Annotated in this window: 48 protein-coding genes, 1 pseudogene and 1 riboswitch (2 of these 50 cut by a window edge); of the genes and pseudogenes, 31 read left to right on the top strand and 18 right to left on the bottom strand. The window is 61.4% G+C overall.

The window, feature by feature from the left end:
• Together C3Y91_RS11810 and C3Y91_RS11805 are read left to right on the top strand one after the other, a co-directional pair.
• Positions 1–127: the 3' end of a GNAT family N-acetyltransferase gene (locus C3Y91_RS11810; protein ID WP_024323380.1), read on the top strand. The gene continues 824 nt to the left of window position 1, outside the view; 127 of the gene's 951 nt are visible here — the last part of the coding sequence; its start codon lies beyond the left edge, outside the window; the stop codon is at positions 125–127.
• Between the two features lie 16 nt (positions 128–143).
• A pseudogene (locus C3Y91_RS11805) lies at positions 144–652 on the top strand (GNAT family N-acetyltransferase).
• Here the strand turns inward: C3Y91_RS11805 and C3Y91_RS11800 are convergent.
• The 3 genes from C3Y91_RS11800 to C3Y91_RS11790 are packed head-to-tail and all read right to left on the bottom strand — an operon-like array spanning position 633 to position 4,161.
• A complete protein-coding gene (locus tag C3Y91_RS11800; RefSeq protein WP_024323378.1) occupies positions 633–1,565 on the bottom strand; it encodes a dihydrodipicolinate synthase family protein in 933 nt (310 codons plus the stop codon). The pseudogene C3Y91_RS11805 and the gene C3Y91_RS11800 sit on opposite strands and share 20 nt — an antisense overlap.
• A 14-nt stretch (positions 1,566–1,579) precedes the next feature.
• Entirely contained in the window at positions 1,580–2,452 is an 873-nt protein-coding gene (locus C3Y91_RS11795) for an amidohydrolase family protein (protein WP_018069054.1), read from the bottom strand.
• The gene (locus C3Y91_RS11790; protein WP_168575324.1) at positions 2,449–4,161 is read right to left on the bottom strand and encodes an IlvD/Edd family dehydratase; all 1,713 of its coding nucleotides are present in this window, start codon (positions 4,159–4,161) and stop codon (positions 2,449–2,451) included. Before C3Y91_RS11790 ends, C3Y91_RS11795 begins: the two co-directional genes overlap by 4 nt.
• Positions 4,162–4,401: 240 nt before the next feature.
• On the opposite strand from C3Y91_RS11790, the gene C3Y91_RS11785 reads away from it, so the two are divergent.
• Together C3Y91_RS11785 and C3Y91_RS11780 are read left to right on the top strand one after the other, a co-directional pair.
• A complete protein-coding gene (locus tag C3Y91_RS11785) occupies positions 4,402–5,427 on the top strand; it encodes a Gfo/Idh/MocA family protein (RefSeq protein ID WP_024323376.1) in 1,026 nt (341 codons plus the stop codon).
• Between the two features lie 30 nt (positions 5,428–5,457).
• Positions 5,458–6,129 (top strand): GntR family transcriptional regulator, encoded by a 672-nt coding sequence (locus C3Y91_RS11780; RefSeq protein WP_024323375.1) that lies wholly within the window; start codon positions 5,458–5,460, stop codon positions 6,127–6,129.
• A 58-nt stretch (positions 6,130–6,187) separates the two neighbouring features.
• On the opposite strand, the gene C3Y91_RS11775 is transcribed toward C3Y91_RS11780, so the two are convergent.
• A complete protein-coding gene (locus C3Y91_RS11775; RefSeq protein ID WP_024323374.1) occupies positions 6,188–7,816 on the bottom strand; it encodes a GH39 family glycosyl hydrolase in 1,629 nt (542 codons plus the stop codon).
• Between the two features lie 350 nt (positions 7,817–8,166).
• Here C3Y91_RS11775 and C3Y91_RS11770 point away from each other — a divergent pair, with 350 nt between their 5' ends.
• The 13 genes from C3Y91_RS11770 (at position 8,167) to C3Y91_RS11710 (ending at position 22,092) form a co-directional block, all read left to right on the top strand.
• On the top strand, positions 8,167–10,068 hold the full coding sequence (locus tag C3Y91_RS11770) for an ABC transporter substrate-binding protein (protein ID WP_024323373.1): 1,902 nt from the start codon (positions 8,167–8,169) through the stop codon (positions 10,066–10,068).
• A 67-nt stretch (positions 10,069–10,135) separates the two neighbouring features.
• Entirely contained in the window at positions 10,136–11,140 is a 1,005-nt protein-coding gene (locus tag C3Y91_RS11765) for an ABC transporter permease (RefSeq protein WP_018482659.1), read from the top strand.
• A 6-nt stretch (positions 11,141–11,146) separates the two neighbouring features.
• Positions 11,147–12,004: an ABC transporter permease gene (locus tag C3Y91_RS11760; protein WP_024323372.1), complete on the top strand. Its 858-nt coding sequence runs from the start codon at positions 11,147–11,149 to the stop codon at positions 12,002–12,004.
• A 16-nt stretch (positions 12,005–12,020) separates the two neighbouring features.
• Positions 12,021–13,043 carry an ABC transporter ATP-binding protein gene (locus C3Y91_RS11755; protein WP_392397397.1) on the top strand — a complete coding sequence of 341 codons (1,023 nt, stop codon included), beginning with the start codon at positions 12,021–12,023 and terminating at the stop codon, positions 13,041–13,043.
• Positions 13,040–13,930, top strand: coding sequence for an ABC transporter ATP-binding protein (locus C3Y91_RS11750; RefSeq protein WP_024323370.1), 891 nt, complete (start codon positions 13,040–13,042; stop codon positions 13,928–13,930). Before C3Y91_RS11755 ends, C3Y91_RS11750 begins: the two co-directional genes overlap by 4 nt.
• Before the next feature lie 106 nt (positions 13,931–14,036).
• On the top strand, positions 14,037–16,253 hold the full coding sequence (locus C3Y91_RS11745; protein ID WP_024323369.1) for a primosomal protein N': 2,217 nt from the start codon (positions 14,037–14,039) through the stop codon (positions 16,251–16,253).
• A gap of 79 nt (positions 16,254–16,332) precedes the next feature.
• Entirely contained in the window at positions 16,333–16,722 is a 390-nt protein-coding gene (locus C3Y91_RS11740; RefSeq protein WP_011653787.1) for an AGROH133_08824 family phage infection protein, read from the top strand.
• Between the two features lie 255 nt (positions 16,723–16,977).
• A complete protein-coding gene (locus C3Y91_RS11735; RefSeq protein WP_017966273.1) occupies positions 16,978–17,544 on the top strand; it encodes a F0F1 ATP synthase subunit delta in 567 nt (188 codons plus the stop codon).
• Positions 17,544–19,073 (top strand): F0F1 ATP synthase subunit alpha, encoded by a 1,530-nt coding sequence (gene atpA, locus C3Y91_RS11730; protein WP_018069041.1) that lies wholly within the window; start codon positions 17,544–17,546, stop codon positions 19,071–19,073. Before C3Y91_RS11735 ends, atpA begins: the two co-directional genes overlap by 1 nt.
• A gap of 28 nt (positions 19,074–19,101) precedes the next feature.
• A complete protein-coding gene (locus C3Y91_RS11725; RefSeq protein WP_018069040.1) occupies positions 19,102–19,986 on the top strand; it encodes a F0F1 ATP synthase subunit gamma in 885 nt (294 codons plus the stop codon).
• Positions 19,987–20,009: 23 nt separating this feature from the next.
• The gene (atpD, locus tag C3Y91_RS11720) at positions 20,010–21,446 is read left to right on the top strand and encodes a F0F1 ATP synthase subunit beta (protein WP_018069039.1); all 1,437 of its coding nucleotides are present in this window, start codon (positions 20,010–20,012) and stop codon (positions 21,444–21,446) included.
• Positions 21,446–21,685, top strand: a complete 240-nt coding sequence (locus C3Y91_RS11715; RefSeq protein WP_024323368.1) for a hypothetical protein — start codon at positions 21,446–21,448, stop codon at positions 21,683–21,685. Before atpD ends, C3Y91_RS11715 begins: the two co-directional genes overlap by 1 nt.
• Positions 21,685–22,092, top strand: a complete 408-nt coding sequence (locus tag C3Y91_RS11710) for a F0F1 ATP synthase subunit epsilon (RefSeq protein ID WP_018069038.1) — start codon at positions 21,685–21,687, stop codon at positions 22,090–22,092. The genes C3Y91_RS11715 and C3Y91_RS11710 overlap by 1 nt, the downstream gene beginning before the upstream one ends.
• Before the next feature lie 159 nt (positions 22,093–22,251).
• Here C3Y91_RS11710 and C3Y91_RS11705 read toward each other — a convergent pair whose 3' ends face one another.
• The 7 genes from C3Y91_RS11705 to C3Y91_RS11675 all read right to left on the bottom strand — a co-directional run bounded on the left by C3Y91_RS11705 (position 22,252) and on the right by C3Y91_RS11675 (position 28,917).
• Positions 22,252–22,989: a sugar transferase gene (locus tag C3Y91_RS11705; RefSeq protein ID WP_024323367.1), complete on the bottom strand. Its 738-nt coding sequence runs from the start codon at positions 22,987–22,989 to the stop codon at positions 22,252–22,254.
• 167 nt (positions 22,990–23,156) lie between these two features.
• A complete protein-coding gene (locus C3Y91_RS11700) occupies positions 23,157–24,377 on the bottom strand; it encodes an acyltransferase family protein (RefSeq protein ID WP_024323366.1) in 1,221 nt (406 codons plus the stop codon).
• A 181-nt stretch (positions 24,378–24,558) separates the two neighbouring features.
• Positions 24,559–25,569: an ABC transporter substrate-binding protein gene (locus C3Y91_RS11695; protein ID WP_024323365.1), complete on the bottom strand. Its 1,011-nt coding sequence runs from the start codon at positions 25,567–25,569 to the stop codon at positions 24,559–24,561.
• 68 nt (positions 25,570–25,637) lie between these two features.
• Entirely contained in the window at positions 25,638–26,450 is an 813-nt protein-coding gene (locus tag C3Y91_RS11690) for an ABC transporter ATP-binding protein (RefSeq protein ID WP_018069034.1), read from the bottom strand.
• A complete protein-coding gene (locus C3Y91_RS11685) occupies positions 26,447–27,253 on the bottom strand; it encodes an ABC transporter permease (protein ID WP_075225468.1) in 807 nt (268 codons plus the stop codon). The genes C3Y91_RS11690 and C3Y91_RS11685 overlap by 4 nt, the downstream gene beginning before the upstream one ends.
• An 87-nt stretch (positions 27,254–27,340) precedes the next feature.
• A complete protein-coding gene (locus tag C3Y91_RS11680) occupies positions 27,341–27,973 on the bottom strand; it encodes a YkoF family thiamine/hydroxymethylpyrimidine-binding protein (protein WP_168575323.1) in 633 nt (210 codons plus the stop codon).
• Positions 27,964–28,077, bottom strand: a riboswitch (TPP riboswitch). Its footprint overlaps the gene before it by 10 nt.
• 225 nt (positions 28,078–28,302) lie before the next feature.
• Positions 28,303–28,917, bottom strand: coding sequence for an NADPH-dependent FMN reductase (locus tag C3Y91_RS11675; protein ID WP_018069031.1), 615 nt, complete (start codon positions 28,915–28,917; stop codon positions 28,303–28,305).
• Positions 28,918–29,000: 83 nt separating this feature from the next.
• Here C3Y91_RS11675 and soxR point away from each other — a divergent pair, with 83 nt between their 5' ends.
• From soxR to C3Y91_RS11625, 10 genes are all read left to right on the top strand, one after another.
• Positions 29,001–29,465 (top strand): redox-sensitive transcriptional activator SoxR, encoded by a 465-nt coding sequence (gene soxR / locus C3Y91_RS11670; protein ID WP_024323363.1) that lies wholly within the window; start codon positions 29,001–29,003, stop codon positions 29,463–29,465.
• Between the two features lie 111 nt (positions 29,466–29,576).
• Entirely contained in the window at positions 29,577–30,347 is a 771-nt protein-coding gene (locus C3Y91_RS11665) for an SDR family NAD(P)-dependent oxidoreductase (protein ID WP_024323362.1), read from the top strand.
• 103 nt (positions 30,348–30,450) lie between these two features.
• Positions 30,451–30,792, top strand: a complete 342-nt coding sequence (locus C3Y91_RS11660; protein WP_168575326.1) for an ArsR/SmtB family transcription factor — start codon at positions 30,451–30,453, stop codon at positions 30,790–30,792.
• A 78-nt stretch (positions 30,793–30,870) separates the two neighbouring features.
• A complete protein-coding gene (locus tag C3Y91_RS11655; RefSeq protein WP_018069027.1) occupies positions 30,871–31,764 on the top strand; it encodes a LysR family transcriptional regulator in 894 nt (297 codons plus the stop codon).
• Positions 31,765–31,899: 135 nt separating this feature from the next.
• Complete coding sequence (locus C3Y91_RS11650) at positions 31,900–32,379, top strand: formate dehydrogenase subunit gamma (RefSeq protein WP_024323361.1); 480 nt, start codon at positions 31,900–31,902, stop codon at positions 32,377–32,379.
• A complete protein-coding gene (locus C3Y91_RS11645) occupies positions 32,376–33,932 on the top strand; it encodes a formate dehydrogenase beta subunit (RefSeq protein ID WP_024323360.1) in 1,557 nt (518 codons plus the stop codon). Before C3Y91_RS11650 ends, C3Y91_RS11645 begins: the two co-directional genes overlap by 4 nt.
• A 57-nt stretch (positions 33,933–33,989) precedes the next feature.
• On the top strand, positions 33,990–36,869 hold the full coding sequence (fdhF, locus tag C3Y91_RS11640; RefSeq protein WP_024323359.1) for a formate dehydrogenase subunit alpha: 2,880 nt from the start codon (positions 33,990–33,992) through the stop codon (positions 36,867–36,869).
• A gap of 190 nt (positions 36,870–37,059) precedes the next feature.
• Positions 37,060–37,884 carry a formate dehydrogenase accessory sulfurtransferase FdhD gene (gene fdhD / locus C3Y91_RS11635; protein ID WP_024323358.1) on the top strand — a complete coding sequence of 275 codons (825 nt, stop codon included), beginning with the start codon at positions 37,060–37,062 and terminating at the stop codon, positions 37,882–37,884.
• The gene (locus C3Y91_RS11630; protein ID WP_018069022.1) at positions 37,874–38,110 is read left to right on the top strand and encodes a formate dehydrogenase subunit delta; all 237 of its coding nucleotides are present in this window, start codon (positions 37,874–37,876) and stop codon (positions 38,108–38,110) included. The genes fdhD and C3Y91_RS11630 overlap by 11 nt, the downstream gene beginning before the upstream one ends.
• 235 nt (positions 38,111–38,345) lie before the next feature.
• Positions 38,346–40,004, top strand: coding sequence for an OFA family MFS transporter (locus C3Y91_RS11625; protein ID WP_024323357.1), 1,659 nt, complete (start codon positions 38,346–38,348; stop codon positions 40,002–40,004).
• Between the two features lie 121 nt (positions 40,005–40,125).
• Here C3Y91_RS11625 and C3Y91_RS11620 read toward each other — a convergent pair whose 3' ends face one another.
• The 4 genes from C3Y91_RS11620 to rocF form a co-directional block, all read right to left on the bottom strand.
• Positions 40,126–41,886: a methyl-accepting chemotaxis protein gene (locus tag C3Y91_RS11620; protein WP_168575322.1), complete on the bottom strand. Its 1,761-nt coding sequence runs from the start codon at positions 41,884–41,886 to the stop codon at positions 40,126–40,128.
• 312 nt (positions 41,887–42,198) lie between these two features.
• Positions 42,199–42,675, bottom strand: coding sequence for a chemotaxis protein CheW (locus C3Y91_RS11615; RefSeq protein WP_003543427.1), 477 nt, complete (start codon positions 42,673–42,675; stop codon positions 42,199–42,201).
• Positions 42,676–42,971: 296 nt separating this feature from the next.
• Positions 42,972–44,171 (bottom strand): ornithine--oxo-acid transaminase, encoded by a 1,200-nt coding sequence (gene rocD, locus C3Y91_RS11610; protein ID WP_018069019.1) that lies wholly within the window; start codon positions 44,169–44,171, stop codon positions 42,972–42,974.
• 32 nt (positions 44,172–44,203) lie between these two features.
• Positions 44,204–45,139: an arginase gene (gene rocF, locus C3Y91_RS11605; RefSeq protein ID WP_024323355.1), complete on the bottom strand. Its 936-nt coding sequence runs from the start codon at positions 45,137–45,139 to the stop codon at positions 44,204–44,206.
• A gap of 124 nt (positions 45,140–45,263) precedes the next feature.
• On the opposite strand from rocF, the gene C3Y91_RS11600 reads away from it, so the two are divergent.
• The gene (locus C3Y91_RS11600) at positions 45,264–45,701 is read left to right on the top strand and encodes an Lrp/AsnC family transcriptional regulator (protein WP_017966296.1); all 438 of its coding nucleotides are present in this window, start codon (positions 45,264–45,266) and stop codon (positions 45,699–45,701) included.
• A gap of 91 nt (positions 45,702–45,792) precedes the next feature.
• On the opposite strand, the gene C3Y91_RS11595 is transcribed toward C3Y91_RS11600, so the two are convergent.
• The 3 genes from C3Y91_RS11595 to C3Y91_RS11585 form a co-directional block, all read right to left on the bottom strand.
• On the bottom strand, positions 45,793–52,215 hold the full coding sequence (locus C3Y91_RS11595) for a translocation/assembly module TamB domain-containing protein (protein WP_168575325.1): 6,423 nt from the start codon (positions 52,213–52,215) through the stop codon (positions 45,793–45,795).
• Positions 52,216–52,282: 67 nt separating this feature from the next.
• Entirely contained in the window at positions 52,283–54,211 is a 1,929-nt protein-coding gene (locus C3Y91_RS11590; RefSeq protein WP_018067914.1) for an autotransporter assembly complex protein TamA, read from the bottom strand.
• Between the two features lie 169 nt (positions 54,212–54,380).
• Positions 54,381–54,638 carry a YMGG-like glycine zipper-containing protein gene (locus C3Y91_RS11585; protein ID WP_012759223.1) on the bottom strand — a complete coding sequence of 86 codons (258 nt, stop codon included), beginning with the start codon at positions 54,636–54,638 and terminating at the stop codon, positions 54,381–54,383.
• Positions 54,639–54,963: 325 nt separating this feature from the next.
• On the opposite strand from C3Y91_RS11585, the gene hemA reads away from it, so the two are divergent.
• The 3 genes from hemA to C3Y91_RS11570 form a co-directional block, all read left to right on the top strand.
• Complete coding sequence (gene hemA, locus C3Y91_RS11580) at positions 54,964–56,178, top strand: 5-aminolevulinate synthase (RefSeq protein WP_168575321.1); 1,215 nt, start codon at positions 54,964–54,966, stop codon at positions 56,176–56,178.
• Positions 56,179–56,539: 361 nt separating this feature from the next.
• The gene (locus tag C3Y91_RS11575) at positions 56,540–57,517 is read left to right on the top strand and encodes a LacI family DNA-binding transcriptional regulator (RefSeq protein ID WP_024323314.1); all 978 of its coding nucleotides are present in this window, start codon (positions 56,540–56,542) and stop codon (positions 57,515–57,517) included.
• 54 nt (positions 57,518–57,571) lie between these two features.
• Positions 57,572–57,671, top strand: partial view of an ABC transporter substrate-binding protein gene (locus tag C3Y91_RS11570; RefSeq protein WP_024323315.1) — the beginning only. It continues 1,139 nt past the right edge of the window; the window shows 100 of its 1,239 coding nt (coding positions 1–100); its start codon is at positions 57,572–57,574; the stop codon falls past the right edge of the window.

The following is a 57,671-nucleotide window of genomic DNA, read 5'->3' as shown; positions in this document are numbered from 1 at the left end:
CGAGGTGACGAAGGCGCTGGAGAAACATACAGTGCACGACATGGCTAGAGATGGTGACGCGAGTTTCGTGCCGGTCGGCCTGCCGGCTGCGGCGCCGCGCCGCGAGATTCCGGTTCCTGCAATCTAAAACCATCGGCATTGCCATGACAATTGATATCCGCAGGCTCCGCGATCGGTTGCCGCAGGAGATGGCAGGTCTCGAAAGCGAGGCCCGGCGGGAAGGCTATCGCCATGTCGCCCGCCTTATCGACGAATGGTCGGCCGGCGATATCAGGTTCGAACATCACGGCGAAAGGCTGCTTGGCGCCGATGTCGATGATGCGCTCATCGGCATCGGCGGCATGACCGTCGACTCCGCCATGTCAGGGGCGTTGCGGATGCGGCGTTTCTACATTCGTCCTGCAATGCGCGGGCGCGGCATCGGCCGGATGCTTGCCCAGGCTCTGCTCGACCATGCGCGTTCCTGCTGCAGCATCGTCACCGTTCATGCGGGAAACGATGCTGCGGCGAGGTTCTGGGAGTCGCTCGGGTTTCAACCCCACGGACGAGATGGACATAGCCATCTGCTCGCGCTGCATGGGCTAAATTAGGCCACGGCGACGGTCCAGCGGTTGGGGATTTGCGCCGGTGCGTCACGCCCCGATCTCCTTGAGGCGGATGGCCTGACGTGCCAGCAGCCGCTCGACATCGGCAATATCAAGCGCCGAGAGCTTGGCGCCTGGCTTGCGCAGGGTGGCGGACTTGATCACGCCGCGCTTGGCAAGCACGTATTTGCGCGAGGCAAGGCCGATGCCCTGCTGCTGTTCGTAGCGGGCGAGCGGCAGATAGGCATCGAAGATCGCATGGGCGCGATCGGGATTTCCGGCGGCATAGGCCTCGACGACGCCCACCATCATCTCAGGATAACAAAAGCCGGTCATTGCGCCATCGGCGCCACGGCCCATCTCTTCGGGCAGGAAAAGCCCGCCATTGCCGCAAAGGATCGAGATGCGCCGCATGGCGCCCTTGTCGCTGGCGGCGCGAAGTGCCGAGATCTTCGACAGACCCGGCCAATCCTCGTGCTTGAGCATGACGCAGTTCGGCACCTCGTTGACGATGCGCTCGATGACCTTGGGCGCAATCGTCACATTGGTTGTGAGCGGATAGTCTTGCAGCACGAAGGGCGTATCGCCCAGGGCCTCGCCGACCGACTGGTAGAAGGCGAAAGCCTGATCGTCGGTCTTGACGGTCCAGGGCGGCGCGACCATGACGCCGGCCGCACCCTCACCCATGACGGCTTCGGCGAGTTCGCTCATCGGCGCAAGCCCTGGCGCCGAAACGCCGACGACGACGGGAAGACGCCCGTCGAGGCGCTTCAGCACCCGTTCGACGACTGTCCGCGATTCCTCGGCGGTCAGCTTCGGAGCCTCGCCGAGCTGGCCAAGCACCGTCAGGCCGGTGACGCCGGCACCCTCGTAGAAATCGACCATGCTGTCGATACTGGCGAGATCGAGCGCGCCGTCATCGGTGAAGGGGGTTACGGCAATCACATAGACGCCCTTGGCATCTTCGGTCAGTCTGGCCATTCCTACTCTCCAAGTCAGCGGCCGAAGAACAGCGCTTCGGCATTTCGAACAAAAATCTTTTCGGCCATCGCGGGATCGTCGATGGCGGCCTGCATGGTCTCGATCAGCTCGGCGTCATCGGGCATGCCGTCCCACAATTCGGTGTGCGGCCAGTCGCTGCCCCAGAGCAGCCTTTCTGCGTGGGTGGCGGCGAGGGCGCGGCCGACTTCGGCGAAACCTTGATCGTTCATGTCCTTCGTCAAGCGGTAGGGCGCGGTGACTTTGACATAGGTATCAGCCGCGTCCATCAGCCTTCTCAGCGCATCGACATGCCGTGATCTCGTTTCCGTGGCAAGCGGAATGAAGCCGAGATGATCGATGGCGATGGGCAGGCGAATGCCGGACAGGGTTGCCGCGATATCGGGAAGTTGTTCGGGATTGATCTGCAATTGCAGCGACCAGCCGAGAGGGGCAATGCTTTCCGCCAATGTCCTGGCGGCGGCGAGCGGGAGGCCGCCCTTGTTGCGCGTGTTGATCCGCACGCCGCGCACGCCGAGCCGGTCGAGCCGCTCGATTTCGGTCTCCGCGGTTTCGGGATCGATGACGACGATGCCGCGCAGACGATCTGGATAGGCGGCCAGCGCCTCCAGCAGCACCCTGTTGTCGAGGCCATAGACGCTTGGCTGCACCAAAACGCCTCTGGCGATGCCAAGGCTGCCGGAGAATTCGATCCAGTCGGTGATCGTCGCAATGTCAGGCGTGTAGCTGCGTGGGGTATTGAGCCGAGCGCCGGCGCGAAAGACGTGGAAATGCGTATCGATCGTGCCTTCCGGCAGTGCGGCCCGCGGCAGCCGCGTCAGCGGCCGGCGGGGCAGGCAAAGCGGTGCCTCCATATCAGCGGCGCTCATCGCGCGTCGATCTCCTCGCTTTGCAGGAAATCGAAATCGGCGCCTTCGTCAGCCTGGAGCACGCGCTCCTGATAGAGCTTGGCATAGCCGCGCGACGGGGCAGGGGACGGCCGGTTGACGACTTCAAGCATGCGGCGATCGAATTCCGCCTGGTCGATATCGAGGTCGATGCGCCGGCCCTCGACGTCGAGGCGAATGTGATCGCCGGTACGGACGATCGCCAGAGGGCCACCATCGGCGGCTTCAGGCGCGATATGGAGGATGATCGTGCCGAAGGCCGTGCCGCTCATGCGGGCATCGGAAATCCGCACCATGTCCTTCACGCCCTGCCGCGCCAGCTTGCGGGGGATGGGTAGATAGCCGGCTTCCGGCATGCCGGGCGCACCCTTTGGCCCGGCATTGCGCAGAACCAGAACGTCGTCGGCGTTGACGTCGAGATCGTCACTGTCGATGCGCAGCGTCATATCCTCGACGGAATCGAAGACGACGGCGCGGCCGATATGCTGGAGCAGATCCTTGGAGGCGGCGGATTGTTTGATGACGGCGCCGCGCGGCGCAAGATTGCCGTGCAGGACCGCGATCGTTCCGATCGGCTTCAACGGTTTCTCGACGGTGCGGATGATGGTCTGGCCCGGTTCGTCGACGACATCGTCGATGATTTCGCCCATCGTTCTGCCGCAGACCGTCGGAGCGCTGCCGTCGATTTCATGGCGCACCGCCTTCAACAGAGCCGGGACGCCGCCCGCCTCGTGGAACTGCTCCATGTAATGCTGGCCGGAGGGCTGCAAGTCGACGAGCAGGGGAATGCTTCGGCCCAGCCGGTCGAGTTCGGCCATGTCGAGGCGCAGGCCGAGGCGGCCGGTTATCGCGGCAAGATGGACGACGGCATTGGTCGAGCCGCCCATCGCCTGCAGCGCGACGAGGCCGTTGCGTATTGCCTGCGGCGTCAGGATATCGCGCACCGTCGGCGCTGCCTCATCCATGGCGAGACGTGCGGCGACACGGCCCGTTTCCTCGGCAAGGCGAACCCGTTCGGATTCGACGGCAGGTGCCGAAGCCGCGCGGGGTAGGCAGAGTCCCATGACTTCGGTCAGGTTTGCCATGGTGCTCGCCGTGCCCATCACCGTGCAGGTGCCGATCGAGCTGGCCAGCTTGTTGTTGACCTCGGCGATCTCGGCCTCGTCGATCTCTCCGGCGCGGAAGCGGCCCCAGAAACGGCGACAATCGGTACAGGCGCCAAGCCGTTCGCCCTTGTGGTGGCCGACGGCCATCGGGCCGGTCGGAAGGAAGATCGCCGGTATCTCGCTGCTGGCGGCCGCCATGATCTGGGCCGGCAGGGTCTTGTCGCAGCCGCCGATCAGGACCACGGCATCCATCGGCTGGGCACGGATCATCTCTTCCGTTTCCATCGCCATCAGATTGCGCAGATACATCGACGTCGGCGAGGCAAAGCTCTCGTGGATCGAGATTGTCGGAAACACCATGGGCATCGCACCCGTCAGCATCACGCCGCGCTTGGTTGCCTCGATGAGTTGCGGCACATTGCCGTGACAGGGATTGAAATCACTGTAGGTATTGGCGATGCCGACGATCGGACGGTCGAGCGCGTCGTCCGAATAACCCATGGCCTTGATGAATGCCTTGCGCAGGAAAAGAGAGAATCCCTGATCGCCGTAACTCGTCAGCTTGCGACGAAGACCGTTCGACAAACCTGTTCCTCCCTCGCCAAATTGATCCATGGCAGTGGTGTCAGCGTAGAGGGATACGAAGGATTGTCAATAAATAAGATGGCGTCACTGTATCGTATTTTTGGATTTCTTCGGCGATCGCCATAAAATACAATGGTAATCTGCGAAATTGTCACCCTTGTTCGACAATCAAACGATTGGCTTTTACAACGAAGCTGGATAGATTATTGATAAAATGGGACTGAATGCAGAGGAAGCGCCATGACGGGAACGAGACGACGGCGTATCGGTATTATCGGTGCCGGCTGGGTCAGCGCCTACCATCTGCCTGCATGGATGCGGCAATCGGAAAGGGCCGAGGTCGTGGCGATTGCCGACCCGTCGCCGAATGCGATCGCAGCCCGGCTTACCGCCTTCGATGTCGCGCGCCACTATGCGAGCGCGCAGGCGATGCTGGACGCCGAGCAGCTCGATGCCGTGGATATCTGCGCGCCACGGGAGTTCCATGTCGAACTGGTCCGGCTGGCGGCGGCAAAGGACCTCGACATCATCTGCCAGAAGCCGCTCGCACCGTCCTACGCCGAGGCGGTCGAGCTGCTGGCAGGGCTTTCCGGCGCGGGCAGGCTGATGATCCACGAGAACTGGCGGTTCCGCGCCTATTATCGGCGGCTGAAGGCGTGGCTCGACGAGGGGCTTGCCGGCCAGATCCGGCAGGTGCAGTTCGAATTCCTGTCCAGCGGCATGATCGCGGATGCAGAAGGAAATAGACCGGCGCTGGTGCGCCAGCCGTTCTTTCGGACGCAGGAGCGATTGCTGGTCATGGAGGTCATGATCCATCATCTCGATACGCTGAGATATCTTTTGGGCGAGATGGAGGTGGTGAGTGCGCGGCTTGAGAGGAGCAATCGCGATATCGTCGCGGAGGATGTCGCAAGCGTCGTCCTGCGCCAGCTGAGCGACGGCGTTCTCGTCATCGTCAACGCCAATCTCGCCGTGCATGGCGCGCCGCCGGCGCCGCGCGATCACTTGCGCATCTTCGGGACACGCGGCACGCTGGAACTGAGCGGCAATCTGCTCTCAGCCGAGGGTGCGCAGCAGTGTCGGGAGAGCTTCGATTCCGACGAGATCTACCAGGGCGCCTATAACGCGACCATTGCACATTTCCTCGACAGCCTCGATGGAAAGGCCGCGATGGAGACATCGCCGGACGATAACATCAAAACGCTTGCTCTCGTCGAGGATATCTATCGGTTGAGCCGGTTCGACCCGGAGCGCAATCCACTGTAACATGGCCCGCCGCCGTCAGAGGAGATGACATTGCAGACGCTCAACGAAAGCCGCGAAGACGGCATCGAGCATGATGACCTAAGTATTGCCCGCGCGCTGGAGGAGGACATCATTTTCGGGCGCCTGGCGCCTGGAACCCGTCTGACCGAAGACACGCTCCTAGCCCGCTTTCACGTCACGCGCCATTTCGCCCGGCAGGCGATCGTGCAGCTTGAGACGATGGGCATCGTGGTTCGGGAGCGCAACAAGGGGGCGACCGTCCGCTCGCTGACTGCTCGCCAGGTCCAGGAAATCTACGACGTTCGGGAACTGCTGCAACGGCAGGCGGCGCTGTGGATAAAGCTCCCGGCGCCCGAGGCATTGATCGAGGAACTGCTGGTGCTGCACGAAGAGCATGGCCGCCACATCGAATCCGGCTATCTCAGGGGTGTGCACGAGGCCAACGACAAATTCCATCTGACGCTCTTCGGCGCCTGCGGCAATGCGCATCTGGTGCAATCGATCGAGCTCTATATGCGGCTCAGCCTGCCGGTGCGCGCCAATTCGATGTCGAGCAAGGAATCGCTGCGCATCTCGCACGAACATCACCGGCTGATGATCGAGATGCTGCGTGGTGGGGACAATTGGGTTCTCGCCCAGCTCTGCGTCGACCATCTGCAGCCGAGCAAGAAACGCTATCTCGCCTATGTCAGCGAGAGTTGACCGGGCTGGTCTTGAAAGGGAGCGCAATCCTTCGATTGCGCTCCCTTCGCCTACCGGCTCACCAATCGAGGCGCAGGAGAGACACGCCCTGACGCGGTAGGGAGACCTTGAGGGTGATCTTGCCGTCGTCGACCTTGACCGACGCCTCACGGCCGACCTCGGCGAGCTTTCCCGAGGCTTCCAGTCTGGCATAGTCTTCGCCGGCCGGATTCTGCGGCTTGCCCATCGCCTTCCAGACGCCGAAGGCATTGGAATGCTCCTCGTCCATCCGGAAATGCCTGAGCGAGGCGGACGTGCCGCCCCAGCCGTCGAGATTGACCGTGATGTCGGCAGACGGCCCGGCTTCATCATCGTCGTGGTAATGCCAGACGAGAATGGAAACGCCCTTGTCGTCGCGGGTCGCCACGACATTGACATCGGGCTTCCCGCGAACGCCATGGCTCATGATATCTTCGATATCGCGGCGATAGTCGCTATCCGATTCCAGCCATTCGCCGCCGAGTTTGCCGAGCATGCGGAAGCCGTTGAGAACAGCCTTGTCGACACCGTTGGTCGCAAGATCGCGGAAGCCGTCGAAATAGGGCTGGTCGTCGAAGAGGAAGGCCCAGGTGACCGCGCCTTCGATATGGATGTTGGCGCGTCTTGCCAGTTCGTAAGTGCGGATCATGCTCTCGACGACATAGACGCCGTAGAGCGGGCCGTTGCGATAACCATTCTGCGGGTGGACGCGCGCAGAACAGGCAGCACAGCCTTCCGGATCGGATTCGCCGATCACCACGGGCAGGTGACGGAGTTCCGGAAATTCGTTGATGATGGCAAGGTTCGTCTCGATGTCGCGAAGCTGCTTGTGCAGGCCCATCCGCACGTGACCCTCGTAGATCACAGGATTGCCCTTGGCGTGGAAGGCGAGGAAATCGATCGGCGACTTGTTGTCGACCACGTGCTGGAGGAAGGCACGCAGGAAGGTCTGGGCTTTTTCGTTGGCAAAGGCGCCGCAGGTGTGCGGGCCGCCGACGCGGGCATTCGGCAAAGCACGCTTCAGGGCCTTGGCGCTGACGTCATACATTTCGCAGAATTGCGGGATGGTGCCGGTCCAGTAGTGGCCGTCCGGTTCGTTCCACACTTCCCACGGCCAGCTTGAAACGACGTCCTTGCCATATCTTTCGGCAAGATGGCGCGCCCATGCTTCGATCAAGTCGCCCCATTTCTTCAGATCCGTCGGCGGGGCCGTCCAGCCGGTGGTGATCGTTGCGTATTTGTCGGCCGGCTCCCATTGGTGGCGATAGGGGCCGTCGAAGTCGGAGAGCGCCTCGGGCGTGAAGCCGATCTGAATCAGCGGAATGTTGCCGGCTTCGACATAGGTGTCGAAGATCTTGTCGATGATCGTCCAGTCATAGACCGGATTGCCGTTCGCATCCTCGGTATAGGCATTGGTCGAACCCCATTTGAGCGCAGGCTGGCCATCGCCGCTGGTCAGAAGATTGTGCGCGCGGATGCGCGGCGGCTCGGGGCTCAGCTCTGTAAGCTCCTTGAGCAGTTTTTTGCCGTGCGGAGAGTAGGTGTAGTTCGGCTCGTCGTATCCGAACCAGTTCCACAAGGGTTCGTATTTGCCGGTTGGCCGGTTGGCATGAACGGAGATTGTCACGTCATAGGGGCTGCTCATCCTGGTGTCCTCTTGAACGGTCATGCCAAAGCCTCCTCCCGAAAGCAGCCGACCTGTCTGGTGATGAAGTACGGCCTCTTGGGAGGGCGCCGCGCTCGCCGCAAAAGCTAAGCCAAACGCTCACTTTGTCAATAATATAAAAAAGCTGATCATCATCGTTCATCGAAAATGCCTGTAAATGCGCTATTTTCTATGACTGACAAAATTATCAGTTGCCGTTTCTCAAAAAATTGTCGATAACTGTGGCGTGAGCTCGCCCGCCGCCGAGGAGTGCATGTGCCCTGTGGCACGCGCAGGCAAGGGTTCGCTGGACGCCATCGTCAATTGATTACGGGAAGCGCTCGCCGCGGCGAGTTGAGGAGGAGGAACATCCGATGAAGTTCCGTAAATATGCAGCCATTGCCTTATTGTCGCTCATGGCCCTTCCGGCATTTGCGCAGGATTTCATTGCCGGCATACCGCGCAACGAAACGCTGATCATCCAGGGCACGCCGCAGCAGAATGCCGACTGGTTCAACGTCTGGGCTCCGGGCGGCGGGGCGGCGGCAAACCTCAACGGCCTGCAGCAGCTGACCACCGATACGCTGTGGTTCATCAATCCCGAGGGCGGCAAGGATGCCTGGCAGAATGCGCTGGCCAGCGAACCGCCGAGCTACAACGCCGATTTCACCGAGATGACGGTAAAGCTGCGCAAGGGCATCTTCTGGAGCGACGGCGTCGAATTCACCAGCGACGACGTGGTCTACACCGTGCAGACGCAGATCGATCATCCGGGCATGGCCTGGAGCGCGCCCTTCACCGTCAATGTCGCGAGCATGGAAAATCCGGATCCGCAGACGGTCGTCTTCCATCTGAAGAAACCGAACTCGCGCTTCCACACGCTGTTCACGGTGCGCTGGAATGCTGCCTGGATCATGCCAAAGCACGTCTTCGAGAAGGCCGCAGATCCGCTGTCCTTCAACAACAACCCGCCGGTTTCGCTCGGGCCCTACCAGCTGCAAAGCTATGACAAGGGCGGCAACTGGACGATCTGGAAGCTGCGCGACGACTGGCAGCGCACGTCGATCGGCCTGGCTGCAGCACAACCGCCCGAGGTCAAGTACGTCGTCTATCGCGCCGCCGGCAATCCGGAAGCTCGCGTCATCGAACAGCGCAATCACAATCTCGACGTCATCAACGACATGGCGCCCGAGGGCATGTTCTCGATCATGCGTGACAGCAAGAGCACGGCATCCTGGCTGAAGGGCTTCCCTTTCGCGCATCCGGACCCGACGCTGCCTTCCGTTCTCTTCAATACGAAGAAGGCGCCCTTCGACAATAAGGACGTGCGCTGGGCTCTCGCTCTGCTGATCGACATCCGCGAAGTGGCGCTCGGCTCCTATCGCGGCGCGGCCAATATCGCCGCCCTTGCCACGCCGCCGACGGGTTCTGCCCCGGACGATTATTACGCACCGATGCAGGACTGGCTGACGAATTTCGAGCTCGACACCGGGTCCCGCAAGATCAAGCCATACGATCCCAACATCTCGTCGCAGATCGCCAACATGGTGCGCAGCCAATGGGCCGATCAGATCCCGACGGATCCGGCCAAGCTGCAGCGTACATTCGGCTTCGGCTGGTGGAAGAAGGACATTCAGGCTGCGACCGAGCTGCTGCAGAAGGCAGGCTTCAAGAAAAGCGGCCGCCAGTGGATGAAGCCTGACGGCACGCCCTTTACGATCCGGCTGCAGGTGGAAGGCGATGCCATCCCGACGCTCGCCCGTGCCGGCACGGTGATTGCCCAGCAATGGACGCAAGCCGGCATCGCGACCAAGGTCGATGTCGCCGGCCCGACCAATGGCCAACGCCTCAGCACCGGCGACTTCGAGGCGGCGATCTACTGGAGCATCGAGACCTGGGGCGGTCATCCCGATCTCTCCTTCTTCCTCGACAGCTATCATTCGGAGTTCATCAAGCCGGTCGGGCAGATCCAGCCGCCGCGCAATCTGCAGCGCTGGCAGGATCCGCGTCTCGACCAGATCATCGAGCGCAATCGATCGATCGCCTTCGATTCGCCCGATGTCGCCAAACTCGGCCAGGACTTCCTGAAGCTTGCCGTCGAGGAAATGCCGATGATCCCGCTGATGGCCTACAACAAGTTCGCGCCGCTCGATACGACCTACTGGACCAACTATCCGAGCGTCGACAATCCCTATTCGGCCTCGGGTCCGAACTGGTCGAACATCCGCTACATGGTGGTCGGTCTGAAGGCCAATCCGGACGCGCCGAAGCCTTGATCGAGGCACAACAAAGGGAACAGCCGGCCGCCGGCTGTTCCCGTTCTGCTATTGAAAGGTCGATGTCATGAACGGCTTTCTGATCTATGCGGCAAAACGCTTTCTGCAATTTCTCTTCGTGGTCTTCACCGGCATCACGCTGGCCTTCCTGATCGCGCATTTTTCGCCGGTCGATCCGATCGAGCAGACCGTATCGCTGTTGACGAGCTTCGGTTCCACCGATCCGCAGGCCGTCGAAATCCTCCGCGAATCGCTGCGCGAGCTCTACGGCACCGGCGGCCCGCTGCTGGAGCAGTACTTCACCTTCTGGGGCCGTGTCCTGACTGGCGATTTCGGCCCGTCTCTCTCCTCTTTCCCGACCCCCGTGATGACCGTTATCGGCCGTGCACTGCCTTGGACCGTCGGGCTTCTGACGCTCGCAACGATCATTTCCTGGATCATCGGCAATTTTCTCGGCGCGCTTGCGGGTTATTTCCGCAGCAGCAAGCTGCTGAAGGTCGCCGGCGTGGTCATCATGGCGCTGCAGCCGATCCCGACGTACATCATCGGCCTCAGCCTGGTGATCCTCTTCGGTTTCATCTGGCCGATCCTGCCGATCAGCGACGGCGCGCAGGTCAATCTCGCGCCGGCCTTCAACTGGGCCTTCATCAGCTCGGTGATCGAACACGGCATCCTGCCGGCCCTGACCCTCGTGCTCGTCGGCATCGGCGGCTGGTTCATCTCGATGCGCTCGCTGGTTTCCAACATCGTCACCGACGATCACGTCGTCTATGCCGAACTTGGCGGCGTGCGCTCGCGCAGCATCTTTTCGCAATATGTGGCGCGCAACGCCATGCTGCCGCAGGTCACCGGCCTGGCACTCAGTCTCGGCAATGTCTTCGGCGGCGCCGTCATCGTCGAATTCGTCTTCAACTATCCCGGGATCGGCAAGCTTCTGATCTCCGGCATCTATTCCGGCGATTACAGCCTCGTTCTCGGTGTCACGACAATCGCCATCATCGCGGTTGCCGCCGCGGTCTTCGTGATCGACATCATCTATCCGCTGATCGATCCACGCGTGAAACTGGGGTAATCCGTGATGTTCAAAGTCCTCAGAGATCTGCTTCGCTACAACAAGGAGTTCCTGCTCGGAACCATCCTGATCTCAATCATCCTGGCCCTGATCGTGGCGTCGTTCTTCTCGCCCTATGACGAGAATGCCATCTATGTGGTCGCGCCCGACATGCCGCCTTCGGCCGAATTCTGGCTGGGCACCACCTCGCGTGGCCAGGAGGTTTTCTGGCAGATCGCCGCCTCGATGCGCAATACGCTGTTCTTCGGCATCATCGTCGCCTTCGTCAGCCGCATCATCGCCATCGCCGTCGGGCTGATCTCCGGCTATATCGGTGGGCGAACCGACCAGATCATCATGGCGGTCAATGATACGCTCGGCGCACTGCCGAACATTCCGATCCTGCTGCTTCTGGTCTTCGTGCTTCGCGACCAGATGACGTGGTTCATGCTGGCGATCACTGCGGCGCTGCTCGGATGGACGCATGACAGCCGCCTGATCCGTTCCGTCGCCCTCTCTCTGCGCCACCGGGAATTTACCCGGCACGCGGTCTTTTCGGGCATGCGCACGCGGCAGATCCTCATCCGCGAACATCTGCCCTATGTCATGCCGATCGTCTTCTTCACGACGATGAACAATCTGATCTGGGCGATCGGCCTCGAGGTGACGCTCTCGGTGCTCGGATTTTCCGACATCAACCGGCCGACGATCGGCGGCATGATCTACTGGGCCAATGCGCATTCCGCGATGGTATCGGGCGTATGGTGGTGGGTCGCCTTTCCGATGCTCTTCGTCGTCATCCTGTTCCTCGGCCTGTTCATGCTCGCCATGTCGGTGAACGAATATATCGACCCACGCTCGCGGCTCGCCCGCATGGGAGCATGAGGAGATGCAGAACCTGATGAGGACGCAGCCTTTGACCCTTGCCGAAAACGCCACGGACGCGCTGACGATCGACGGGCTGAAATGCTATTACGTCAACGACTATTTCGGTGTGCGGCGGGAGATCCGCGCGGTCGACGATATTAGCCTGACCATCCGCAGAAACGAGATCTACGGGATTGCCGGCGAATCCTCGAGCGGCAAGACATCGCTGATCAAGACGCTTGCCGGCGCCATCCGGCCGCCGATGCGCGTCGTCGGCGGAACGGTGAAATTCAATTTTGCCGACGGGCCGATCGATGTCTATGGCGAACCGGCGAAGATGAAGGCGGCACGCTGGCGCCACCTTTCCTATATCATGCAAGGCTCGATGAACGTGCTGAACCCGGTCAGAAGGGTCAAGCACGCCTTCACCGATTTCGCCTCCCGCCACATGAACCTCGATCCAGATGCCTTCCGCGCGCGCGTCGAGGCGCATCTTGCTAGGCTGCATCTCGATCCGCATGTGCTCGAGGCCTTTCCGCACCAGCTTTCGGGCGGCATGCGCCAGCGTCTGACGATAGCTCTCGCCACTGTCTGCGAGCCGGAATTCATCATCGCCGACGAGCCGACGACGGCGCTTGACGTGCTCGTCCAGCAGGACGTTCTGGCGCTGATCAAGGAAGTGCAGATGCGCCTGCAGTCCTCAGTCATCTTCGTGACCCACGACATGTCGGTGCATGCCGCCATCACCGACCGGCTGGCCATCATGTATGCGGGACGGCTGGCGGAGGAGGGGCCGACGCAGGCGATCTTCGACAATCCGCAGCATCCCTACACCGTCCACCTGATCGGCAGCCTGCCGCGCATCGGTGATACCTCGACGCGAAAGAGCCTCAAGGGCAAGCCGCCGGCACTTTCGGATCCACCCTCGGGATGCCGTTTCCATCCGCGCTGTCCGATCGCGATCGACAAATGTTCACGTGAAGTGCCGCCCATGCTGCCGAGCGCCACGGGAGGCCGGGTCGCATGCTTCCGTGCCGGGGAGTACCAGATCCAATGAGCGGCCATTTCCTCCTCGAACTCGACCATGTGACCAAGCTCTTTCCGATCGGTGGTTTCTTTTCACGCGAGAAGATGAAGGCGGTCGACGATGTCAGCTTTGCGCTTAGCGCCGATAAGCCCGAGATATTCACGATCGTCGGCGAATCCGGTTCCGGAAAGTCGACGCTGGCGAAGATGATCCTCGGCAGCGAAAAGGCCGATCGGGGCAGCATCCGCTTCGACGGCACGGATGTGAAGGCGGTGCGGTCCCGTCGGGATCGCGAGGCTTTCATGGCCAAGGTCCAGCCAGTCTTTCAAAATCCGTTCGAGGCCTTCAATCCGCTGACGCGGATCGACGAGTATCTGCTGGCCACCGCCCATCGCTTCAAGGGCGCAAAGAGCCGGGCCGAAAAGGAAGCGCTTGCCGATGTCGCCCTTCAACGTGTCGGCCTGTCGATGGCGGAGATAAAAGGTCGTTTCTCGCATGAGCTTTCAGGCGGCCAATTGCAGCGCATCGCCGTCGCCCGTGCGCTGATACCCGAGCCGAAGCTGATTGTGGCGGACGAGCCGGTCTCGATGGTCGACGCATCGCTTCGCATGTCGATCGTCAATCTCTTCCGGGATCTGCGCGACGCTCTCAACGTCTCGATCGTCTACATCACCCATGATCTTGCGACCGCCTATTACATTTCCGACCGCGTGGTGATCATGCGCAAGGGCGTGGTGGTGGAGAGCGGCGACGCCAGGGATGTGCTGGAACATCCGAAACACGCCTATTCGATCGCGTTGAAGAACGCTGTCCTGCCGCCCAATCCACGCGAGGCGTCGGCGATCATCCGCCTGCGGCAACGCAATGCCGAGACAAATGAAGCCACTTCCGGCAGTGGTGACCGCCTTGCGCAGTGAAGCTCAACTTCTGAGCTTCACTGTTTAAATCGTCGCGGCGACCCGTAATGCGCGGCTCCGTCTTTGCGGTTCCAATTCCATCGATTTGCGGGCATGGTCTCGCCCGATGAGCACAGATTCGTCCGATCTCTTTGGCGCGCTTTTCGAGGCACCGCCCGCGAACCGAACGGTTCCGGTGCTGGTGCCGATGCCGGCGCCCAAACCCTATTCCTATTCGGTGCCGGATGGCATGGCGGTCGAGCCCGGCTCGGTCGTGCAGGTGCCGCTCGGGCCGCGACAGGTGATCGGCGTCGTCTGGGACGGCGGCGAGGACGGTGTCGATCCGAAGAAGCTTCGGCCGATCAGCCACGTCTTCGACTGCCCGCCGCTTTCCAGCGAGATGCGGGATTTCATCGATTGGGTGGCGACCTATACGCTCTCGCCGCCCGGCCTCGTCGCCCGCATGGCGCTGAGAGCGCCGAACGCCTTCGAGCCGGAACCGATGGTGGAGGGGTTGAAGCTCGTCGGCGGCGAACCGGAGCGGATGACGCCGGCGCGCGCCCGGGTGCTCGATACGGCCTCCGACGGTTTTTCCTGGACACGCAGCGGCCTTGCGCATGCGGCGGGTGTCTCGACGAGTGTCGTCGACGGGCTGATCACGCTCGGCATCTTCGAGACGGTATTCCTGCCGCCGCCGCCGGTGGTGGCGATGCCCGATCCGGATTTTGCCGCTGCACGTCTCGAAGGGCCGCAGAAGCAGGCGGCCGAAGAGATCGTTTCCGATGTCCGCAAGGGCGAATTTTCGGTGTCGCTGATCGACGGAGTGACCGGCTCCGGCAAGACGGAGGTCTATTTCGAGGCGATTGCCGAAACGCTGAAACGCGGCAAGCAGGTGTTGATCCTGCTGCCGGAGATCGCGCTGACGGCCAGTTTCATGGAGCGCTTCCAGGACCGCTTCGGGGCAAAGCCTGCCGAATGGCATTCCGATCTTGCGCCGCGCATGCGCGAAAAGGTCTGGCGCCAGGCGGTGACCGGCGAAGTGCGGGTGGTGGCGGGCGCGCGCTCGGCGCTCTTCCTGCCGTTCGAGGATCTCGGCCTGATCATCGTCGACGAAGAGCACGATCCCGCCTACAAGCAGGAGGATCGTGTCTTTTACAATGCTCGCGACATGGCCGTCGTGCGCGGCCGCATCGGTGATTTTCCCATCATTCTGGTGTCGGCGACGCCGTCGGTCGAAAGCCAGGTCAACGGCCAGAGCGGGCGCTACAGCACCGTTCATCTGCCGACGCGTTTCGGCGATGCGGCGATGCCGGACCTGCATCTGGTCGATATGCGCAGGCACGCGCCGGAGCGGGGCGGCTTCCTGTCGCCGGTGTTGATCCGGGCGATCGGCAAGACGGTGGAAAAGCGCGAACAGGCGCTGCTCTTTCTCAACCGGCGCGGTTATGCGCCGCTGACGCTCTGCCGGGTCTGCGGCCACCGGTTCCAATGCCCGCAATGCTCGAGCTGGCTGGTGGAGCATCGCTTCCGCAAGCAGCTGCAATGCCATCAATGCGGCCATGCCGAGCGCACGCCGGAGGCGTGCCCGGAATGCGGCACGCTCGACCATCTCGTCGCATGCGGGCCAGGCGTCGAGCGCATCGCCGAGGAGGTGGAACGGCATTTTCCGGAGGCGCGGACGATCGTTCTCTCCTCGGATATCATGGGCGGGGTGAAGCGGCTGCGGCTGGAGCTGGAAGCGATCGCCAAGGGCGAAGCCGATATCGTCATCGGCACCCAGCTTGTGGCCAAGGGCCACAATTTTCCGCTGATGACGCTGGTCGGCATCGTCGATGCCGATCTCGGCCTTGCCAATGGCGACCCGCGCGCCGCCGAGCGCACCTTCCAGCTGTTGTCGCAGGTGACGGGCCGGGCCGGGCGCACCGGCCTCAAGAGCCATGGTCTGCTGCAGACCTATCAGCCGCAGCATCCTGTCATGCAGGCAATCGTCTCCGGCGATTCCGATGCTTTCTACGAGCGCGAGATCACCGAACGCGAACGCGCCCTATTGCCGCCCTTCGGCAGGCTCGCCTCGATCATCGTTTCAGCCGAGACCCGCCACGACGCCGAAAACCATGCGCGCGGCATGCGCAACGCCGCACCGCAGGTGTCAGGCATTTCGGTGCTCGGCCCGGCCGAAGCGCCGCTTGCGCTGGTGCGCGGCCGCCACCGTTTCCGTCTTTTGGTGCACGGCCGGCGGAACTCGGACATGCAGGGGTTCCTGCGGGCGATGCTGTCGCAATCGCCCAAGGAGCGCGGATCGGTGCAGGTGCAGCTGGATATCGATCCGCAGAGTTTTCTCTAAATGAATGACGCCGCCATTCCCTCCTTTTTCGGCCCATGCCATAAAACACTGATTCATCCGGGTGATTTGGGGCTGATGCATGGAGTTTTACTTTCCGACCGAGCTTGGCGAGCAGCTTGCCTTTTGCTCCGCCGCTTTCACGGCGCTTGCCGGCTTCATCATGATGTTCGCGCCGGGCCAAACTTTCCGTCTTCTCGGTCTGCAGGCGCAGGAGGGGCGGCCGGAAGGCTTCGGCGAGGGACGCTCGATGGGCGGTTTCTATCTCGGTTTCGGGCTGTCGGCGATCATGCTCGCCCAGGATTGGATCTACATGGCGCTCGGCGCCTCCTTCGCGATGGCTGCCTTTGCCCGTATCATCTCGATCCTGTCCGATAAGGGGAGTAATCTCGTCAACTATTTACTTCTGGTTGTACAGATCGCCTTGGCCGCGCTACCGCTGCTCTACGTCTTCGGCTTCACCCAGACGTAAGTCTGGCTGCCGACAGACGGCTTCTTTGGCCTGCTTCCAGGCCATTGCGCAATTTTGCGGACAGAAATTCATATGAAAGGCGTATTCGGGCGTTACGCGTGTTGCGAGTCCGAACATCCTATGTTAGACGGACCCCGAATTTCGGAAGAAGCAAGAGGCTTCTCTTGTGATTTCTGGGGGAAATCAAAACGAATTCAAGATCATAGGTTCGGCGCCCGCCGAGAGCCGGATTTTGGGTTGAAATCAGGGAAATTTGTGCCAGTGGCAGACACGTCCCAGCTTACTTCTGGTGTTGCAGAACGCTATGCCTCGTCGCTTTTCGAACTGGCGCTCGAGCAGGGCGCCGTCGACAGCGTCACCGCCGATCTTGACCGTTTCCAGGCGATGCTGGATGAGAGCGCCGACCTGAAGCGCTTCGTCGCAAGCCCGGTTTTTTCAGCCGAAGACCAGCTGAAGGCGATCGTCGCCATCAGCGAGAAGGCCGGCATCAGCGGTTTCTTCGCCAATTTCCTGAAGGTCGTGGCGCGCAACCGCCGCCTGTTCGCCCTGCCGGGCATGATCAAGGCCTTCCGCATCATCGCCGCGAACCATCGCGGTGAAATCTCCGCCGAGGTCACCTCGGCGCATGCGCTTTCGCAAGCGCAGGAAACCGAATTGAAGGTGGCACTCAAGAGCGTTACCGGCAAAGACGTGACGATTGCCGTCACGGTTGATCCGTCAATTCTTGGTGGTCTGATCGTGAAGGTCGGGTCCCGTCAGATTGATACGTCTCTTCGTACCAAACTCTCTACCCTTAAGCTCGCATTGAAAGAGGTTGGCTGATGGATATCCGCGCCGCGGAAATTTCCGCAATTCTCAAAGACCAGATTAAAAATTTCGGCAAAGAGGCAGAAGTCTCGGAAGTCGGCCAGGTTCTCTCCGTCGGTGACGGTATCGCTCGTGTCTATGGTCTGGACAATGTCCAGGCCGGTGAAATGGTCGAGTTCCCGGGCGGCATCCGCGGCATGGCGCTGAATCTTGAAGCCGACAATGTCGGCGTCGTCATCTTCGGTGCCGACCGCGACATCAAGGAAGGCGACACCGTCAAGCGGACCGGCGCCATCGTCGACGTTCCGGTCGGCCCGGAGCTGCTCGGCCGCGTCGTCGACGCGCTCGGCAATCCGATCGACGGCAAGGGCCCGATCAACGCGACGCGCCGTTCGCGCGTCGACATCAAGGCTCCGGGCATCATTCCGCGCAAGTCGGTTCACGAGCCGATGTCGACCGGCCTCAAGGCCATCGACGCGCTGATTCCGATCGGCCGCGGCCAGCGCGAGCTGGTTATCGGCGACCGCCAGACCGGCAAGACCGCGATCCTTCTCGATGCCTTCCTGAACCAGAAGGCCATTCACGACAACGGTCCGGAAGGCGAGAAGCTTTACTGCGTCTACGTCGCCGTCGGCCAGAAGCGCTCGACCGTCGCTCAGTTCGTCAAGGTGCTCGAAGAGCGCGGCGCACTGAAATATTCGATCATCGTTGCCGCGACGGCTTCCGACCCGGCGCCGTTGCAGTACCTGGCTCCGTTTGCCGGCTGCGCCATGGGCGAATATTTCCGCGATAACGGAATGCATGCGCTGATCGGTTACGACGACCTGTCCAAGCAGGCCGTGTCCTACCGCCAGATGTCGTTGTTGCTGCGCCGCCCGCCGGGCCGCGAAGCCTATCCGGGCGATGTTTTCTACCTGCACTCGCGCCTGCTCGAGCGTGCTGCGAAGATGAACGACGACCAGGGCGCCGGTTCGCTGACGGCTCTGCCGGTTATCGAAACGCAGGGCAACGACGTGTCGGCCTTCATTCCGACCAATGTGATCTCGATCACTGACGGCCAGATCTTCCTTGAAACCGACCTGTTCTACCAGGGTGTCCGTCCGGCCGTGAACGTCGGCCTGTCGGTTTCCCGCGTCGGCTCGGCGGCGCAGATCAAGGCGATGAAGCAGGTCGCCGGTTCGATCAAGGGCGAACTTGCCCAGTATCGCGAAATGGCCGCCTTCGCCCAGTTCGGTTCGGACCTCGACGCTGCGACGCAGCGCCTGCTGAACCGCGGCGCACGCCTGACCGAACTCCTGAAGCAGCCGCAGTTCTCGCCGCTGAAGACGGAAGAGCAGGTCGCCGTGATCTTTGCTGGCGTCAACGGCTATCTCGACAAGCTGCCGGTCGCTTCGGTCGGCAAGTTCGAGCAGGGCTTCCTCTCGTACCTGCGTTCGGAAGGCTCTGCCATCCTCGACGCGATCCGCACGGAAAAGGCAATCAGCGATGATACCAGGGGCAAGCTCACCGCTGCTCTCGATAGCTTCGCAAAGTCTTTCTCGTAATCGGGCCCTAAGTTAGGACGGATCACGGATGCCTTCACTTAAGGATCTGAAAAACCGGATCGCCTCCGTCAAGGCGACGCAGAAGATCACCAAGGCGATGAAAATGGTCGCCGCGGCGAAGCTTCGGCGTGCGCAGGAGGCGGCCGAGGCCGCTCGGCCTTATTCGCAGCGCATGGGTGCGGTTCTGGCGAATATCGCCAAGGCCGTCACCGATGCCGACGGTGCGCCGACGCTGATGACCGGCACCGGCCAGGACCAGGTCCATCTGCTGGTGGTGTGCACGGCCGAACGTGGTCTTTGCGGCGGTTTCAACTCGCAGATCGCACGCTTTGCACGCGAACATGTCCGCAAGCTGCTTGCCGAAGGCAAGACGGTGAAGATCTTCACCGTCGGCAAGAAGGGTTACGACATCCTTCGCCGCGAATTCGCGTCGCTGATCATCGAGCGCAAGGAATTGCGCGACGTCAAGCGCGTTGGTTTCGAGAATGCGGACCAGATCGGCAAACGCATCATCGAGATGTATGCTGCCGGTGAGTTCGACGTCTGCACGCTGTTTTATTCCGAGTTCAAGTCGGTGATCAGCCAGATTCCGACGGCGCAGCGGCTCATCCCGGCTTCGGCGGGAGCTGTGCAGGCCGAAGATGCCGAACATGCAGGCGCCGTCTATGAATATGAGCCGGATCCGGCTTCGATCCTCGAAGATCTGATCCCGCGCAACATCTCCGTCCAGGTCTTCCGCGCGCTCCTCGAGAACGTCGCAGGCGAGATGGGCGCCAAGATGAGCGCTATGGACAACGCAACGCGTAATGCCGGTGAGATGATCAACAAGCTGACGCTGAGCTACAACCGCCAGCGTCAGGCGCAGATCACCAAGGAACTCATTGAAATCATTTCGGGCGCGGAAGCGCTCTGAGGCTAGGAAAAGAGGGTCAGAAAATGGCTGAGGCAGCTACCCCCAAGATCGGCTCTGTCGGCAGAGTCACCCAGGTTATCGGCGCCGTCGTCGACGTTGCTTTCGAAGGCGAACTGCCGAAGATCCTGAACGCGCTGGAAACCAGCAACAACGGCATCCGCCTGGTTCTCGAAGTTGCGCAGCACCTTGGCGAAAACGTCGTCCGTACTATCGCGATGGACTCGACAGACGGTCTCGTGCGCGGCCAGGAAGTCGGCGACACCGGCGCTCCGATCATGGTTCCGGTCGGTAACGAGACGCTCGGCCGCATCATGAACGTCATCGGTGAGCCGGTCGACGAAGCCGGTCCGCTGGTCACCGCTCACAAGCGCGCCATCCACCAGGATGCGCCAACCTATGTCGAGCAGTCGACGGAGGGGCAGATCCTCGTCACCGGCATCAAGGTCGTCGATCTTCTGGCTCCCTATGCACGTGGCGGCAAGATCGGCCTCTTTGGCGGCGCCGGCGTCGGCAAGACCGTTCTGATCATGGAACTGATCAACAACGTCGCCAAGGCGCATGGTGGTTATTCGGTTTTTGCGGGCGTCGGTGAACGCACCCGCGAAGGCAACGACCTCTACTATGAAATGATCGAATCGAACGTCAACAAGCATGGCGGCGGCGAAGGCTCGAAGGCTGCGCTGGTTTACGGTCAGATGAACGAACCGCCGGGCGCCCGCGCCCGCGTCGCCCTGACCGGCCTGACTGTTGCCGAGCACTTCCGCGACCAGGGCCAGGACGTTCTGTTCTTCGTCGACAACATCTTCCGCTTCACGCAGGCAGGTTCCGAAGTGTCGGCTTTGCTGGGCCGCATCCCGTCGGCCGTCGGTTATCAGCCGACGCTGGCAACTGACATGGGCCAGATGCAGGAGCGCATCACCACGACGACGACTGGCTCGATCACCTCGGTTCAGGCCATCTACGTTCCGGCCGACGACTTGACCGACCCGGCGCCGGCAACTTCGTTCGCCCACCTTGACGCAACGACGGTTCTGTCGCGCTCGATCGCTGAAAAGGGTATCTACCCGGCCGTCGATCCGCTCGACTCCACGTCGCGCATGCTCGATCCGCTGGTCGTCGGTGAAGAACATTACGACGTCGCCCGCAAGGTCCAGTCGACGCTGCAGCGCTACAAGGCCCTGCAGGACATCATCGCCATCCTTGGCATGGACGAACTGTCCGAAGACGACAAGATTGCTGTTGCCCGCGCCCGCAAGATCGAGCGTTTCCTGTCGCAGCCGTTCTTCGTCGCCGAAGTCTTCACCGGTTCGCCGGGTAAGCTGGTTGCTCTGGAAGACACGATCAAGGGCTTCAAGGGCCTCGTCAACGGCGAATACGATCACCTGCCGGAAGCTGCCTTCTACATGGTCGGCTCGATGGAAGAAGCGGTCGAAAAGGCCAAGAAGCTCGCAGCTGCTTAATGAGCGACGCGCTAGGCGAGATATTCTGCTGCGACTCCCTGAAGGGGGTCGTGGCGGATCTTCCGGAACCAGCCGCGCCGACCGTCTATCGCGCCGATAACGGCGTGCTGATGATGGTGGTGGGTCTGGTTCAAAGCGAGGAAGGCCTCGGTTATCTCGACCAAGCGATAATGCACTGCCCGTTCTGCGGGACTAAATTGCAAGATGCGAAAGCCATAGCCGAGAAGGTAAGTCACTGATGGCTGACAATTTCAACTTTGAGCTCGTTTCGCCGGAGCGCCTGCTGCTGTCGGAGATGGTGACCGAGGTCGTTATCCCTGCGACTGAAGGCGAGATGACGGTCATGGCAAACCATGCACCGACGATGACGACGATCAAGCCGGGCGTCGTGAGCGTACGTTCGGCCTCCGGCAAGAAGCAGGATTACGTCGTGTTCGGCGGTTTTGCCGATATCCTGCCGACTGGCTGTACATTGCTTGCCGAATCCGCGGTTCCGGTCGAGGAACTCCAGAAGGACGAGCTGACGCGCCGCATCGAGGCTGCCCGCCTGGAACTCGAACATGCCGAATTGCATGAGCACAAGTCGAAGCTTGAGCACTTCATCATGGAAATGACGCATCTGCGCGGCGTCGTTGAACAGGATTGATTACAATCGGCAAGATTCATGAAAAGCGGCCGCGATGGCCGCTTTTTTGTTTCTGCCTTTCTCTGTCGACGTGTGGAAAACAGCGCTATCGGCCGAGCTGAAATTAGGACGCGCGGCGCTATAAGACCGCCTACCTCTGGTGGTGATGCCGGATCATTCTCAGAAGCCCGTGCCGCCGCGCAGCTCCATGGCGACCGTCCGGAGCAGTATCTTCAGGTCGAGCAGCAGGCTGAAATTCCTGACATAATAGATATCGCACGCAATGCGAGCGCGAGCTTCCAGCGGTCGCGTCGTCGGGCCCCGCCAACCGCGTGTCTGCGCAAGACCGGTGATGCCGGGGCGCATGATGTGGCGCTGATGGTAGTCCGGCACCAGTTCTTCGTAGAGCTTGCCGGCTGCCCGCATGTTGATGGCGTGGCAGCGCGGGCCGACCAGCGACATCTCGCCCTTAAGAACGTTGAAAAGCTGCGGCAGCTCGTCGATATTGGTCTTGCGGAGCACCGCGCCGATGCCGGTCACCCGGCTGTCGCCCTCGACCGTCTGTTGAACGCCGCTCGGATCACAAGCTTCGGCACGCATCGATCGGAACTTGAAGACCGTGATCTTGCGGCCGTTCAGCCCCCAGCGGATCTGGCGAAAAAACACCGGACCGCCATCGTCGAGTTTGATGAAAAGCGCGATTGCCAGAAAAAGCGGCGCCAGCACCATCAGGGCGCTGACTGAGGCGACAATGTCGATCAACCGCTTCATGACCAGCCGCACCGCCATTTTTCTTTCGACAGGGGAAAAGCTCTCCGGCTGGCGAATGTTGGAGTTCGCTATAACCAGGATCTTGGTTTTGTCCTGACGCTGAGACGGATCGAAGCGTGAATTCGTCTTCGAAGTAAAAGCATTCATTACGCAAGGTCCACAAGTTTAGATGCGGTACTGAACAACAGTGAGACAGATACAGGGTCACGTATCGTTTGTCATCGGTATAAATAGGAATTTGATAACCCTAAAGTCACCAAAAATGGGAGTATTTCGCGTTAACCTTAACGCCTGTAGTTGCGCTTGCGGGAAATTTATACTTTGAAAGGAGTAGCCCGATTGGGTTGGCGCGACGTCAGCCGGTTGCCGAAATCGATCGCTGGCTTTTCCAGCAGGAAGTAGCTGAGGCTTGCGACCAGAAGGATGAGCGCCGCCGCCAGCCCGCAAGATTGCAGCCAGCCGGTGACGACACTTTCCGAGGAGACGCCAAACGAGCCTGAGTCGAGCCTCTGGATCAATATCAGGATGATCTCCTGCCAGATATAGATGCCGAAGGAGATCTTTGCGATGTAGCGGACAGGAGCGTTGTCGAACAGCCTGCCCAGGTGTTGCGAATGGCTGAGCGAAACGAGCGCCGTTGCGACCGCCAGCGGAAAGACCGGAAAACCATAGGGGATTTCGAGCCAGCCGTAAGCCGCGTCGGAGCCGCCGGGCGATATGACGAGGCGGTAGCCGGCAACGACGATGGCCAGGAGCGATATAACATCGAACCAGGAGGCGCGCCTTGTTGGGAGCATGACCTCGACGCCGGCGGCAAGCGCGCCGAGCGCGAAGACGGCAAAGAAGCCGATCGGATTATATCTCGGCATCCACTCCTTCGCGCCGCCCTGCAGGCCGTACTGCCAGCCGCGTCCGATGTCGTCGAGCGGAAAGAAGGTCAGGATCAGCACATGGGCGAGAAGCACGGCTGTGATGACGCAAAGCCAGGCGAAGCGGGCAGGCAACGGGCGCCGCCTCAGCACTGGCAAACGAAACAGCAGGAGAAAGCAGATCGGCAGGAGCACATAGCTGGTGACTTCGAAGGCAATGGACCAGAGCGGCCCGTCGGCTTCGACAGGAAACAAGGTGCGCCAATGCCACTGGTTCATGAACAGCAGCCCGGAGACGTAGCGGAGCACAAGCTCCGGCGTCAGCGGCAGGTCAAGCAGCGTCAGGCTGAGAGCGAAGCCGATGGTGGCGGCGAACCAGAAGCCCGGAGCGATGCGCGCCGCCCTGCGGATCGCGTAGTGCCGGAGGCTCGGCATGTCGGCGCCGGCGTCGAGCGCGCGCCAGAAGGGATGGGCAAGAAGAAAGCCGCTGAGCACGAAGAAGATGGCGACGCCGAAATTGCCGAAGCGGAGGATATTTGCGGTCGGTCCGAGTTCGTCGGGGATTCTGCGCATATCCAGCCGCAGCGCGAAGTGGTGGGCGAGCACCAGCAGACAGGCCGTCGCGCGCAGAAAGTCCGCTCCGGCCAGTCTCTCCTGTTGTCGCATCTTGTCCCCCGCCCTGCCCGGAGCATGATGCCGAAAAGTGTGAGCGGTTTTCGGACGACATCATGCTCTACTTCTTTGATTTAGATACGGATTCAGATCTTAGGCCGATCGGGCCCAAGATCTGAATCCGTATCTGGGATTTTGCAGCGGAAAGCCGCAACGGGCAAGGCAGGGGGTGGGCTCAGTCGAGAAGTTCGTTGGTATAATAGGTGGAAAAGTCTGGATTCTCCTTGAGTGCGGCGCCATTGGCATCGACCAGAATGCCGTTTTCGACAAGGAAGCCGCCGATGGCGCCGGCCTTTGCCGGGTCGAGCGTACCGATCACACCGGCCTCGGATTTTAGGAAGTGTCCCTCGATCAATGCTTTCTGAGAAGCCTTTACCAGTTCCGTATTCATCAGTGCGCCGTTGCTTCCAGAGATCAGCAGGTCGCAGGCTTCGTCGGGATGGTCGACCGAGTAGGCATAGCCCTTTCGTGTCGCCTGGATGAAGGCGCGGGCGTGTTCCCGACTTGCGGAGAGATAGGCGTCGCTGGAGACGATGACCGTCGTCTGCTCGTCGGGAATGCCGTAATCGGAATAGTGGAAGCGGCCGATCTTCCGCTTTTCCAGTTCGGCGGCGATGCCTTCCCAGGTGTAGATCTCCAGCGTGAAATCGATCGAGCCATTGTCCAGCGCCTCGTAAGCAGAGGTGCCGAGGGTGACGGTCTTGACGTCGCCTTTGCCGCCATCATTGCGGATCATCGCGGAGATCAGCGCGCTCTCCCAGGTGCCGCCAAAGCCGCCATAGGTCTTGCCGTCGAGGTCTTTCGGGCTCTTGATGTCGTCGCGTCCGCCCTTGAAGATCAGGCGTGCGGTTTCCGTCTGGACGACGCCGTAGACCATCTTCACGTCACCGCCGCCAGCGCGCTGCGTGAGGGTCTCGATCTCGCTGCTGATGCCGAAATCGGCAACGCCGTTGGACACCAGCGTTCCGGCGCTGGTATCGGTGAAGGGAAGAATCTCGACATCGAGGCCAGCATCGGCATAGAAGCCCTTCGCCTTGGCGACATAGATGCCGATATGGTTGGTGTTGGGCGTCCAGTCGAGCGCGATGCGGACCTTTGCGGGCGCCGATTGGGCGAAGGCGGGGCGGCCGGCGAGGTTTGCCGCGATGGCGGCGAAGATCGTCTGGCGACGGGTGAGAAGCAGCATGGTGACCTCCTCAGGTCTCTAGAGCATGATGCCGAAAAGTGTGAGCGGTTTTCGGACGACATCATGCTCTAACTCTTTAAATTAGAAGAGGATTCAGATTTCAGGCCGATCGGCCTAAAATCATCCTGTTCTAGCGGATGAAGCAGGGTTTGCAGGATTTCGGTTTCGATCGCCTGGGCCGCCGGCGAGCCGAGATCGGCAATGCTTCTCGGGCGGGGCAGAGGAACGCGGAATTCGCGGATGATACGCGCCGGACGGGCCGAAAGCACGTAGATCCGGTCGGAGAGGAACACGGCCTCGCGAACATCATGGGTGATCAGCAGCGCCGTCCAACGGTGTTCGGTCCACATGCCCTGCAGCCATTCCTGGATCTGCGTGCGCGTCAGCGCGTCCAGCGCGCCGAAAGGCTCATCGAGCAGCAGCATGTCCTGGGTCTGGACCACGGTGCGCAGCAGCGCGGCGCGCTGGCGCATGCCCCCTGATAGTTCTGAGGGATAGTGATGCTCGAAGCCGGCGAGGCCGAAGCGCTCGAACAGAGGCGCGACGGTGGCGCGGGCCGCGCGGCGGCTCATACCGCGCACCTCAAGGCCGAGTGCCGCATTGTCGATGATCCGGCGCCAGGGCATCAGCGCATCGCGTTGCGGCATGAAGGCGAAGGAATGCGGCGCCTGTTCCAGCGGCGCGCCTTTAAAAAGCATGCTGCCGGAATCGGGCCGAAGCGCCTGGGTCAGCAATCTAAGGACCGTCGATTTTCCGGAGCCGGACGGGCCGACGATCGAGACGAACTCGCCGCTTGCGACAGCGAGCGAAATATCGCCGAGCACCTTCATGCCGTCGAAGGACTTCGAGATGTTGCGCAATTCAACCATTCCACCGTTCATCGGCGCCGCTCCCCGGATGGTTGCCAGGGCATGATGAGGCGCTGGATCATCAGTGTCGCTCCGAAGAGGCAGAGTGTCAGCACGGCGCTGACGATGACGGCGGCGAGCACGAGATCTGGACGGAAATTGTTCTTTGCGTTGAGGATATAGATGCCGAGGCCGCGGGCGGCGCCGGCATATTCGGCAAAGATCGCGCCGACGACGGCATAGGTGATCGAGATCCGCAGGCCGGCGAAGAAATAGGGCAGCGAGGAGGGAAGCCGTGCCAGGCGGAAAATGCGCCAGCGGCTCGCCTTCATCGAATTCAGCAATTCGGTGATGTCACGGTCGGTCGATTCATAGCCCTGCAGCAAGGCGACGAGCAGTGGGAAGAAGGTGACGAGCGCCACAAGCAGGATCTTCGGCAACAGGCCGAAACCGAACCAGAGGACGACGAGGGGCGCGATCGCCACCAGCGGCAGGGTCTGGCTGGTGATGAAGATCGGCAGCAATGCCCGGCGCATGAAGGGCACGAAATCCATGAGGATCGAGGCGGCGAAGGCGAAGGCAAGCGAGAGGGCGAAACCTCCGAGTGTCGCGCCGAGCGTCGGCCAGGTGTTGGCGATCAGCGCCTCGCGGTTCAGCCAGCCCTGGACGACGATGCGCGAAGGCGCCGGCAGGATGGATGGTTTGATGCCGGAAAGATCGACATAGAGTTCCCACGCCGCCAAAAAAACGCAGCCGGCAAGCAAGGCGGGTATGCCCCGGTAGAGAGCGGCGCGGAGCGCGGCAAGGCGCGGATCCGATGGTTTTGACAGTGTCATCAGCGTTCGATTTCAAGCTTTCGTCGGCTGCTGCATAATTCCTTAAATCGGAATCGATTTAAGGAATTATGCAGCAAATTTAAGGTGCTACAGCGTCCTTTGCGCGTCTGAAAAGACGTGCGGCGATGTATTGGCCGACACCGTGATGTCGAGGGTCACACGCCCTTCGGGGTCGCCGAAGCGAAAGAAGGCCTCACGAATGGTGGCGAAGACCGCGCCGGCATCACCAGAAAGCCTGGTGCAGAAATTCTTGGCGCGGTCGAAAGTGCCGGAGCGCTTCAGGAAGTCGATGCAGCCATAGATCTCGTCCATATGGGTACCGGTGCCCATGACGTAGAGCGAGAATTGCGCAGCGGTCGGCTGTCCGCTCTCGGTGGTGATGTCAACGGCGGCAAGTGCGGCTCTTATGCGCTCGGCAAGCGGCTCCGCCTGGCCGGGGGAAGGGTTGACGCCGCAGATGGCGTCGTCGGGCTCGCCGGGGCAGCCGCGTGAAACGGCGGCGGACAGCACGCAATGCTCGCCGGTCCTTGCGGCGGCGACGAAAAGATCGTGCATGGCGGCGAAGAGGATGTCAGGCGGGCCGACCAGCAGTGTGGAGATGTCATCGGTCTCGATGCGCAGTCGGTCGCGATAGGGATCGAGCGCCTTGACGGCATCGAGAATGATGCCGACGAAATTGCCGGACATGGGATAGAGTGACACTTGTGCGCCTGAGAACATCTGAACCTCGCTCCGCTGGCATTACCCAGATCAGCTTTGAAGGGTCCAGAGGTTTGCACCTCACATCTCAGCCCCGGCGATACGGAGCTCCCCTGTTATTTGCGCGGAAACTATCACCGGGGTTTTCTCCCCGCAACAGCAAAATTGCGAACCCGTCCGCGCGGTCGGAATGAAGCTGAGGTGACGGAAAACACCCGGACGGAGGTCCTGCCCGGGTGTTCCCAATGGTTCCGTACCTGCCGGGAACGGAACCGGAGCTTCCTGCCTCAGGCGGCTAGCGCATAACCCCGAAAATCGGAATCGATTTTCGGAAAGGATTATGCGCAGATTCAAAGTGATAGAGCGTCCTTAGCGGGTCTAAAAGACGCGCGGCGCTCTATTCCGGCATAGGGACGATCGCTGCGGGCAGTGACGAGTGCCCGCGTCCACCATTCCAGCCTCGCCATCATCCGATCGAGCAAACGCAGTGCATCGGCGGGATTGTCGAGCCGCCCGTCCGGGTCGAAGCGGTTCCAAGGTGCGGCAAAGCTCACCGAATCGCGGATCGTGACGGCGTGGAGTTCGGCAAAGACGAGCCGCAGCTGTTCGACGGCGCGCAGGCCGCCGGATATGCCGCCATAGGAAACGAAGGCGACCGGCTTGCCCTGCCAGGGCTCGAGGAAGAAATCGATGATCGACTTCAACGAGGCGGTGAAGCTGTGATTGTATTCCGGCGTGACGATGATGAAGGCGTCGGCCATGCCAAGTCGCCCGGCGAGCCTGTCGATTTCGGGGTGCGTCATGTCACGGTTGACCGGCAGCGCGAAATCGAGCGGGTCGATGATGTCGATATCAAATTGCGGGAAGCGGACGAGCTCCTGCGTCAGCCATTTGACCACCCGGTCGCAGATGCGGCCCTCTCTCGTGCTCCCATAGATGACAGCCAGCCTGGTGGGTGTTTGCATGCGTCGCTCCTTATTGCGATTGGACTTTACGATTGCGGGAGCAAGGGTTATAAAACCTCAACTAATATTGAGGTCAAGAGGCGATGGATACAATTCCTGCAGCGCCGCTCGGCAAGCTCCTGACGGTCGGTGAAGTGGCGGAGCGCAGCGGCCTGGCCGTCTCGGCGCTGCATTTTTACGAGACCAAGGGGCTGATCTCGAGCATCCGCTCCCGCGGCAATCAGCGGCGCTATGGGCGCGATGTGCTTCGCCGGCTCGGCATCATCAAGGTGGCGCAGCGTGTCGGCATTCCGCTTTCGGAAATCCAGGCGGCGTTCGAGTCTCTGCCGCAGGGACGCACGCCGACCGCCGCCGACTGGCAGACGCTGTCGGCGCGCTGGAAGGATGATCTCGACGCGCGAATCAGGCGGCTTAGTCTGCTGCGCGACCGTCTGACCGGCTGCATCGGCTGCGGCTGCCTGTCGATCGAAAGCTGTCCGTTGCGCAATCCCTGCGACCGGCTGGGCAAGGAGGGGCCAGGCGCGCGGCTTCTGGAGACCGAAAACTAACCCCGGTCTTCTCCGGGAAAGATCGATGCGCGCCTTTCTTTCAGTCGGCGCGCTCATATGTTAAGGGCGAATGACGCAACCGGCGGCACTGTCCGCGAGGAGGACGGCTTCGTGTTCCATCCCAGACTATTCGAAAATCGCAATGTGGTGGTGACCGGCGCCGGTCGCGGCATCGGTCTTGAAGTGGCCCGGCAGTTCCTGGACTGCGGCGCAAAGGTGATCGTCCATACCGGGCGAAAGCCGGGACGCGACCTGCCGGATTTCCTGCTGACGGCTGAATCCGAAAGACGGGCGCTGCTGCTGCACGCCGATTTCTCCGCAGTCGGCGGGGCAGCCCAATTTGCTGAAGATGCTCTCGCCTTCTTCGACAGGGTGCATGTACTCGTCAACAACGCCGGCACTATGCTTGGCCGTTTTCCCGCTGCCACGCTCACCGACGCAGAATATGAGGCGGTCGTGCGGCTCAACCAGACATCGGTGGTGGCGCTGACGCGTGCGCTGCTGCCGGCATTAAAGGCGGCTGAAGGCGCTGCCATCGTCAACACGGTTTCGATTTCGGCGCTGACCGGCGGCAGCCCCGGTTCCTCGATTTATTCGGCCTCGAAAGCCTTCGTTGCGACCTATTCCAAGGCGCTTGCCCGCGAGCTTGCACCGGACGGAATCCGCGTCAATTGCGTGTCGCCAGGAACGATCGAGACGGAATTCCATGAGCGCTATTCCTCCCGCGAAAAGCTTGAGCAGACGAGAAAATCCATCCCCCTGCAGCGGCTCGGCACGGCCGAGGACTGCGCTCCCGCCTATCTGTTCCTGGCGGCTCCCTCGCTCTCGGGCTACATCACCGGACAGGTGATCGAGATCAACGGCGGTCAGCTTATCTGCTGATTTGCTTGGACCTTTTTTGGCATTTCATCACTTTTGACCAATTCGCTTTTGCGAATATGCTATTGTGCTGATCTACCTCATCGCCTCCCTTCCGAGATACAGAATGCCGTTGCCCAAACCCGAGCCGGGGATGACCGGCCAGGAATTGCACAAACTCGCTGGAAAAGCCCACGAAGCGAGCGATCTGCTGAAAGCGCTAGCGCACCAGACCCGACTTCTGATTCTCTGCATACTGGCGAATGAGGAGCGGACGGTGAGTGAAATCGAAAATATCCTCGGCATACAGCAGGCAATGGTCTCGCAGCAACTGGCGCGGTTAAGGCTCGAAGGCCTGGTCCATACGCGCCGTCAGGGCCGGCTGGTCTATTACAGCGTCGGCAATGTCAGCGTGCTTGCCTTCCTCGAATCGCTGTTCGATCTTTTTCCGGCTGCAGAAAACAGTTAGCGACCGCCCTTGCGGAGCACAGCTGCTGCGTCAAAGATGAACTGACCCGGATGATGTCATGCCGGATCGGGAGGCCGGATGATCGACAAGCTGGAATTCTTCATCGCCCTTGCCAATGAAAAGCATTTTGGCCGCGCCGCAGAGGAGTGCGGGATTTCGCAGCCAACGCTTTCGGCTGCCATCCGGCAGCTCGAGGATCAGCTTGGGGTCATGCTGGTGCAGCGCGGTTCGCGGTTCCAGGGGCTGACGCCTGAGGGGCAACGCGTGCTCGAATGGGCCCGGCGCATCGTCGGCGATGCCCGCACCATGCGCGAGGAGATGCGCGCCGCGCGCCGCGGTCTTTCCGGCCACATCCGCCTCGCTGCCATTCCGACCGCCCTCGCCATGCTGTCGCGCATCACCACGCCATTTCAGGAGCGGCATCCCGGCGTGACCTTCTCGATCGTCTCGCGGAATTCGCTGCAGGTGCTGAGCATGCTCGAAAACCTCGAAATCGATGCCGGCATCACCTATCTCGAAAACGAGCCGCTCGGCCGCGTCACGACCGTCCCCCTCTATGCCGAGCGCTATAATCTGATCACGGCTGCAGGCAGCCCGCTATCTGATCGCGACAGCGTGACCTGGCGAGAGATCGGCGATCTTCGGCTTTGCCTATTGACTGCCGACATGCAAAACCGCCGCATCATCAACCGGCACTTGACGGAAGCGGGCGCCACAGCGCATCCGACGCTCGAATCCAACTCGATGATCGTGTTGTTCTCGCATGTCAGGACTGGGCGCTGGGCGAGCATCATGCCGCGCAACGTTGCAAAATCCTTCGGATTTCCAGTGGAAATCCGCATGATCCCGATCGTCGAGCCGGAGGCGCATCATCTGGTCGGCCTTGTTGCGCCTTATCGCGAGCCCTTCACCCCGCTTGTCTCGGCCTTGCTGCACGAGGCGAGAGTGCTCGTGCAAGATGAAGAACTTTGATAGAAAAAAACTATCAAGCAACGAGATAGCTTTATTGATCGCCGGCTGCTTCCCTGAGATGGTGGTTGCGGAATAGCACTCGGCCGGGGGAGGCCCGCTATTTCGCAACGAGCAAGCCGCCGGGAGGGCTGCCTTATGACCATTCATATCGCCGAAGGCGATATTGCAGCGCGCACCCGAGCCATCGTCGCCGATCTTCGCTTTCTCGAAGGGCCGTTGCTTCCCATTCTGCACGAGGTTCAGCAGGAATTCGGTTATGTGCCGCAGGAAGCCATGCCCGTCATCGCGGAGGAATTGAACCTCTCCCGCGCCGAGGTGCATGGCGTGGTGACTTTCTATCACGATTATCGTGATCATCCCGCCGGCCGGCACGTGCTGAAGCTCTGTCGCGCCGAAGCCTGTCAGTCGATGGGCGGCGATGCGCTGGCCGAGCGCGTCAAGACACTGCTCGGCATCGATTTTCATCAGACGACGCTCGATGGCGGCGTGACACTGGAGCCGGTCTACTGTCTCGGGCTCTGCGCCTGTGCGCCGGCGGCGATGCTCGACGGCGAGGTCTATGGCCGGGTCGACGATCAGACGGCGGCGGAACTCGTCGCGGAGGCACGCCGATGACGGTCAGGATATATGTTCCGCGCGATGCCGCAGCGCTGGCGCTCGGGGCCGAAAAGGTGGCAAAGGCGATTGCCCAGGAGATCGCCGCCCGCGGCTTCGATGCCGAGATCGTGCGCAACGGCTCGCGCGGAATGTTCTGGCTGGAGCCGCTGGTCGAGGTCGAGGTTGCCGGCAAGCGCATCGGCTATGGACCGGTGAAGTCAAAGGATGTGGCTGATCTGTTCGATGCCGGGATGATTGATGGAGGCGAGCATCGGCTCTGTCTCGGGGAGGTTGAAGACCTCCCGTTCCTCAAGGAACAAACCCGCCTGACCTTCGCCCGCTGCGGCGTCATCGATCCGCTTTCGCTTAGCGATTACGAGGCTCACGGCGGCCTCGCCGGCCTACGCCGCGCCATTTCGATGACTTCAGCCGACGTGGTCAAGGAAGTCACGGACTCCGGCTTGCGCGGGCGCGGCGGCGCGGGTTTCCCGACGGGCATCAAGTGGAAGACCGTTCTCGATGCAATCGGTGAACGCAAATATATCGTCTGCAATGCCGATGAAGGCGACAGCGGCACCTTCGCCGACCGGATGATCATGGAGGGCGATCCCTTCGTGTTGATCGAGGGCATGGTGATATCAGGGCTTGCGACCGGGGCAACGAAGGGTTTCGTCTATACGCGCTCGGAATATCCGCATGCGATCGCTGTCATGACCGAGGCCGTCGGCATCGCGCGCCAGGCAGGCATTCTCGGGCCATCGGTGCTCGGCTCGGGCCGCGCCTTCGATATCGAAGTGCGCACCGGCGCCGGCGCCTATGTCTGCGGCGAGGAGACGGCGCTGCTCAACAGCCTCGAAGGCAAGCGCGGCATCGTGCGTGCCAAGCCGCCGCTGCCGGCGCATAAGGGGCTGTTTAACTGTCCGACCGTCATCAACAACGTGATCTCACTGGCTTCGGTGCCGGTCATCATGGAAAAGGGTGCGGCCTTCTACCGCGATTTCGGCATGGGCCGCTCACGCGGCACCATCCCGCTGCAGATTGCCGGCAATGTTAGATATGGCGGCCTCTTTGAGACGGCCTTCGGTCTTTCGCTCGGAGATATTGTCGACAGGATCGGTGGCGGTACAGTGACGGGACGGCCGGTCAAAGCCGTGCAGGTCGGCGGACCGCTCGGCGCCTATTTCCCGCGGGCGCTGTTCGACACGCCGTTCGATTACGAATCCTTTGCCGCCAAAGACGGGCTGATCGGCCATGCCGGCATCGTCGTCTTCGACGACACGGCCGATATGCTGAAACAGGCGCGTTTCGCGATGGAATTCTGCGCCGTCGAAAGCTGCGGCAAGTGCACGCCCTGCCGCATCGGCTCGACGCGCGGCGTGGAGACGGCCGACAAGATCGCTCACGGCATCGAACCGGAGAAGAACCGGGTGCTGCTTGCCGATCTCTGCAACACGATGAAGTTCGGCTCGCTCTGTGCGCTGGGTGGTTTCACGCCCTATCCGGTGATGAGCGCCATGACGCATTTCCCAGAGGATTTTTCGCCGGCACCTCTGGTGGAGGCGGCGGAATGACGCGGTTTTCATGGAACGCCTGCGCTGACCTCACCATCTCAAGCAAGGAGACCCATCATGTCTCTCATCCATGAAATCGACTACGGGACCCCGGCTTCGAAATCCGAGGCCATGGTGAGGCTCACCATCGACGGACAGCAGATCAGCGTGCCGGAGGGCACCTCCATCATGCGCGCCTCGATGGAGGCCGGCATCAAGGTGCCAAAGCTCTGTGCCACCGATATGGTCGACGCTTTCGGCTCCTGCCGGCTCTGCCTCGTCGAGATCGAGGGCCGCAACGGTACACCCTCCTCCTGCACGACGCCGGTGGCGGCAAACATGGTGGTGCACACGCAGACGGGGCGGCTGAAGGATATCCGCCGCGGCGTGATGGAACTCTATATTTCCGACCATCCGCTCGACTGTCTCACCTGCGCGGCCAACGGCGATTGCGAATTGCAGGACATGGCAGGCGCCGTTGGCCTGCGCGATGTTCGCTACGGCTATGAGGGCGACAATCACGTCAAGGCGCGCAGCAATGGCGACATCAATCTGAAATGGATGCCGAAGGACGAATCCAATCCTTATTTCACCTATGATCCCTCCAAGTGCATCGTCTGTTCGCGCTGCGTGCGCGCCTGCGAGGAAGTGCAGGGCACCTTCGCGCTGACGATCGAGGGCCGCGGCTTCGGCTCACGCGTTTCGCCCGGCATGCACGAGCATTTCATCGATTCCGAATGCGTTTCCTGCGGTGCCTGCGTCCAGGCCTGCCCGACGGCGACGCTGACGGAGAAATCGGTGATCCAGATCGGCCAGCCGGAGCATTCGGCCGTGACGACCTGCGCCTATTGCGGCGTTGGCTGTTCTTTCAAGGCGGAGATGCGCGGCGAGGAACTGGTGCGCATGGTGCCGTGGAAGGACGGTCAGGCCAATCGCGGCCATTCCTGCGTCAAGGGCCGCTTCGCCTATGGCTATTCCACCCACAAGGACCGCATCCTCAATCCGATGATCCGCGAAAAGGTCAGCGATCCCTGGCGGGAAGTGAGCTGGGATGAGGCCTTCGCGCATGTGGCGCTGGAGTTCCGCCGCATCCAGTATCAATACGGTCGCGAGGCGATTGGCGGCATCACCTCGTCGCGCTGCACCAATGAGGAAACGTATCTGGTGCAGAAGCTGATCCGCGCCGGCTTCGGCAATAACAATGTCGATACCTGCGCCCGCGTCTGCCATTCGCCGACCGGCTACGGTCTCGGCCAGACGTTCGGCACGTCGGCGGGCACGCAGGATTTCGACAGCGTCGAGCATTCGGATGTCGTCGTCGTCATCGGCGCCAATCCGACCGACGGGCATCCGGTGTTCGGCTCGCGGCTGAAGAAGCGGCTGCGCCAGGGCGCCAAGCTTATCGTCATCGATCCGCGCCGCACCGATATCGTCCGCTCGCCGCATATCGAGGCCTCGTATCACCTGCCGCTGAAGCCCGGCACCAATGTCGCGGTCATGACGGCGCTGGCGCATGTGATCGTCACCGAAGGCCTCTTTGACGAGGCGTTCATCCGCGAGCGCTGCGACTGGTCGGAGTTCGAGGACTGGGCGGCCTTCGTCGCCGAACCGCAGCATAGTCCCGAGCAGACCGAGATCTTCACCGGCGTGCCGGCCGCGGATCTGCGCGGCGCGGCAAGGCTCTATGCCAAAGGCGGCAATGGTGCGATCTACTACGGCCTCGGCGTCACCGAACACAGCCAGGGCTCGACCACGGTCATTGCGATCGCCAACCTGGCGATGGCGACCGGCAATATCGGCCGTCCCGGCGTCGGCGTGAACCCGCTGCGCGGCCAGAACAATGTGCAGGGCTCCTGCGACATGGGTTCCTTCCCGCACGAACTGCCGGGCTACCGGCACATTTCCGACGATGCGACGCGTGATATCTTCGAAAAGCTCTGGGGTGTGAAGCTCAACAACGAGCCGGGCCTGCGTATTCCGAACATGCTGGATGCGGCAGTCGACGGCTCCTTCAAAGGCATCTACATCCAGGGCGAAGACATCCTGCAGTCCGATCCCGATACCAAACATGTCGCGGCCGGGCTTGCGGCGATGGAATGCGTCGTCGTGCAGGATCTGTTCCTCAACGAGACCGCCAATTACGCCCATGTCTTCCTGCCGGGCTCGACCTTCCTCGAGAAGGACGGCACCTTCACCAATGCCGAGCGCCGCATCAACCGCGTGCGCAAGGTAATGTCGCCGCGCAACGGCTATGGCGACTGGGAAGTGACGCAGAAGCTTGCCCAGGCGATGGGGCTCGACTGGAATTACACCCATCCGTCGGAGATCATGGACGAGATCGCCGCGACGACGCCGAGTTTCGCGATGGTCTCCTACGACTATCTCGATAAAATGGGCTCGGTGCAGTGGCCCTGTAACGAGAAGAACCCGCTCGGCTCGCCGATCATGCATGTCAATGGCTTCGTGCGCGGCAAGGGCAAGTTCATCCGCACCGAATATGTGGCGACCGACGAGCGCACCGGTCCGCGCTTCCCGCTGCTGCTGACAACCGGCCGCATCCTCAGCCAGTACAATGTCGGGGCGCAGACACGGCGGACCGAGAATGTCGTCTGGCATGCGGAAGACCGGCTGGAAATCCATCCGCACGATGCCGAGCAACGCGGCGTTCGCGACGGCGACTGGGTGAAGCTCGGCAGCCGCTCCGGCGACACGACGCTCAGGGCACTGATCACCGATCGCGTCGCGCCGGGTGTCGTCTACACGACCTTCCATCATCCCAATACGCAGGCGAACGTCATCACCACCGATTTCTCCGACTGGGCGACGAACTGCCCGGAATACAAGGTGACGGCGGTGCAGGTCTCGCCCTCCAACGGGCCGAGTGAATGGCAGCTGGAATATGACGAGCAGGCGCGTCAGTCACGCCGCATCGCCGGCAAACTCGAGGCGGCGGAGTGACGATGTGGGGGCGGTCTGGTGTGGCTTTCCCTTCTCCCCTCGGGGAGAAGGTGCCCGGAGGGCGGATGAGGGGGCGGCTCGGCAAATGCGACCTCGCTTTCGCTCGTTCGTTCGCTCCTATTGTCGCTCACCCCCTCATCTGCCCTGACGGGCATCTTCTCCCCGCGGGGGAGAAGATGGAGTTTGCATCATGACCTTCACCGTCACTGCCCATGCCCCCGAAACCGCCCGCCGCAACGGCATCCTGCAGACCGGTTCGCGAATCGTGCCGGAAGAGGTGCCGATCGCCTTTTCCTATGGCGGCAGTTCGCATGCGGTGATGATGGCAACGCCTGCGGATCTCGAGGATTTTGCCGTCGGATTCAGCCTGACCGAAGGCATCATTGCCGGGCCGGCGGAGATATCGGGCATCGAGGTCGTCGAGGGTGAGCAGGGGATCGATGTGCAGGTGAGCCTGGTCGACGACGTCGCCGATCGGCTGCGGGCACGGCGCCGCAGCATGGCAGGGCCGGTCGGCTGCGGGCTTTGCGGCATCGAATCGATCGAACAGGCGGTACGGCCGGTGCCTGACGTTTCGACATCGCCGTTGGCATTGTCGCATGCGGATATCGTCCGCGCCATTTCGCTTCTGAACGAGGCACAGCCGCTGCATCATGAGACGCGGGCGGTGCATGGCGCCGGATTCTATCGTCCCGGCAGCGGGCTGGTTGCCGTGCGCGAAGATGTCGGCCGGCACAATGCGCTGGACAAGCTCTGCGGCGCCGTCATCCGCGCCAGTGAAAGAGGCGGGGACGGTGCCGTTGTCGTCACCAGCCGGCTCTCCGTCGAGATGGTGCAGAAGGCGGCGATCCTCGGCAGCCCGGTGCTCATCGCCATATCGGCGCCGACGGCTCTCGCCATCCGCACGGCCGAAGAAGCCGGCATGACGCTCGTCGCGCTGGTGCGCGGCGAGGATTTCGAGATCTTCACCCACCCGCACCGCATCTCGCCCGGAAGCATTGCCGATGTCGCATGATACCAAGACCAAGCTCGTCTATATGGCAAACCAGATCGCCACCTTCTTCAAGAGCCAGCCGCAAAGCGAGGCCGCGCAGGGGGTCGCCACCCATATCAACAAATTCTGGGACCCGCGCATGCGGCGGCAATTGTTCGAAATTCTGGAGAATGAGGAAAACGGCCTGGATGCGCTCGTGCTTCAGGCCGCTCCTCTGATCCGAAAGCCGGAGCCGGTGACACACTAAAGCGCGTCGCAATCTTTCAGATTGGCTTCTCGCGCTTTAGGTCTTTATTTCCAACGCATGTCGTTACCGTAAAACCGCTGCACACTTTTGCGCGCCATGCTTAGGTCCGATAACCAGCATCGGCCCATGCGGGAGGGGAGGCAGGAGCAAGCTGCCTACGCATGCGCCGGTGACAATAAATCTGAATCAAGCCAGGTCCGAATCAAGCCAGGTCCGAATCAAGGAGGAGTTGTTCATGGTAGCAGCGGGAACACGTACAGACGGGGCGTTGGCGGGGGTAGGCCTGCTCGATCGTGAAAGGATCGTCGCAAGGCCCGGGTTCAATCGGTGGCTGGTGCCGCCGGCCGCGCTCGCCATCCATCTCTGCATCGGCATGGCCTATGGTTTCAGCGTCTTCTGGCTGCCGCTTTCCAAGTCGCTCGGGATCACGGCCTCGACGGCCTGCCCCGATCTGACACTCGCCTCGGCGCTGTTCACCACGACCTGCGACTGGCGTGTTGCCGACCTCGGCTGGATCTATACGCTGTTCTTCGTTCTGCTTGGTTCATCCGCCGCCATCTGGGGCGGCTGGCTTGAGCGCGCCGGTCCGCGCAAGGCGGGCGTCGTTTCCGCCTGCTGCTGGTGCGGCGGCATCATTCTTGCCGCGATCGGCGTCATCACCCATCAGCTCTGGATGATGTGGCTCGGTGCCGGCGTTATCGGCGGCATCGGTCTCGGCCTCGGCTACATCTCGCCGGTCTCGACGCTGATCAAGTGGTTTCCCGACCGGCGCGGCATGGCGACCGGCATGGCGATCATGGGCTTCGGCGGCGGTGCGATGATCGGCGCCCCGCTTGCCAACCTGCTGATGAACGCCTTCAAGACCGACAGTTCGGTCGGCGTCTGGCAGACCTTCATCGTCATGGCGGCGATCTATTTCGTATTCATGATGGGCGGCGCCTTCGGCTATCGCATTCCGCCGGCAGGCTGGCGTCCTGAGGGTTGGACACCGCCTGTGGCCAAGAGCACAATGATCACCACCAAACATGTGCACCTCGGCGATGCCCACAAGACCAAGCAGTTCTGGCTGATCTGGGCGGTGCTTTGCCTCAACGTTTCGGCCGGTATCGGCGTTCTCGGCATGGCCTCGCCGATGCTGCAGGAAATCTTCGCCGGCTCGCTGATCGGCCTGCCGGATGTCGGCTTCGCCCAGCTCGACGCCGGGCAGAAGGCATCGATCGCCACGATCGCCGCCGGTTTTGCCGGTTTGCTGTCACTCTTCAACATCGGTGGACGGTTCTTCTGGGCGTCGCTGTCCGATAAGATCGGCCGCAAGAATACCTATTATTGCTTCTTCGTCCTCGGCATCGTGCTCTATGCGCTGGCGCCCACTTTCGCAGGCATGGGCAACAAAGCGCTGTTCGTTCTCTCCTTCGGCATCATCCTGTCGATGTATGGCGGGGGCTTTGCGACCATCCCGGCCTATCTTGCCGATATTTTCGGCACGCAGTTCGTCGGCGCCATCCACGGCCGGCTGCTGACGGCCTGGGCAACGGCCGGCATCGTCGGTCCGGTCGTCGTCAACTATATCCGCGAAGCGCAGATTGCAGCCGGCGTAGCGCCCGGTCCAACCCTTTATACCGGCACCATGTATATCCTCGCCGGCATGCTGGCGCTCGGGCTTATTGCCAATTCGCTGATCAGGCCGCTTTCGGACAAATGGTTTATGTCCGATGAGGAGGTCGCTGCGCTGCAGGCGAAGTCGGCGGCCGTCAATGCAGGGCCGACGGGTTCCTTCGGCATCGGCACAGGCGGGCTGGACGCCAAGGCGATGCTTGCCTGGGCCGTCGTCGGCATTCCGCTGCTCTGGGGTGTCTGGGTGACGCTGAGGGCGACTTTTGCGCTCTTTGGGTAACCCATCAAAGCGCGCCGCATGGGTATCACGCGACGCGCTTATCTTCGTATGCAGCTCAACGTGATCAAAGTGCCGCCGCTTTGCGGCGGCACGGTAAAATGGTCATGCGGGGAGACCGCGATCAGAACTCTTCCCAGCTCTGGGCTGTTGCTCCGGCAGCGCCGTGCGCCTTTGCGACACGTGAAACGAGATGCAGCGCCGGCGAACCCGTCTGTCTTGCCTCATGCCTGCCGGCGGTCTGGGTCTGGCCCGGCAGACGGAACCTCGTCAGCAGCACACGCAGCGTTTCGGCTTCCTTCGCAAGACTGTGGCTGGCGGCGGTGCTCTCCTCGACCATCGCGGCATTCTGCTGGGTTGCCTGATCCAGCGTATTGACCGCCTGGTTGATTTCCTTGAGGCCGGTTGCCTGTTCCCTGGAGGCTTCGACGATGGCGACGACATTGCCGTCGATATCGCCGACCTGTGCGACGATCTCTTCGAGCGCCTTACCAGTCCGGCCGACGAGGCCGACGCCGTTCCTGACATGCTCGCCCGACGTGTTGATCAGCGCCTTGATCTCCTTGGCAGCTTTGGCGGAGCGCTGGGCCAGCTCCCGCACCTCCTGGGCCACCACGGCGAAGCCCTTGCCGGTTTCGCCGGCGCGGGCCGCCTCGACGCCGGCATTCAATGCCAGGAGGTTGGTCTGGAAGGCGATATCGTCGATGACGCTGATGATGTTGGTGATCTCGCGCGAGGACTGTTCGATCTGGCCCATAGCGGCGACGGCATTGCTGACAACGACACCGGATTGCTCGGCGCCCTGCTTGGTCATGGCGACGAGGCGGCCGGCTTCATCGGCGCGACGGCTGGAATCGTTGACGGTGGTGGTGATCTCTTCCAGCGCGGCTGCGGTTTCTTCGACGGAGGCGGCTTGCTGTTCCGTCCGCTTGGAGAAGGAATCCGCCGATGCGCCTATCTCGCGTGAGCCGGCGGCGATCGCGCTGGCATTCTCGCCGATCGTCTTCATCGTCTCGGCAAGATCTTTGATCGCAGTGTTGAAATCCTGGCGCAATTGCTCCATCGAGGGGACGAAGGGCGTGTCCAGCGTCCTTGTCAGATCACCTTCGGATAACTGACGCAGCGCGCCGCCGAGCAGAGAAATCGCGCTCATGCGCTGGGTGACGTCGGTTGCGAACTTCACGACCTTGTAGATCTTGCCGTCGGCATCGACGATCGGGTTATAAGCCGCCTGGATCCAGATTTCGCGGCCGTCCTTGCCGAAGCGGACGAATTCGTTGGCAATGAATTCGCCATTGGCGAGACGCCGCCAGAAATTGCTGTAATCCTCGGTGCTGACATAGGCCGGCTCGCAGAAGATGCTGTGATGCTTGCCGGTGATCTCGGCCAGGGAATATCCCATGGCTTTGCAGAAATTCTCGTTCGCGGTCAGGATCTCGCCCTTCGGGGTGAATTCAATCACTGCCTGCGACCGTGAGATCGCCTGAAGCTTGCCGGAATCCTCGACCGCCTGCTTCTTGGCGGCAGTGATATCGGCGGCAAATTTCACCACCTTGAATGGCTTTCCGCCCTTGAAGACAGGATTGTAAGAAGCCTGGATCCATATCTCGCTATTGCCCTTGGCAAGACGCTTGTAAGCACCGGCATCATATTCGCCGCGTCCAAGCCGCGCCCAGAAGGCGCGATATTCCGGGGTCGCCGTATAGGCCGGCTCGCAGAACATGCCGTGATGTTTGCCGACGATCTCGTCTAGGCGATAACCAAGTGCGTTGCAGAAATTCTCGTTCGCCTTGAGGATATTTCCCTTGAGATCGAATTCGATGATCGCCTGCGATTTGGAAATGGCATTGAGAATATATTTCGAATCGTAAGATAGACCAAACATTCTCGTCCCCATGAGATGAGCAGCAGCTTCTGCTGCTACGGCTGGTAAGGCGAAGCCGGTCGGGCGAGAAAAACCGGCGCCGGGAAGACAGCCGATAACCGGCTATTTTTCCTGTCTATCGGGAAACGTGTCGTCCTTATGCTTCGCAACTCATGCTGATGAAGTATGGTTAATATCCGGTATAGAAGGCATCTCTAATATTCAAATATCAGAGCCGAAAAAATGATCGTTGCGATTTAAATTTGCTTATGATGACGCAATAAAAAACCGCCCAAAGCGGGCGGCTTCTATTATTCGATTGTATGGTCCGAATCACGCCGCCAGTTCATCCGTCTCGTTTTCCTTGAACATCTTGGCGAGGTTCAGGAAGCAGATCATGCCGTTTTCCGAGGCAATGATGCCTTCGCAATAAGCGCGGTCGAAGGACGCGGTCACTTCAGGCACCGGCTGGACCTGGCTGGAGGAGATGGTGAGGATATCCGAGACGCGGTCGACCAGCATGCCGATGACCATGCTGTGAACTTCGGCGACGACGATGGCGCTGCGCTCATTGGCGACCGTGCTCTTCATGCCGAGCTTGAAAGCAAGATCGATGATCGGGATCACCGAGCCGCGCAGGTTCATGACACCGATGACATCGGCCGGTGCATGCGGGATCGGCGTCGACGGCGCCCAGCCGCGGATTTCGCGAATGGTCGTGGTCTTGACGCAGAATTCCTGATCATGCAGGCGGAAGGCAATAATTTCGAGCGTATCGCCGCTGAAGTTAGTCGAATTGATCGTGGCCATTAGAATTCTTCCCAACTGTCGTAAGCTAGGGCAGAAGCGGATGCGCCACCATTGGCGCGGACAAGCTTTGCCTTCATACCACGCGATGGCTTTGCGCTCGGCGAAGCATCGTTACGGTTATTGACGACATTAGCGAAAGAGTGTTGCCCAAATCTAAATTGGGCGACGAGATTGCGAAGGTTTTTATCTCGGATGACAACCAGGCGGTTTTGCTGTCGATCTCTTCCAGCCGATCTTTGGCATTCAGGATCTTCCAGGCTTCTGCGGGATAGTGAAGAAGAATTGCGCCGATTTACTCAGCCTATCGTCTTTTCAATCTGCGAGACGGCCCAATCCACCTGCTCTTTGGTGATGACCAGTGGCGGAGCGAGGCGAATCGTATGGTCGTGGGTATCCTTGGCGAGAAGGCCGCGCTCTTTCAGCGCATGGCAATATTGCCGTGCGCCGCCGGCTTCGGGTTCCAGCTCGATGGCCATCATCAGGCCACGGCCGCGCACGTCTCTGACGATGTTCGAGCGGATCGACCTGAGGCCTTCGGTGAAGTAGTCGCCCATGACAGCGGCGTTCTCGATCATGCCCTCTTCCGTCAGCACCTTGAGTGCGGCGCGCGCCACTGCGCAGGCGAGTGGATTGCCGCCGAAGGTCGAGCCGTGCTGGCCGGGCTTCAGCACGCCCAGAACTTCGGAATTCGAAAGCACGGCCGACACGGGATAGAAGCCGCCGGACAGCGCCTTGCCGATCAGCGTCACGTCGGCCTCGATGGCTTCGTGCTCCTCGGCCAGCAGCTTGCCGGTACGGCCGAGTCCGGTCTGGATCTCGTCGAGGATGAGGGTGACGTTGTTTGCCGTGCAGAGCTCGCGGACGCGGGTGAAATAACCCGCCGGCGGAATGATGACGCCGGCTTCGCCCTGAATCGGCTCGATCAGGGCGGCCACCGTATTGGCATTGATTGCGGCGGCGAAAGCCTCGGCATCGCCGAAGGGAATGATGCGGAAACCTGGCGTATAAGGACCGAAGCCGGCGCGGGCCTCGGGATCTGTGGAGAAACTGATGATGCTCAGCGTCCGGCCATGGAAATTATCGGCGCAGACGATGATCTCCGCCTTGCCCTCCGGCACGCCCTTGACCTCGTATCCCCATTTGCGCACCGCCTTGATGGCGGTCTCCACCGCTTCGGCGCCGGAATTCATCGGCAGGATCTTGTGCGAGCCGGTGAGAGCCGCGAGCTCTTCGTAGAGATAGGCGAGCTGATCGTTGCGGAAGGCCCGGGAGGTGAGCGTCAGCCTGCCTGCCTGCTCGACCATGGCGGCGAGGATCTTCGGATGACAATGGCCCTGGTTGACGGCGGAATAGGCTGAGAGGCAATCGAGATAACGGTTGCCGTCAGTATCCCAGACATAAACACCTTCGCCACGCGTCAGCACCACGTCGAGCGGCTTGTAGTTATGGGCGCCGAGCCGTTGTTCCGTGGCAATCAGTTTTTCCGATGTGTTCATGGCCGTTCTCCCTCCAGAGCATGATGCCAATTTTATGCGGCGCGTGTCGGACGATCGAAGATGCGGCGGCCAAACAGGCTTGCCGTCAGCTCGACCAGGATGCGGGCGCTCTTGCCGCGATCGTCGAGAAACGGATTGAGCTCGACGAGATCGAGCGACGAGACGAGGCCGCTGTCCGAAAGCATTTCCATCACCAGATGCGCCTCGCGAAAGGTCGCGCCGCCCGGGACCGTCGTGCCGACGCCGGGGGCAATCTCGGGATCGAGGAAATCGAGGTCAAGGCTGACATGCAGCAGCCCGTTCGCCTTGGTCACGACATCGAGGATCTCACGCATGATGGCGCCGATGCCCTGCTCGTCGATCGCGCGCATGTCGAAGACATTGACGCCGTGTTCGTGGATTTCCTCGCGCTCGCGCGCATCGACCGAACGGATGCCGACCTGGAAGACATTCTTTGGATCGACGAACGGACGATCCTTCGGCAGGATCTCGGCGAACTCCGCCTCGCCGCAGAAGAAGGCGACGGGCATGCCGTGAATATTGCCGGAAGGCGACGTCGCCGGAGAATTGAAATCGGCATGGGCATCAAGCCAGAGGACGAAGAGCGGGCGGCCTTTGCTAGCGGCATAGCGGGCCATGCCGGAGACGCTGCCCATGGAAAGGCTGTGGTCACCGCCGAGAATCAGCGGAAAACGCCCGGAGGCGGCCACGTCGTGGACGCTGCTTTCGAGGGCGCGTGTGAAGGCGCCGACAATCCTCAGATTGTGGGCCTTCGGGTGATTCGGCAGGTCCATCGCCGGCACGATCCTGAGATCGCCGATATCGGCGACGTCATGGCCAAGCTCGATCAGCGTCTGGTCGACGCCGGCAATGCGCAGGGCCGCGGGGCCCATGGCAGCCCCCCTGCGGCCGGAGCCTTCTTCCAGCGGCGCGCCGATGAGGGTGACAGATCGCGATTGGGCATCCATTTCGAGGGCTCCGTGGTTGTGGCCTGTTTCGACCAATATTGGGGTAAAGTGCTGGTAGCAAAAAGATGGAAAAACGTCAGAAATGGACTATGATTGCGCAGATTGATAAATCTATTTTGACAAAGTGGTCAGCGTGGACGATCTCGACACCGAACTTCTGAGTGCACTTCGCCATAACGCCCGGATTTCCGTCTCGTCGCTTGCCGCGACGACAGGTGCATCGCGGGCGACGGTTGCCGCACGTATCGACCGACTGGTCGCCAGCGGCACCATTGTCGGCTTCACCATTCGCACCGGTCACGAGACGCGGTCCGCCGGCGTGCGCGCCATCGTCATGATCGAGGTGCTCGGCAAGCTCGCCGACAGGGTGGCCGATCAGTTGAGGGGCCTGCCGCAGGTGCGCGCGCTTCACAGCACCAACGGCAAATGGGATTTTGTCGCCGAACTCGAGGACCGCGACCTTGCCGCCTTTGACGAGACGCTGCGCCGCATCCGGCTGATCAACGGCATCAATTCGACCGAGACCAATATCCTTCTCAAGACGAGTAAGACGGGTTTCTAGAGCAATTTCCAGGAAAAGTGCGAAGCGGTTTTCCCAGGCAAAGCGCGAAGCGGTTTTGCCAGGAATTGCGTAAAACAAAGATTAGGCTGGCTCAGTATTCCCGCTCATAGACAATGCCGGCTTCGCCCTCACCGTTGCCACCGGCCCCTCCGCGCAGCTTGACGCCGCGGCCGACATCGAGGTTGATCACCGCCTTGGCGCCGGCCGAACCGCCCTGCTGCAATTCGAAATAGGTGCGATCGTTGAGATAGCGGCCGACGCTGACGCTCGTCTGGCCCTTGGAATCGGTGCTGACGTCGAAATCGTCGACGCCGAGCTGGTTGCGTAAGCCTTCGAAAAGTGAGGTGGAGCGGTTGCCGGCCAGCTGACTGACGGCGTCGGCGAGCTGGGCGATCTGCACCGGCGAGAGCTTCGACATCGACTGGCCGAAGATCAGCTGCGCCAGCACCTCGTCCTGCGGCAGCTGGGGCGAGGAGGAAAAGGTGATCGCGGGGTCGGTGGCGAGGCCGGCGACGTCGACGGTCAGCGTCGTCGATCCAGAGGCCGAGGTCGCTTCCATATCGAGCGCCGGCGTCAGGTCGCCGGCAAAGGTGATCCTGCTCTTGTCGGAGAAGTCCAGACGGCGGTTGAGAATGGTCATGCGGCCGCGGCGCATGGTGAAACCGCCGGTCACGATGGGTGCAGCCGCCGTGCCGCGGATCGTCACCAGGCCGCCAAGCTCGGCATCGATGCCGCGGCCGCGCACGAAGATATGCGAGGGCGCGTCGATTTCGAGATCCAGCGTGATCACCGAGGATTTCTCGCCGGGTTTGCGCTCGCCGTCATCGCGCAACTGCGCAAGTACAGCCCGCGGCGCATTCTTATGCCGGATGTCGATTTCTCTCAGTGAGGTCGGCAATTTTTCCGGGACCGTGATTGAGGTCTTGTCCAGCCGAAGCTTGCCGCTCAGCGTCGCATTGGTGATCGGCCCGCGCAGGCCGACCGTGCCATTGACGGTCGAGACGACAAGGGTTCCATCGACATAGACCGCCTTGTCGAGCTTGATCGAAATGTCGGTGGGAAAGCCGCCGGCTGGCTGGATGCCGATCGTGCCGCTGGCCGAAATCGTGCCGCCGCCGCCAAGACTGCCGTTGAGGCGCGATATCACGGCCTGGCTGCCATTGAAGGTCACGGTCGCCATAAGATTGTTGATGGCCAGGTTGCGTCGGACGTCGACGAGCTTGGCGCCATTGGTCGAGACCGTGCCGTTGATGACGGGTGCTGCGGCCGTTCCGCCGATCTGGAGATTGACGGTGGCGACGCCATCCGCAACGAGGCCCTGCTGCGCAAGCGGGGCGCCGAGCACGGCGAAAGGAAGATTGCCGTTAAACCGCATGTCGATGGCGCGATTGCCTGTGATCACGACACTGCCGCCGCCCTTCAGCGACATGCCGGCGTCACCGGCAAGGCTGGTGTCGACCGTCAGCCTGTTTCCGGCAAGTTTGCCTGACGCACCGATGCTGAACGGCGAAAGGCCGGCACCTTTGGTCTGGCTCGTCGCCGCGTTCTTCCAGTCGACCTTGAAGTCGACGGAGGGCGCCGATAGCGCGCCGGTGGCCTTTACGGTCGCCGAGACCGCGCCCTCGGCTGCAAGACCGGGAACGAAGCCGTTGGCAATGCCCGCCGGCAGATTGGTGGTATTCGCCGTGACATCGAGAGACTTGATCGACGTGCCGGCTATGGCGAGATTACCGGTGGCCTTGAGCGCAATGCCGCCGCTGCCGTTGAGGGTGGCATCAAAATCCAGCCTGTCACCGGCGTATTTTCCCGTCGCTGCCAGCGCAAGGCGAGAGAGGCCGGCAGCCTTGGTGTGGCTGGTCGCGGCATCTTTCCAGTTGAGCTTGAAATCGACGATCGGGCTTGCCGGCGTTCCCGACGTTATGGCGTTTGCCGAAAGCGTGCCTTCAGCACCGAGACCGGGAACGAAGGCATTTGCGATATTTGCCGGCAGCGCCGGGATATCGGCATTGATCGAAAGGTCCCGGATGGCCGTTCCCGCGATCGTGACGCCGCCCTTCGCCTTGGCCAACACGCCGTCCTTGCCGCTAAGGTTGGCATCGAAGTCGACCCGGTCGTTGGCGAACTTGCCGGATGCCGCAGCACTCAGGCCCGAAAGGCCGCTGCTCTTGGTCTGGGCGGTCGCGGCGTTCTTCCAGTCGAGCTTGAAATCGACCGCTGGCTTCGGCAGCGCGCCGGAGGCCGATGCCGTGCCCGAGACGGTGCCTTCGGCGGCAAGACCGGGGACGAAGCCGTTGGCGAGGCCTGCAGGCAGGTTGGCGAGATCGGCCTTGACGTCGAGGTTGCGAACTGATGTGCCTAATATCGCGATGTTGCCGGCGGCCTTCAGCGAGAGGCCGTCCCGGCCGCCGAGATTGGCATCGAAATCGAGCCGGTCGTCGGCGAAGCGTCCGGATGTGGTGAGCGCTAAGCCCGAGAGATGAGCGCTTCGGGTATGGCTGGTCGCAGCATCCGTCCAGTCGAGCTTGAAATCGGCTTTCGGTGCGGCGGGTGTCCCGGCGGCGGACACAGTGCCGGATATCGTGCCGCCGGCCGCCAGATCGGGAACGAAGGCATTTGCGAGACTGGCCGGAAGCTTGACGATCTCGGCATCGACCTTGATGCTGTCGATCGCCGTGCCGGCCAATGCGACATTGCCCATGGCCTTCAGCGAGAGGTCTTTATCGCCGCTAACTGCCGCGTTGAAATCAAGCTTGTTTTCGGCAAATTTTCCCGATGCGGTCACGCCGAGCGCTGCAAGGCCGGCACGTTTCGTGTGGCTCGTCGCAGCGTCTTTCCAATTGAGATCGAAATCGGCACTCGGGGCGGAAAGGGACCCGCTGGCCGAGATCTTTCCGGAGATCGCACCTTCGGCGGCGAGATCCGGGACGAGGCTGTTTGCTATATATGCTGGGACATTTGCCAGCGCGGCATCGACTTTGATGCTGTCGATCGCCGTACCGGCCAATGCGACATTGCCCATGGCCTTCAGTGAGAGGTCTTTGTCGCCGCTAACTGCCGCGTTGAAATCAAGCTTGTTGTCGGCAAATTTTCCCGATGCGGTCACGCCGAGCGCTGCAAGGCCGGCACGTTTCGTGTGGCTCGTTGCAGCGTCTTTCCAATTGAGATCGAAATCGGCACGCGGGGCGGAGAGCGACCCGCTGGCCGAGATCTTTCCGGAGATCGCGCCTTCGGCGGCGAGATCGGGGACGAAGCTGTTTGCGATATTTGCGGGAACATTCGCCAGTGCGGCGTCGACCGTGACCTTGCCGATCGTCGTGCCCGTGATGGCGACATTGCCGTTTGCCTTCAGCGAGAGGCTGTCGGCGCCGCCGATCACTGTATCGAAATCGAGCTTGCTGTCGGCGAATTTTCCAGATGCCTTGACAGCGAGGTCGGCAAGGCCTGCACGCCTCGTCTGGCTCGTCGCAGCACTTTTCCAATCGAGATCGAAATTGGCGGTGGGAGCAGCCAGCGAGCCGGAGGCCGTCAGTTTTCCTGTAATCGTGCCTTCGGCGGCGAGATCGGGCACGAAACCATTGGCGATGCGGGCAGGCAGGTTGAGGATATCGGCGTTGACATCAAGCACCGGCGCCTTGGGGTCGGCGAGCGCGACATTGCCGGCGGCCTTCAGCGAGAGGCCGTCATTGCTGCCGACCGTCGTGTCGAAATCGAGCTTGTTGTCGGCGAATTTGCCGCCGGCGGTGATGCCGAGCGGCGCCAGGCCGGCGCCCTTGGTCTGGCCCGTCGTCGCATCCTTCCAGTCGAGCTTGAAGTCGGCGACCGGTGCTGCCGGCGTTCCGGTCACGGCAATCGTTCCGGAGATCGTGCCGCCGGCTGAAAGGTTCGGAACGAAACCGTTGGCGAGCGCCGCCGGCAGCTCGCGGATATCGACATCAAGCTTCAGCGTTTCGCCGGCGGAACCGGTGACGGTCACCGAACCGGCGCCGGTCTTCAGCGTCAGTCCGTTCAGACTGGCGGCACCGTCGCCGATGGCGACCTGCGTCGGTGCGGCAAGCTCGATCGGGATATTGCGGGGGCTTGCCGAGAAACGATCAAGGTTCAGGTGGATCGTGCCGTCCGCCGCCTCGACATTGCCGGCGGCCAGCAGGGGATTGCCGTCATAGGCAGCATCGAGATCGAAGTTGGTATGGTTTTGCTGCTTGGTAAACCTAAGCGAAAGGCCGGCAAGCTTGTTCGTTCCGGCGCTCACCTCCTCGGCCTTAACAGTGCCGTTTGCGGCAAGGGCGCTGAGATCGCTGACCGTTACATCGATATCCGGCTTGACGATCGCAAGCGTATCACGGCGGATCGAGCCGCCTGTTGCAAGCAGTTTGAGCGCGATCCTGCCGCTGTCGCTGCTGACGCCGAGCGAACCCTTGAGATCGCCTTCGGCCTTCTGTCCGCCGAGTGCGGCGAGCAGGCCGACATTGGGGAAATCGAAGGTCAATGCGCCTGTTGGCTCCAGAGAGGGCGAGAATTCCACATTGCCGGTCAGCCGGTTGCCGCCGATATCGGCGGTCAGTGCCGGAATGCTTATCTTGCCGTCCTGCGAGGTGATGTCGCCGTTGATGCCGATCGGTTGGCCATCGATCGTACCGGTGGCGGCGATCCTGCCCTGCGGCGCCTTGGGATCGGCGAGACCCGACAGGTCGATATTGAGGTTGCTGAGCGTGCGGTCGGCCATTTTAAGGCTGGCGGCCTTGAGATTGGCCGTCACCGAGATTGCCGGGAGCTCACCGCCCACTCTCAACGCATAACCCGCCCCACCACTGGCTCCGGGGATGAGCTTGCCGATGTCAGGCAGCCGGCCGGAGAGATCGGCATTCAACATCCCGCCATCAAGCGCGACGTTGCCGGCGGCTTCGAGCGTGCTGGACTTCAGGACGAGATTGGACAGCGCGAATTTTGACGGGATGGTGCCGACCACCTGGCTTTCGAGCGAGATCGGTCCGTCGAACTTGCTTGTTACCGCAGCCGGCAGGGCTGCCGGGTTGATGGTGAGCTTGAGGTTGCCGGTCAGCGCCTTGTCTGCCAGCCGATAGGAACCGTTGAGGCCGCCGTTGATATTGGCACTTTCGACGGTGGTGCCGTTGAAGCCGATGCCACTGGGCGAGATCTGCAGCGGCGAGGCGATCGTGACCGGGCCCTGGACCGCGCGATTGAGGTTCGGCTCGGCAAAGGTCGCGTCGCCGGCAACGAGGCGCAGCTGGACGCTGCCGGAACGCGCTGCGAGATTGAAGGCGTCGCTCTTTGCGGTCAGCTTGATATTGCCGATATTGGCCTGCGGAAGGGTTGCGGTGTCGAGCGAGCCGCTGACGTTCAGCCGGGCCGCCTGCGCATCGCCTGTTAGTGCCAGGTTGAGGCCAGAAATGAGGAAGCGCGCTTCGCCTTCAGCGAGTGGCCAACGGAAATCGACGGGCCCCGACGTGCCGAGCAGATTGGCGTTCAGACTGTTGTTGCCGGCCGGATCGAGGGTGCCCGAGGCGGCGATCACCACGCTGCCGGTGGCGATATTGCCGGTCTGGATATCGATCTTGCCGTGATTGTCGAAGGTGGTGGCAAGATCGATATTGGTCTGGCCGGCAAAAAGCGGCCGGAATGCCGATGGAAGCAGCGAGCTCAGGTCACCGCCGCCCTTGAGGTCGAGGTGGTGCAGCCCGTCTTCCGTAATCTGATGCCGGGCCTCGATTGCGGCGCGCTGCTGCCCGTCGAGGGCAGCCTGCAATTTGCCTTTCCAATCGGATATCGGCCCCTGGCCGTCCAGATCGATGTTGACGGCCGGGCTGTCCGGCAGGCCGAGAAAGCCCGCCAGCAGCCCGCCCTTCGGCTCGGACAGCTGCGCCTTCAGCCGCAGCCGGTTTTCGGCAGGCGCAAAGGCGATGTCGGCGGCAAGCCGCGCATCCGGGACCGCGTGACGGCTGACATTGACGACAGCTTCGCCGCCATCGCCATTCGCCGAAAGGCTGCCCTCGGCGGCGAGCGCAAAGGCGCGGCCGGCAACGGGTGCGGCAAGTTTGATATCGGGCAGCGCGACACGGTCTATATCGACCTTGATCGGAAGATTAAATACGCCGGAATTTTCAGCTCCGGGCCGCGAGGGCAGGGTGCGCACCGGCTTGCGCAGCACGTTGATCGCTTCGATCTCGAAGCGTTTGGCATGGAAAGTTCCCGTCAGCAGCGCAAGCGGATTCCAGTCGATCGCGATGCCATGAATTTCCGCAAAGACACCCCTGGTGTCGGAGATGGAGATCTCGGCGGCGCGAAGCCCGCCGGTCAAAAGGCCTTGCGGTTCGCGAACCTCGATCGTCATGTCGCGGTTGGAAAGCGTGGAGGCTATCTTTTCGGTAACGATTCGAGCGCCAAAACTGGTGAAGCCGAAGATCGCAAGCGCAGCGACCGCGAGAATCAAAGTGGCACCGACGGCATAGCCGGTGAGCCGTATGATCCAGTTGACGATTTTTGCCAGCGTTTGCATTGGCGCGGACACTACCCCGTTTTCATGACGGCTCACAGATCGGAAAACACGAACGGAATCGGCAATTCTAGAAGGACTGGCCGATGCCGGCGTAGATTCCGTAATCTGTGCCATCTTCGTACTTGTTCAGCGGCATGGCAAAATCAAGCCGCAGCGGGCCGAAAGGCGTTGCATATCGTATTCCGGCGCCGGCGCCGGCGCGGATATCGGAAAAACCTGGAAAGGTGCTGTCCGATACGGTGCCGACATCGATGAAGGGCACGATGCCGATCGTATCGGTAATCTTGATGCGAGCCTCCAGCGAACCGGTCACATAGGAGCGGCCGCCAGTGGGATCACCATTGTCGTTATAAGGCGAGATTTCCTGATAGCTGTATCCGCGCACGGAGCCGCCGCCGCCGGCAAAGAAGCGCTGTGTGGCGGGAATATCCCCAATGCTATCGCCGCCGATCAGGACGCCGGCGGCAACCTTGCCGGCCAGCACGACGCCGTCTTCCTGGCCGAATGGCAGATAGCCGGAGATCGAGCCCTCGAATGCCGCATAGGGCGTGGCGTTGAAGATTTCGTAGCCAGGCTTTGCCGAGAATGTCGCGCGATAACCCTCCGTCGGGTTGAACTTGTCGTCGCGTGCGTCGCGATCATATTGGATCGGCAGGGTGAAGGTCAGATAGTCGTTCGTGCCGAAGGCGTCATCATCGCGTTCCCAGCTGACCTCGCCGCTCGCCGAGACCGTGTCCTGGTCAGTCAGTTCGTAGGAAAGACCGAGCGAGGCGGTGACGAGCGTCGCGTTATAGGCATCCGGATTTTCGGTCTTGGCGACGATGCCGGCTTTCAGCGTGGCGGCGGGAAAGAAGGCGCCGGGCTTGGTGAAGAGGATGCCTGCGGAATAGTCGAGGCTGCCGACATCCGTCGTTTCGCCAAGCCGCGAAACCGATCCCTCGATCCTCAGCGTTTCGGCTTCGCCAAACAGATTGCGGTGGCCCCAATAGCCCTGAACACCGAAGCCGTCGGTGGTGGAATATTGCGCGCCGACGCCGAAGTAACGTCTCTTGCCTTCTGAGACCTCGATCGTCATCGGCAAGGTGCCATCCGGCGCCAGCGCATCCCCTTGGTGGATGGTGACGCTCGAAAAGACGCCGAGGGCGCGAAGGCGCTCGCCGGCTTTCTTCAGCGTTTCCGGGGAATAGGCTTCGCCCTTGTTCAGCCGGGAGTAGCGCTGGATGAAGCCTGGTCTGACAGTCTTCTCGCCGGTGACGCCGACATCGCCGATCGGGGCGATGGGACCGCCCTCGGCAGCAAGGACGATATCGACGGTATCGCTGTTGTGATCGGCGACGACCTTGCGTTCGGTCAACTTGGCGAAGGGCCGGCCTTCACTCTTCAATTGTTCGACGATCTTGTCGCCGGCCCTGATGATGGCGAGCGAGCCGGCCTCAGCGCCCGGGGCGAGGTCGTAATCGGCGGGATTGTGGTTTGCAGCATCGCCGCCGAACTGTACCTCCCTGACCTTGAAAACGGGACCGGGAGCAATGTCGACGGTGACGGGGATCGGTCCGGACCGGTCGAATGTCGGATTGGGCGGCAGGTCGTCGATATTCTTGCCGTCGATGGCGATCGTCACCAGGCCGCCATAACGGGCCTTTTCATACAGAGTGGCGATCAGCCGCTCACGGTCGTCGCGCGCCTTGACGACGATGCCAAGATCGCCGGAAACCGGCTGCTTCTGGTCGCTGACGAGACGGGAACTGTTTTCCAGCGCTTCTTTCAGGTCGGGATCGGCGGTATCGGCCCTGAGGTCGACGTGGTAGCGCACCGGATCGGGCACCTGTTCGCCTTCGTCTTCTTCTTTGCCGAAAATGGTGATGCCGAAAAGCTTGAAGGCGTAAGCGTCGCCGATCAGGACCGGTGAGAACGCAGCTGCCGCTGCGACCACCATCATGGTGCCTGTTCGCCGATACGCAGTACCTGTTTTCGGGCCTGTCCCTCTGATCCGCATCCGCCGCTTTTGGTTATGTCTACATTGAAGCTTCGTTGCCCAGCCATGAACAGCTTAGCGACAAAATCGCGCGGGGTGTACCATTTTAAATTGCCAACGCGCTAATTTAGCACAAAAAATCCCGGACGTGTGTCCGGGATTTCCTGAATTTGCCGATCTCCGAGCGCTCTCAGCGCGGGCAACTATCGATGTAGCGGCGGCCGTAACGGTCGCGATAGTAGCACTGGCCGGGCTGTTCGGCGACGCTGCCGATGAGGGCGCCAGACACGCCGCCGATAGCGGCGCCGACTGCCGCGCCACGGACGTTGCCGGTGACGACGCCGCCGATGACGGCACCGGATGCAGCGCCGATGCCGGCGCCCTGTTGCGTCGGCGTGCAGCTTGCGATCGACAGGCCGATCAGTGCGAGTATGACAACTTTCTTCATCTTTTCTCTCCGAGGTTGTTGCCCAGCGGGCAAAGGCCGTCCCTTCTATTTTTTTGTCAGGCTAGACCGAAAACTATGTCGGAAGAAAGGGTTGTCCATCCGGTGTGCTGATTTTTTTGCGATCAGGCTGGGTCGCCTTTTGCACGGTGCGCAAACTCGGCTGCCTTCTGCGGCATCAATTTCATTGATCGCGGCTCGCATATTTTTTATCTGGAATCATTCAAAAATCTGGGCCTTTTGCCGCAGTTGATGTTAAAGCAAAGGGTAAGCATTGACGCGCGGACGTCCAGTCATCAAGAACATCCGCGCGATACTGGAGCATATGATGGATTTCGAAGCGTTTTTCAAAAACGAGCTGGACGGGCTTCATGCTGAGGGCCGTTACCGCGTTTTTGCCGATCTCGAACGTCACCGCGGCAATTTTCCCCGCGCGACGCGTTACACCGCGGATGGCCAAAAGGAAGTCACGGTCTGGTGCTCCAACGACTATCTCGGCATGGGCCAGCATCCGAAGGTGATCGAGGCGATGAAGAACGCCATCGACCACTGTGGCGCGGGTGCGGGAGGCACCCGGAATATTTCTGGCACCAACCACCATCACGTCATGCTCGAGCGTGAGCTTGCCGATCTGCACGGCAAGGAAGCAGCGCTGATCTTCACGTCTGGCTATGTGTCCAACTGGGCAGCACTCGGCACGCTCGGCGCCAAGATCCCCGGCCTCATCATCTTCTCCGATGCGCTGAACCATGCTTCGATGATCGAGGGCATCCGCTATGCCAAGTGCGACAAGGTGATCTGGAAGCACAATGACGTGGCCGATCTCGAAGCCAAGCTCAAGGCCGCCGATCCGAAGGCGCCGAAGCTGATCGCCTTCGAGAGCGTCTATTCGATGGATGGCGATATCGCCCCGATCAAGGCGATCTGCGATCTCGCCGACAAATATGGGGCGATGACCTATCTCGACGAAGTGCATGGCGTCGGCATGTACGGCCCGCGCGGCGGCGGCATTGCCGAGCGCGAAGGGCTGATGGACCGGCTGACCGTCATCGAGGGCACGCTCGGCAAGGCGTTCGGGGTGATGGGCGGCTATATCGCCGCTTCGACGGCCCTTTGTGATTTCATCCGCTCGTTTGCCTCGGGCTTCATCTTCACCACGGCGTTGCCGCCGGCACTGGCCGCCGGCGCCGTTGCCTCGATCCAGCACCTGAAGGTCAGCCAGTTCGAACGCGCCCGCCATCAGGACCGTGTCCGCAAGCTGAGAGCGCTGCTTGACCAGCGCGGCATTCCGCATATGCCCAATCCGAGCCATATCGTGCCGGTGCTGGTCGGCGATGCGGCCAAGTGCAAGTGGATCTCCGACCTGCTGCTCGACAATTGCGGCGTCTATGTCCAGCCGATCAACTATCCCACCGTGCCGAAGAAGACCGAACGGCTGCGCATCACGCCAACGCCGCTGCATTCCGATACCGATATCGCCCATCTCGTCGAGGCGCTGCATTCGCTCTGGTCGCGTTGTGCGCTCGCAAGGCACGTCGCCTGATTTTTCGATGATCGCTCGGTTCGAACCGTAATTCAGGGCCTCCACTGGAGGTTCTGACAGCGATCGGTCTTGCTCCCGCAAAACGCCGCAATAAACCTCCCTTGCCCTTCCAAGATCATCCGCTCTGCGCTTGGTCTTAACACTGATGACACATCGCAATTGGCCTGACCGATGCGCATGGATCTTTCCCTGTGCTTGCGTCCTCCCACAAACTGCGCCGCCGATCCGAGCCTTGGGGTCGTATGAGAAAACCTTTTCTCACTTGACATAGGGATTGGTAAAAGCTTTTCTCAGATCACTTCAGAAGGAGGACGTTCTGAACATATCGGGAGGAAAAAGAGGCAGGATCACCATCCACGAGGTGGCGGCGGCTGCCGCGGTGAGCATCTCGACGGCGTCGAAAGCTCTCAATGATACCGGCCGGATGGGGTCGGAAACGCGCGAGCGGGTGAAGCGGATCGCCGCCGAAATCGGATACCGGCCGAATGCGCTGGCGAGAGGTCTTCTCAGCAAGCGCAGTTTCACCATCGGGCTGCTGACGAACGACACCTATGGCCGGTTCACGCTGCCTGTCATGGCGGGGATCTCGGACGCACTTGTCGATCACGGCGTTTCCGTCTTCCTGTGTGCCATTGAAGACGATCCGGCGCTCGCCCAGATCCATGTCGACGCGATGCTGGACAAACAGGTCGACGGCATCATCGCGACGGGAAAACGCCTGGATCGGCGCCTGCCGGTCGATCTGTCGAATTTGCATGTGCCTGTCGTCTACGCATTCACGGAGGGGACGCAGAACAGCGTGACCTTCCGGTCTGACGACGAACAGGGTGCGCGGCTGGCGGTGGAATGGCTCGTGAAGATCGGGCGGCGCCGGATTGCGCACATCACCGGGCCGGAGGATTTCTTCTCGGTGCGGGAACGTGCCGGCGCCTATCACGAGGTGGCCGGTCACCGCGAACCGGTGCTCTACGGCGTCTGGTCGGAAAGCTGGGGCCATGAGGCGGTCGAACAGCTTTGGAAGAGACCGGGAGAAAAACCGGATGCGCTCTTCTGCGGCAATGACCAGATCGCCCGAGGTGCTGCGGATGCGTTGCGCGAGCGCGGCGTCAAGGTGCCGCAGGACGTCTCGGTCATCGGCTTCGACAATTGGGAGATTGTCGCGGCCCAGACGCGGCCGCCGCTGACGACGGTGGACATGGAACTGAAGGAGCTCGGGCGGCAAGCCGGATTGACGGTGCTTGCGCTTGCGGAAGGACGGCCTGTCGAGCCGGGAGTGAGGAAATTGCCGTGCCGGCTGATCGTCCGGCAGTCATGCGGGGGTAAAGCCCCCCGGGGATGAGAACAAGAGAATGAGCAAAGGCGCGAGGAGATGCGCCATATCGGGAGGAGTGTCATGATCAAGCGTCTTTTGGCGGCGACCAGCATCGCTACCTTATGTCTGGTGTCGGCCGCGTCGGCTGCCGAAAATGTCGAAATGTGGGTTCGCTCGGGGA

The organism is Rhizobium ruizarguesonis (genome assembly GCF_012349115.1).
GTDB classification, from domain to species: Bacteria; Pseudomonadota; Alphaproteobacteria; order Rhizobiales; family Rhizobiaceae; genus Rhizobium; species Rhizobium ruizarguesonis.
The sequence above is the reverse complement of the archived record's forward strand: the minus strand, read 5'-3'. Positions and strand labels throughout refer to the sequence as shown.

Bases quoted from the DNA above. Each gene is read 5' to 3' on its own strand.
- C3Y91_RS11800 (WP_024323378.1), bottom strand. From the start codon at position 1,565: ATGGCCAGACTGACCGAAGATGCCAAGGGCGTCTATGTGATTGCCGTA.
- C3Y91_RS11795 (WP_018069054.1), bottom strand. From the start codon at position 2,452: ATGAGCGCCGCTGATATGGAGGCACCGCTTTGCCTGCCCCGCCGGCCG.
- C3Y91_RS11785 (WP_024323376.1), top strand. From the start codon at position 4,402: ATGACGGGAACGAGACGACGGCGTATCGGTATTATCGGTGCCGGCTGG.
- C3Y91_RS11775 (WP_024323374.1), bottom strand. From the start codon at position 7,816: ATGACCGTTCAAGAGGACACCAGGATGAGCAGCCCCTATGACGTGACA.
- C3Y91_RS11770 (WP_024323373.1), top strand. From the start codon at position 8,167: ATGAAGTTCCGTAAATATGCAGCCATTGCCTTATTGTCGCTCATGGCC.
- C3Y91_RS11765 (WP_018482659.1), top strand. From the start codon at position 10,136: ATGAACGGCTTTCTGATCTATGCGGCAAAACGCTTTCTGCAATTTCTC.
- C3Y91_RS11760 (WP_024323372.1), top strand. From the start codon at position 11,147: ATGTTCAAAGTCCTCAGAGATCTGCTTCGCTACAACAAGGAGTTCCTG.
- C3Y91_RS11755 (WP_392397397.1), top strand. From the start codon at position 12,021: ATGAGGACGCAGCCTTTGACCCTTGCCGAAAACGCCACGGACGCGCTG.
- C3Y91_RS11750 (WP_024323370.1), top strand. From the start codon at position 13,040: ATGAGCGGCCATTTCCTCCTCGAACTCGACCATGTGACCAAGCTCTTT.
- C3Y91_RS11745 (WP_024323369.1), top strand. From the start codon at position 14,037: ATGAGCACAGATTCGTCCGATCTCTTTGGCGCGCTTTTCGAGGCACCG.
- C3Y91_RS11740 (WP_011653787.1), top strand. From the start codon at position 16,333: ATGGAGTTTTACTTTCCGACCGAGCTTGGCGAGCAGCTTGCCTTTTGC.
- atpA (WP_018069041.1), top strand. From the start codon at position 17,544: ATGGATATCCGCGCCGCGGAAATTTCCGCAATTCTCAAAGACCAGATT.
- C3Y91_RS11725 (WP_018069040.1), top strand. From the start codon at position 19,102: ATGCCTTCACTTAAGGATCTGAAAAACCGGATCGCCTCCGTCAAGGCG.
- atpD (WP_018069039.1), top strand. From the start codon at position 20,010: ATGGCTGAGGCAGCTACCCCCAAGATCGGCTCTGTCGGCAGAGTCACC.
- C3Y91_RS11715 (WP_024323368.1), top strand. From the start codon at position 21,446: ATGAGCGACGCGCTAGGCGAGATATTCTGCTGCGACTCCCTGAAGGGG.
- C3Y91_RS11710 (WP_018069038.1), top strand. From the start codon at position 21,685: ATGGCTGACAATTTCAACTTTGAGCTCGTTTCGCCGGAGCGCCTGCTG.
- C3Y91_RS11705 (WP_024323367.1), bottom strand. From the start codon at position 22,989: ATGAATGCTTTTACTTCGAAGACGAATTCACGCTTCGATCCGTCTCAG.
- C3Y91_RS11700 (WP_024323366.1), bottom strand. From the start codon at position 24,377: ATGCGACAACAGGAGAGACTGGCCGGAGCGGACTTTCTGCGCGCGACG.
- C3Y91_RS11695 (WP_024323365.1), bottom strand. From the start codon at position 25,569: ATGCTGCTTCTCACCCGTCGCCAGACGATCTTCGCCGCCATCGCGGCA.
- C3Y91_RS11690 (WP_018069034.1), bottom strand. From the start codon at position 26,450: ATGAACGGTGGAATGGTTGAATTGCGCAACATCTCGAAGTCCTTCGAC.
- C3Y91_RS11685 (WP_075225468.1), bottom strand. From the start codon at position 27,253: ATGACACTGTCAAAACCATCGGATCCGCGCCTTGCCGCGCTCCGCGCC.
- C3Y91_RS11680 (WP_168575323.1), bottom strand. From the start codon at position 27,973: ATGTTCTCAGGCGCACAAGTGTCACTCTATCCCATGTCCGGCAATTTC.
- C3Y91_RS11675 (WP_018069031.1), bottom strand. From the start codon at position 28,917: ATGCAAACACCCACCAGGCTGGCTGTCATCTATGGGAGCACGAGAGAG.
- soxR (WP_024323363.1), top strand. From the start codon at position 29,001: ATGGATACAATTCCTGCAGCGCCGCTCGGCAAGCTCCTGACGGTCGGT.
- C3Y91_RS11660 (WP_168575326.1), top strand. From the start codon at position 30,451: ATGCCGTTGCCCAAACCCGAGCCGGGGATGACCGGCCAGGAATTGCAC.
- C3Y91_RS11655 (WP_018069027.1), top strand. From the start codon at position 30,871: ATGATCGACAAGCTGGAATTCTTCATCGCCCTTGCCAATGAAAAGCAT.
- C3Y91_RS11650 (WP_024323361.1), top strand. From the start codon at position 31,900: ATGACCATTCATATCGCCGAAGGCGATATTGCAGCGCGCACCCGAGCC.
- C3Y91_RS11645 (WP_024323360.1), top strand. From the start codon at position 32,376: ATGACGGTCAGGATATATGTTCCGCGCGATGCCGCAGCGCTGGCGCTC.
- fdhF (WP_024323359.1), top strand. From the start codon at position 33,990: ATGTCTCTCATCCATGAAATCGACTACGGGACCCCGGCTTCGAAATCC.
- fdhD (WP_024323358.1), top strand. From the start codon at position 37,060: ATGACCTTCACCGTCACTGCCCATGCCCCCGAAACCGCCCGCCGCAAC.
- C3Y91_RS11630 (WP_018069022.1), top strand. From the start codon at position 37,874: ATGTCGCATGATACCAAGACCAAGCTCGTCTATATGGCAAACCAGATC.
- C3Y91_RS11625 (WP_024323357.1), top strand. From the start codon at position 38,346: ATGGTAGCAGCGGGAACACGTACAGACGGGGCGTTGGCGGGGGTAGGC.
- C3Y91_RS11620 (WP_168575322.1), bottom strand. From the start codon at position 41,886: ATGTTTGGTCTATCTTACGATTCGAAATATATTCTCAATGCCATTTCC.
- C3Y91_RS11615 (WP_003543427.1), bottom strand. From the start codon at position 42,675: ATGGCCACGATCAATTCGACTAACTTCAGCGGCGATACGCTCGAAATT.
- rocD (WP_018069019.1), bottom strand. From the start codon at position 44,171: ATGAACACATCGGAAAAACTGATTGCCACGGAACAACGGCTCGGCGCC.
- rocF (WP_024323355.1), bottom strand. From the start codon at position 45,139: ATGGATGCCCAATCGCGATCTGTCACCCTCATCGGCGCGCCGCTGGAA.
- C3Y91_RS11595 (WP_168575325.1), bottom strand. From the start codon at position 52,215: ATGCAAACGCTGGCAAAAATCGTCAACTGGATCATACGGCTCACCGGC.
- C3Y91_RS11590 (WP_018067914.1), bottom strand. From the start codon at position 54,211: ATGCGGATCAGAGGGACAGGCCCGAAAACAGGTACTGCGTATCGGCGA.
- C3Y91_RS11585 (WP_012759223.1), bottom strand. From the start codon at position 54,638: ATGAAGAAAGTTGTCATACTCGCACTGATCGGCCTGTCGATCGCAAGC.
- hemA (WP_168575321.1), top strand. From the start codon at position 54,964: ATGGATTTCGAAGCGTTTTTCAAAAACGAGCTGGACGGGCTTCATGCT.